53 protein-coding genes and 1 riboswitch (2 of these 54 only partly in view) are annotated in these 57,671 nt (G+C 38.6%); of the genes, 17 read left to right on the top strand and 36 right to left on the bottom strand.

The annotated features are described in order from the left end of the window. Positions 1-15, bottom strand: partial view of an SDR family NAD(P)-dependent oxidoreductase gene (locus BN997_RS09815; RefSeq protein WP_042531821.1) — the start only. 771 nt of this gene lie to the left of the window's left edge; 15 of the gene's 786 nt are visible here — the first part of the coding sequence; its start codon is at positions 13-15; its stop codon lies beyond the left edge, outside the window. Between the two features lie 272 nt (positions 16-287). Between BN997_RS09815 and BN997_RS09810 the strand changes: the two genes are divergently transcribed. Then, entirely contained in the window at positions 288-1,061 is a 774-nt protein-coding gene (locus tag BN997_RS09810; RefSeq protein ID WP_042531819.1) for an acetoin reductase, read from the top strand. 73 nt (positions 1,062-1,134) lie between these two features. Here BN997_RS09810 and BN997_RS09805 read toward each other — a convergent pair whose 3' ends face one another. The 5 genes from BN997_RS09805 to BN997_RS09785 form a co-directional block, all read right to left on the bottom strand. Beyond that, positions 1,135-1,458, bottom strand: coding sequence for a hypothetical protein (locus BN997_RS09805; protein ID WP_042531817.1), 324 nt, complete (start codon positions 1,456-1,458; stop codon positions 1,135-1,137). A 62-nt stretch (positions 1,459-1,520) separates the two neighbouring features. Beyond that, positions 1,521-2,111: a histidine phosphatase family protein gene (locus BN997_RS09800; RefSeq protein ID WP_244882362.1), complete on the bottom strand. Its 591-nt coding sequence runs from the start codon at positions 2,109-2,111 to the stop codon at positions 1,521-1,523. 188 nt (positions 2,112-2,299) lie between these two features. Then, positions 2,300-3,406 (bottom strand): 5-methyltetrahydropteroyltriglutamate--homocysteine S-methyltransferase, encoded by a 1,107-nt coding sequence (locus tag BN997_RS09795; RefSeq protein ID WP_042531813.1) that lies wholly within the window; start codon positions 3,404-3,406, stop codon positions 2,300-2,302. A 35-nt stretch (positions 3,407-3,441) separates the two neighbouring features. Beyond that, positions 3,442-4,191: a cyclase family protein gene (locus BN997_RS09790; protein ID WP_042531811.1), complete on the bottom strand. Its 750-nt coding sequence runs from the start codon at positions 4,189-4,191 to the stop codon at positions 3,442-3,444. A gap of 26 nt (positions 4,192-4,217) precedes the next feature. After that, a complete protein-coding gene (locus tag BN997_RS09785) occupies positions 4,218-5,270 on the bottom strand; it encodes a homocysteine S-methyltransferase family protein (RefSeq protein ID WP_042531808.1) in 1,053 nt (350 codons plus the stop codon). 117 nt (positions 5,271-5,387) lie between these two features. Continuing rightward, a riboswitch (SAM riboswitch) is annotated at positions 5,388-5,488 on the bottom strand. Between the two features lie 394 nt (positions 5,489-5,882). Between BN997_RS09785 and BN997_RS09780 the strand changes: the two genes are divergently transcribed. Then, positions 5,883-6,185, top strand: a complete 303-nt coding sequence (locus BN997_RS09780) for a hypothetical protein (RefSeq protein ID WP_042531806.1) — start codon at positions 5,883-5,885, stop codon at positions 6,183-6,185. Positions 6,186-6,462: 277 nt separating this feature from the next. Here the strand turns inward: BN997_RS09780 and BN997_RS22540 are convergent. The 5 genes from BN997_RS22540 to BN997_RS09750 all read right to left on the bottom strand — a co-directional run bounded on the left by BN997_RS22540 (position 6,463) and on the right by BN997_RS09750 (position 10,891). Beyond that, a protein-coding gene (locus tag BN997_RS22540) for an IS3 family transposase (protein ID WP_374705763.1) occupies positions 6,463-8,030 on the bottom strand; the annotation gives its coding sequence in 2 pieces (ribosomal slippage) (positions 6,463-7,385 and positions 7,385-8,030; 1,569 coding nt in all). Between the two features lie 116 nt (positions 8,031-8,146). Further along, complete coding sequence (locus BN997_RS09765; RefSeq protein WP_042531800.1) at positions 8,147-9,010, bottom strand: YitT family protein; 864 nt, start codon at positions 9,008-9,010, stop codon at positions 8,147-8,149. A gap of 181 nt (positions 9,011-9,191) precedes the next feature. Further along, complete coding sequence (locus tag BN997_RS09760) at positions 9,192-9,617, bottom strand: GNAT family N-acetyltransferase (protein ID WP_042531798.1); 426 nt, start codon at positions 9,615-9,617, stop codon at positions 9,192-9,194. A gap of 34 nt (positions 9,618-9,651) precedes the next feature. Next, on the bottom strand, positions 9,652-10,299 hold the full coding sequence (locus BN997_RS09755) for a uridine kinase family protein (protein ID WP_042531796.1): 648 nt from the start codon (positions 10,297-10,299) through the stop codon (positions 9,652-9,654). A 67-nt stretch (positions 10,300-10,366) separates the two neighbouring features. Further along, positions 10,367-10,891, bottom strand: a complete 525-nt coding sequence (locus BN997_RS09750; RefSeq protein ID WP_042531794.1) for a GNAT family N-acetyltransferase — start codon at positions 10,889-10,891, stop codon at positions 10,367-10,369. A gap of 203 nt (positions 10,892-11,094) precedes the next feature. On the opposite strand from BN997_RS09750, the gene BN997_RS09745 reads away from it, so the two are divergent. Beyond that, a complete protein-coding gene (locus BN997_RS09745) occupies positions 11,095-11,283 on the top strand; it encodes a zinc ribbon domain-containing protein (RefSeq protein ID WP_379542154.1) in 189 nt (62 codons plus the stop codon). A 234-nt stretch (positions 11,284-11,517) separates the two neighbouring features. After that, positions 11,518-12,750, top strand: coding sequence for a CynX/NimT family MFS transporter (locus tag BN997_RS09740; RefSeq protein ID WP_042531789.1), 1,233 nt, complete (start codon positions 11,518-11,520; stop codon positions 12,748-12,750). Between the two features lie 197 nt (positions 12,751-12,947). Here the strand turns inward: BN997_RS09740 and BN997_RS09735 are convergent, their stop codons facing one another. Together BN997_RS09735 and BN997_RS09730 are read right to left on the bottom strand one after the other, a co-directional pair. Beyond that, positions 12,948-14,879, bottom strand: a complete 1,932-nt coding sequence (locus BN997_RS09735; RefSeq protein ID WP_042531788.1) for a fructose-bisphosphatase class III — start codon at positions 14,877-14,879, stop codon at positions 12,948-12,950. 101 nt (positions 14,880-14,980) lie between these two features. After that, complete coding sequence (locus tag BN997_RS09730) at positions 14,981-15,820, bottom strand: AraC family transcriptional regulator (protein ID WP_042531786.1); 840 nt, start codon at positions 15,818-15,820, stop codon at positions 14,981-14,983. Between the two features lie 221 nt (positions 15,821-16,041). On the opposite strand from BN997_RS09730, the gene BN997_RS09725 reads away from it, so the two are divergent. The 3 genes from BN997_RS09725 to BN997_RS09715 all read left to right on the top strand — a co-directional run bounded on the left by BN997_RS09725 (position 16,042) and on the right by BN997_RS09715 (position 19,751). Then, the gene (locus BN997_RS09725; RefSeq protein ID WP_042531784.1) at positions 16,042-17,181 is read left to right on the top strand and encodes a Gfo/Idh/MocA family protein; all 1,140 of its coding nucleotides are present in this window, start codon (positions 16,042-16,044) and stop codon (positions 17,179-17,181) included. Between the two features lie 150 nt (positions 17,182-17,331). Further along, positions 17,332-18,219 (top strand): sugar phosphate isomerase/epimerase family protein, encoded by an 888-nt coding sequence (locus BN997_RS09720; protein ID WP_042531781.1) that lies wholly within the window; start codon positions 17,332-17,334, stop codon positions 18,217-18,219. A gap of 107 nt (positions 18,220-18,326) precedes the next feature. Further along, positions 18,327-19,751, top strand: a complete 1,425-nt coding sequence (locus BN997_RS09715; protein WP_042531779.1) for a sugar porter family MFS transporter — start codon at positions 18,327-18,329, stop codon at positions 19,749-19,751. Positions 19,752-19,815: 64 nt separating this feature from the next. Here the strand turns inward: BN997_RS09715 and BN997_RS09710 are convergent, their stop codons facing one another. The 9 genes from BN997_RS09710 to BN997_RS09670 all read right to left on the bottom strand — a co-directional run bounded on the left by BN997_RS09710 (position 19,816) and on the right by BN997_RS09670 (position 28,905). Next, positions 19,816-21,408 (bottom strand): solute:sodium symporter family transporter, encoded by a 1,593-nt coding sequence (locus tag BN997_RS09710; protein WP_042531777.1) that lies wholly within the window; start codon positions 21,406-21,408, stop codon positions 19,816-19,818. Positions 21,409-21,442: 34 nt separating this feature from the next. Beyond that, positions 21,443-22,462 (bottom strand): Gfo/Idh/MocA family oxidoreductase, encoded by a 1,020-nt coding sequence (locus tag BN997_RS09705; protein WP_042531775.1) that lies wholly within the window; start codon positions 22,460-22,462, stop codon positions 21,443-21,445. Positions 22,463-22,689: 227 nt separating this feature from the next. Beyond that, on the bottom strand, positions 22,690-23,001 hold the full coding sequence (locus tag BN997_RS09700) for a PTS sugar transporter subunit IIA (RefSeq protein WP_042531773.1): 312 nt from the start codon (positions 22,999-23,001) through the stop codon (positions 22,690-22,692). 2 nt (positions 23,002-23,003) lie between these two features. Beyond that, positions 23,004-23,300: a PTS sugar transporter subunit IIB gene (locus BN997_RS09695; RefSeq protein ID WP_052484970.1), complete on the bottom strand. Its 297-nt coding sequence runs from the start codon at positions 23,298-23,300 to the stop codon at positions 23,004-23,006. 183 nt (positions 23,301-23,483) lie between these two features. Further along, positions 23,484-24,239, bottom strand: a complete 756-nt coding sequence (locus BN997_RS09690) for a DeoR/GlpR family DNA-binding transcription regulator (RefSeq protein ID WP_042531772.1) — start codon at positions 24,237-24,239, stop codon at positions 23,484-23,486. A 25-nt stretch (positions 24,240-24,264) separates the two neighbouring features. Further along, positions 24,265-25,275, bottom strand: a complete 1,011-nt coding sequence (locus BN997_RS09685; protein ID WP_244882361.1) for a LacI family DNA-binding transcriptional regulator — start codon at positions 25,273-25,275, stop codon at positions 24,265-24,267. A gap of 272 nt (positions 25,276-25,547) precedes the next feature. Next, on the bottom strand, positions 25,548-26,960 hold the full coding sequence (gene xylE, locus BN997_RS09680) for a D-xylose transporter XylE (protein ID WP_042531766.1): 1,413 nt from the start codon (positions 26,958-26,960) through the stop codon (positions 25,548-25,550). Between the two features lie 89 nt (positions 26,961-27,049). Continuing rightward, a complete protein-coding gene (locus BN997_RS09675) occupies positions 27,050-27,862 on the bottom strand; it encodes a sugar phosphate isomerase/epimerase family protein (RefSeq protein WP_042531764.1) in 813 nt (270 codons plus the stop codon). After that, positions 27,862-28,905 (bottom strand): Gfo/Idh/MocA family oxidoreductase, encoded by a 1,044-nt coding sequence (locus BN997_RS09670; protein WP_042531762.1) that lies wholly within the window; start codon positions 28,903-28,905, stop codon positions 27,862-27,864. Before BN997_RS09670 ends, BN997_RS09675 begins: the two co-directional genes overlap by 1 nt. Positions 28,906-29,351: 446 nt before the next feature. Here BN997_RS09670 and BN997_RS09665 point away from each other — a divergent pair, with 446 nt between their 5' ends. From BN997_RS09665 to iolG (BN997_RS09625), 9 genes are all read left to right on the top strand, one after another. After that, on the top strand, positions 29,352-30,164 hold the full coding sequence (locus tag BN997_RS09665; RefSeq protein WP_244882360.1) for a DeoR/GlpR family DNA-binding transcription regulator: 813 nt from the start codon (positions 29,352-29,354) through the stop codon (positions 30,162-30,164). A gap of 2 nt (positions 30,165-30,166) precedes the next feature. Continuing rightward, positions 30,167-30,556, top strand: a complete 390-nt coding sequence (locus BN997_RS09660) for a tautomerase family protein (RefSeq protein ID WP_042531760.1) — start codon at positions 30,167-30,169, stop codon at positions 30,554-30,556. An 85-nt stretch (positions 30,557-30,641) separates the two neighbouring features. Beyond that, positions 30,642-32,099, top strand: a complete 1,458-nt coding sequence (locus BN997_RS09655; protein ID WP_042531759.1) for a CoA-acylating methylmalonate-semialdehyde dehydrogenase — start codon at positions 30,642-30,644, stop codon at positions 32,097-32,099. Between the two features lie 328 nt (positions 32,100-32,427). Further along, on the top strand, positions 32,428-33,246 hold the full coding sequence (gene iolB / locus BN997_RS09650; protein WP_042531757.1) for a 5-deoxy-glucuronate isomerase: 819 nt from the start codon (positions 32,428-32,430) through the stop codon (positions 33,244-33,246). 97 nt (positions 33,247-33,343) lie between these two features. Then, a complete protein-coding gene (iolC, locus tag BN997_RS09645) occupies positions 33,344-34,324 on the top strand; it encodes a 5-dehydro-2-deoxygluconokinase (RefSeq protein ID WP_042531755.1) in 981 nt (326 codons plus the stop codon). Between the two features lie 29 nt (positions 34,325-34,353). Beyond that, the gene (gene iolD / locus BN997_RS09640) at positions 34,354-36,270 is read left to right on the top strand and encodes a 3D-(3,5/4)-trihydroxycyclohexane-1,2-dione acylhydrolase (decyclizing) (RefSeq protein WP_042531753.1); all 1,917 of its coding nucleotides are present in this window, start codon (positions 34,354-34,356) and stop codon (positions 36,268-36,270) included. 22 nt (positions 36,271-36,292) lie between these two features. Then, complete coding sequence (gene iolE, locus BN997_RS09635) at positions 36,293-37,195, top strand: myo-inosose-2 dehydratase (protein ID WP_042531751.1); 903 nt, start codon at positions 36,293-36,295, stop codon at positions 37,193-37,195. A 93-nt stretch (positions 37,196-37,288) separates the two neighbouring features. Continuing rightward, complete coding sequence (gene fba / locus BN997_RS09630) at positions 37,289-38,146, top strand: class II fructose-1,6-bisphosphate aldolase (RefSeq protein ID WP_042531749.1); 858 nt, start codon at positions 37,289-37,291, stop codon at positions 38,144-38,146. 61 nt (positions 38,147-38,207) lie between these two features. Further along, positions 38,208-39,218: an inositol 2-dehydrogenase gene (gene iolG / locus BN997_RS09625; RefSeq protein ID WP_042531747.1), complete on the top strand. Its 1,011-nt coding sequence runs from the start codon at positions 38,208-38,210 to the stop codon at positions 39,216-39,218. A 125-nt stretch (positions 39,219-39,343) separates the two neighbouring features. On the opposite strand, the gene BN997_RS09620 is transcribed toward iolG (BN997_RS09625), so the two are convergent. The 10 genes from BN997_RS09620 to BN997_RS09575 all read right to left on the bottom strand — a co-directional run bounded on the left by BN997_RS09620 (position 39,344) and on the right by BN997_RS09575 (position 52,296). After that, positions 39,344-40,564 (bottom strand): MFS transporter, encoded by a 1,221-nt coding sequence (locus BN997_RS09620; RefSeq protein ID WP_042531745.1) that lies wholly within the window; start codon positions 40,562-40,564, stop codon positions 39,344-39,346. A 174-nt stretch (positions 40,565-40,738) separates the two neighbouring features. Then, entirely contained in the window at positions 40,739-41,764 is a 1,026-nt protein-coding gene (locus tag BN997_RS09615; protein ID WP_042531743.1) for a bifunctional inositol 2-dehydrogenase/D-chiro-inositol 1-dehydrogenase, read from the bottom strand. A gap of 198 nt (positions 41,765-41,962) precedes the next feature. After that, entirely contained in the window at positions 41,963-42,931 is a 969-nt protein-coding gene (locus BN997_RS09610; protein ID WP_052484969.1) for a sugar ABC transporter substrate-binding protein, read from the bottom strand. Between the two features lie 126 nt (positions 42,932-43,057). Then, positions 43,058-44,026 (bottom strand): sugar ABC transporter substrate-binding protein, encoded by a 969-nt coding sequence (locus BN997_RS09605; protein ID WP_042531741.1) that lies wholly within the window; start codon positions 44,024-44,026, stop codon positions 43,058-43,060. A 395-nt stretch (positions 44,027-44,421) separates the two neighbouring features. After that, the gene (locus BN997_RS09600) at positions 44,422-45,399 is read right to left on the bottom strand and encodes a sugar ABC transporter substrate-binding protein (protein WP_042531739.1); all 978 of its coding nucleotides are present in this window, start codon (positions 45,397-45,399) and stop codon (positions 44,422-44,424) included. Between the two features lie 31 nt (positions 45,400-45,430). Continuing rightward, entirely contained in the window at positions 45,431-46,585 is a 1,155-nt protein-coding gene (locus tag BN997_RS09595; RefSeq protein ID WP_042535974.1) for a Gfo/Idh/MocA family protein, read from the bottom strand. A 99-nt stretch (positions 46,586-46,684) separates the two neighbouring features. Next, a complete protein-coding gene (locus tag BN997_RS09590) occupies positions 46,685-47,698 on the bottom strand; it encodes a zinc-binding dehydrogenase (RefSeq protein WP_042531737.1) in 1,014 nt (337 codons plus the stop codon). A 141-nt stretch (positions 47,699-47,839) separates the two neighbouring features. Beyond that, complete coding sequence (locus tag BN997_RS09585) at positions 47,840-48,874, bottom strand: ABC transporter permease (RefSeq protein WP_084612908.1); 1,035 nt, start codon at positions 48,872-48,874, stop codon at positions 47,840-47,842. 6 nt (positions 48,875-48,880) lie between these two features. Continuing rightward, the gene (locus BN997_RS09580) at positions 48,881-50,365 is read right to left on the bottom strand and encodes a sugar ABC transporter ATP-binding protein (RefSeq protein WP_244882359.1); all 1,485 of its coding nucleotides are present in this window, start codon (positions 50,363-50,365) and stop codon (positions 48,881-48,883) included. A gap of 338 nt (positions 50,366-50,703) precedes the next feature. Next, positions 50,704-52,296, bottom strand: a complete 1,593-nt coding sequence (locus tag BN997_RS09575; protein ID WP_042531736.1) for a solute:sodium symporter family transporter — start codon at positions 52,294-52,296, stop codon at positions 50,704-50,706. A 168-nt stretch (positions 52,297-52,464) separates the two neighbouring features. Here BN997_RS09575 and BN997_RS09570 point away from each other — a divergent pair, with 168 nt between their 5' ends. Further along, on the top strand, positions 52,465-53,838 hold the full coding sequence (locus BN997_RS09570; protein ID WP_042531734.1) for an IS1182 family transposase: 1,374 nt from the start codon (positions 52,465-52,467) through the stop codon (positions 53,836-53,838). A 116-nt stretch (positions 53,839-53,954) separates the two neighbouring features. On the opposite strand, the gene BN997_RS09565 is transcribed toward BN997_RS09570, so the two are convergent. The 4 genes from BN997_RS09565 to BN997_RS09550 form a co-directional block, all read right to left on the bottom strand. Further along, positions 53,955-54,944, bottom strand: coding sequence for a Gfo/Idh/MocA family protein (locus BN997_RS09565; protein ID WP_042531731.1), 990 nt, complete (start codon positions 54,942-54,944; stop codon positions 53,955-53,957). Positions 54,945-54,976: 32 nt separating this feature from the next. Beyond that, positions 54,977-56,005: an inositol 2-dehydrogenase gene (iolG, locus tag BN997_RS09560; RefSeq protein ID WP_042531730.1), complete on the bottom strand. Its 1,029-nt coding sequence runs from the start codon at positions 56,003-56,005 to the stop codon at positions 54,977-54,979. Between the two features lie 104 nt (positions 56,006-56,109). Continuing rightward, positions 56,110-57,537, bottom strand: coding sequence for an aldehyde dehydrogenase family protein (locus BN997_RS09555; RefSeq protein ID WP_042531728.1), 1,428 nt, complete (start codon positions 57,535-57,537; stop codon positions 56,110-56,112). A 119-nt stretch (positions 57,538-57,656) separates the two neighbouring features. Further along, a protein-coding gene (locus BN997_RS09550; RefSeq protein WP_042531725.1) for a transketolase family protein crosses the window boundary here: on the bottom strand, positions 57,657-57,671 show its end. 942 nt of this gene lie beyond the right edge of the window; the window shows 15 of its 957 coding nt (coding positions 943-957); the start codon falls outside the window, past its right edge; its stop codon occupies positions 57,657-57,659.

The raw sequence follows: 57,671 nt of genomic DNA, 5'->3' as shown, positions 1-57,671 counted from the left end.
TGCTAATGTTGTCATACTTACTTCCTCCTTTTCTTTCTACCTTAAGCATACGCTTTTGTTTTATTATTTCAAAGTTTGCAGCTTTTAAACTTCAATTTATCGTTACATTTTAGGTGTATAAATAATCACTGAAAAATTACCTCTTAAAAGGAAACATCTTTCTAAAGATTTCCCAAAAACTTTTTCTAATTATGCATGTTTTAAACTCCTTAAAAGGGGAATAGTATAACTAGATGCAAAAAACTACATCTAATTATTTAAAGTAAATTTATTTGGAGGTCTTTTCTATGTCAAAAGTGGCAATTATTACAGGTTCTGCAGGCGGTTTAGGAAAAGGTATCGCAAAACGTCTTGGTGAAGATGGTTTCAAAATCGTTCTGCATGATATTAATAAAGAGATGCTGGACAGTACATTAAAAGAATTTAAAGATGCCGGTGTAGATTCCATTGCCGTTGTCGGAGATGTGTCTAAACGAGAGGACCAATTTAATCTTGTCAAAGAAGCTGTAGATGCTTTTGGACAGCTGGATGTTTTTGTGAACAATGCTGGAGTTGATGTTGTTTCTCCATTCCTTGAAATTGACGAAAATCAGCTGAATAAAACATTTTCAGTAAACGTAAATGGTACAGTATTTGGTACACAGGCTGCTGCGGATCAATTTATTAAACAGGATACAAAAGGGAAAGTCATTAATGCATGCAGTATCGCCGGGCATGAATCCTATGAAATGCTGGGTACTTACTCTGCAACTAAACACGCGGTCCGTTCTTTCACGCATTCCGCTTCAAAAGAGCTGGCACCATATAACATTCGTGTCAATGCATACTGCCCAGGTGTTGCAGGTACAGCAATGTGGGATCGTATCGATGAAGAAATGGTGAAATACTATGACAATATGGAACGTGGAGACGCTTATAAGCAATTTGTTGACGGCATCTCCTTAGGTCGTTCTCAAGAGCCGGAGGATGTCGCTAACCTTGTATCCTTCTTAGCTTCAGATGATTCCGACTATATTACCGGACAAGCTATTATCACAGATGGCGGAATTGTGTATAGATAATAGAGGTCAGCATTGAAAGCATTAAATGTATATAAAAAGCAGCCGTATCTGATCTAGATATGGCTGCTTTTAACTACTCAAGGATAGGAATAAAATACATAACAGGATAATCACTCGGGTGGATATCATGGATGATTTTCTTTACCTTTTCAATCTGGTGAATCATACAACGAAACTCCGCCTTATAGAGAGTTTGAAAAAATTCGCTTTCTATCGGCAAAGCCATTTCCAAAGAAGCTAACTCCAAAGGACGGGAATAGTGATTGTATTTTGTATAAGAAAGTACGTTATCCTGATTGCCGTAGTGCAGAAACCCATGTTCATGAAGCTGCTCCCGCAAACTGCTGATATATTCCTCTGCAATCAGCACCTCTACCTTCACAAAATTCATTTTCATCCATATCCCCCCTTTTTTGAACATCTCTCTATTTTAAATTGATACGTTTTTTATCGCAATGATTACTCATTTACAGGCGTAAGATGGTCTGTATTATTATAATCAACCACACGCCATTCCCCTTTTTCACAAGTAAATTTTGTAATCGATGTATTTTGGAGAAAGGTAACCCCCGTACCCAGCTCTCCTTTTGAAATCACAGACAACAGACTATTGATTAATGCGCCATGGGAAACGATAAGAACACGTTCGTCCGGATATCTCACGCACACTTCCTCTAATCCTTTTATCCCTCTCTGCTTTAAACCTTCAAACGTCTCCACATTCGGGATAGCCTCACGATCAGGGAAATAACGATTTCTATCCTCTATCGTCATCCCCTCCGCATCTCCATAAGACCGCTCTACAAAAGCCCTCATTTCATGAAGCGGCAGCTGCAGTTTCTGATTAATAATTTCTGCTGTTACCTTTGCACGAGCTAAGGGACTGGTAATTAATACAGTCGGTTCAAATTGCATTGCAGCCGCGCAGCAAACTCCCGCTTGCGATTTTCCCGTTTCATTTAAAGGGATATCTGTCTTGCCTTGAATTCTTTTTTCTTTATTCCAATTTGTTTCTCCGTGGCGTATCATACAAATCTCTGTCAAAGTCATTTCCCCACTTTCGAACTATTTTTCCAGTTACCCCTATTCTAGCACTATTTCTATCTTTATATCTATTAAGTTGTGCTTGGTTGGCATGAAAAAACAGGCTCAAGGGTTCCAATCTCCCTCAGCCTGTTTGGTTGTTTATTTATTTTCCATACAATGTGATAACGCATTTTTCTTTATAAACGTGTTTTTTATTCTCCCCATATTTCTTTAGCCGTATCCACGATATATTTCAGCTTGTTCCATTGCTCTTCCTCTGTTAACAGATTCCCATGATGGGTCGATGCAAAGCCGCATTGCGGGCTGATGCATAGCTGATCTTTTGGAACATACTGCGACGCTTCTTCAATTCTTGCTTTAATATTTGCTTTATCTTCTAATTCCCCATGCTTTGAAGTAAATACACCCAATACTACACGCGGTCCGCCATTTGGAATGTAATCCAGCGGTTCAAAACCGCCAGAGCGGTCATCATCATATTCCAAGAAGAAACCATCTACTTTTTCTTTGGCAAATAAAGTAGGGGCTATTTTTGCATAGCTTCCTTCAAATGCCCATTTCGAACGATAATTTCCACGACAAAGATGCGTGGTAATCATCAAATCTTCTGGTTTGTCTTCCAACACGCTGTTTAGTACATACAGTGCCAAGTCAATAAAATACTGACGGTCCTTTCCATCTTCCGTTGTCGGGAAATTCTCTACATTTAACCCCGCAATATACACATCATCCAGCTGAAGGTAGCGGCATCCCGCATCATAAAAAGCTTTGATTGCATCACGATAGGTTTGGATGACATCCTCTGCATATTCTGCAATACTTGGATAAACCTCGGGATTTACAATTCCTTTCCCAAATAATTGATTCGGACTTGGAATCGTTTGTTTGGCAATCGCACGGTCTCCGACGATTTCTTTGAATTCCACAAACTCCTTAACATGCGGGTGATCCGGATTAAAGGAAACCTTTCCTGTGACACGCACATTATAGCGTTCTGTTTCTTCTCCAACAAATTGAAATCCTGTATCCGGCACATATCCTTCCACACCGTTTAGATGCTCTTGAAAATCCGTATGCCAAAAGCGGCGTCTGAATTCCCCGTCCGTAACAGCGCTTAAGCCGACTTCAATCTGCTTATCTACGATACGTTTGATTTCTTCTGTTTCAATCTGATGAAGATCCGCTTTGGAAATAGCTCCTTCTTGAAAGTTCTTTCTAGCTTGATGAATCCGTTCCGGCCGCAATAAACTTCCGACATGGTCTGCACGAAATGGTGCTTTCACTGCTGTTTTTGTCATGTTATTCCTTCTCCCTTTTTGGTAGATAGTATTTATTATGGCAAAATGGCAAACGATCGAACTGGAAAACCGCTTGCTTTTTCAGGCTTGGGACTAATATTGAAAATCACAGCTCCTTTTGCCGGCAATTGATCCAGATTCGTCAGCAGCTCTACTTGAAAAGTATCCTGCTCTAATACATAATACTCGCCGATCAATGAACCATTTTTTCTGGCATCCACAGCCGCATCCGTGTCAAACGTTTCATGACCCACTGCTTTAATCTGTCTTTCTTCAAATAAGAACTTCAGAGCATCGAGCCCCCATCCGGGTAAATGACTGTCTCCATTCTCATCCTTATTCTCAAATGCACCTTTATCCGGCCAGCGCTTGCTCCAATCTGTCCGTAACGCGACAAATGTACCCGCTTCAACCTTTCCATGCACCTCTTCAAAAGCTAAAATGTCCTCCACCGTTAAAATATAATCATGGTTTTCTCCGGCTGCTTCTGATTTATCAATCACAACGATTGGGAGGACAACTTCTTTTAAATCCAGCTCCTCTAAATAGCGCTGATCACGAACAAAATGAATAGGTGCATCAATATGTGTGCCATATTGTCCGGAAACACTGAACTGCTGTGCGAAAAACCCGTCATCATGCGTATATAATGTTTCAAACTCGGCATCTTTAAATGCGGCAAAATGCGGCGAATTAGGACCGAATGTATGTGTTAAATCTACCCATGTTTTTGATTTTAGTGTTTCTAACGCGTGTAAGATTTCATTTTCTTTGGTAACTGTCATGATAAGCCGCCTCCCAATATATTGTTTTACGCTTTTGTTTTGTAATCTGTGATATGATCCTGCAATGTTTCATCTTCACCAAATAAAAAGTGTTTATGCATATCTGGAGAATAAATTGAATTAATTGTTTCGATGCCGACAGCTTCCGCAACCGCACGCAGCATTGCCGGTGAAGCTCCACAGCATAAACCGATATAATTCACGCCGATGCTATGTGCTTGTTTCGCCCATTCTGCCAGCTCATAGCGGTTATGATATAGCGGATCCAGAGAAGTCGGGAAGGTTGTTTCCGTTGGTAAATGACAGCTGCACCCTCCATCCGGCAAGTTAAAGAAGGTTGGATTCTCTTCTGTTGTCCGGTATGGAATCGGCAGTGCTCCAACATACCCGTCTACTTTGTCACGAATCTTTTCTAAATACGGCTGCATCGTGTCCGGCCCCCGGAAACAGTTCATCCCAACAACCAAGGCGCCGTTATCCTCTAAAATCTTACATGACTCTTCCACTGTGTAACCATCACGTAAAATGTTTTCACCCATTAATCCCAAGGTAATAACTGCCGGTAAATCATATTTTTTAATTTCCTCTAAAGCAATCAATGCTTCTTCATGATAATAAAAAGTTTCTCCGTTAATATAGTCAACATCCTCATCCTTACACCATGAAACCATTTCATTAAACATCGCTCTGACTTTATCCTTGGATTCCTGATCTTCCGGATTAAAAATATTGGTGTTCGATATATTTCCTGCAACCAGAGCTTCCTCTGTCGGATGTTCCTTTGCTACTTCCTTCGCTAATTTAATAGCATTTCTATTTAGAGGCTCTAATAAGTCCTCTTTACCGATAATGCGCATTTTTTCTCGGTGTGCGTTGTATGTAAAGGCAAGCACTACATCGGAACCTGCTTTCATGTAATCACGATAAACTGCCTTTAGCGTTTCCGGGTTATCCAGCGCTACTTCGGGTACAAAGGAGCCCGCCTGCAAATACCCTCTGCGCTCCAATTCAAATAAATATCCTTCCCCTGCAATAACTGTTCCTTGCTTTAATCGCTCTTCCAAACTTCTTTTCGCCATCGTTCCATTCCTCCTGTAAGCTTTTAATTATTTGGTTCGCTGCGGATAAGTCGATATAGACACGAAAAAACCTCTTCTTTCAGAAAGAAGAGGTTTTGAGTACGATATCAATGTCTCTTCTTATCTGCTAGCTAACGCTACTGGAATTGGCACAGTTCTTTTATAAGTCTGTTGCCGAGGCTTCGAAGGGCCAGTCCCTCCACCTCTCTGGATAAGAAAATGTATTGCTATTTATTTGTTGTAGATAACTATATATCTATTTGAATTCCATGTCAATAAGAAATTTTAAAAATATTTCAGCGGTTTTTGAATCGGTTTGAATGAATCTTGTAAATATCTCATATCATAGAGAGAAGTTCCAAACACGCACGGCTTTATATCTCTAAGCAGATGTTTAAATTCCGTAAAAAAAAGGAATGTTAATTTCATGGAGAAAAATTCATAAAATGTTCAAAAAGTATAGACACACCCGAAAAATAAGCATATAATACAAATTAATTCTAAAACATGTAGACATTATATTGAATTTATTCTTCATTATTGGTATAATTAATTCTTTCGCTTTAAGAAATCGAATCAAAAAATATATTTATCATACGGAAGGGGGCGTAGATGTTGAATAGATATTTGATGATTGCTTTAATGATTATCCTTTTGCCAATGACACAATTATTCCCAGGTGTACATCACAGCTACGTTCTCACCGATCATGAAATACTGATTGATTCCCAATCGTCACCTGATTTAGGCGTTGGCGGAAATGACCAGCAAGATAAATCATTTATAGCAAGTCCAGGTTTAGTCATTACCTTATTCTTATTAGGCAGTCTCTGTTTATTCACTACGATTGTGCGGGTCAACCGTACGAAACAGCTGCTGACACCTGTTTTCTATCAATCCAATTTCGTGGTTTAAGCCTCTTTTAATAAAAAAATTAAAAATTAAAAGAGGAGGCAAAAACTATGATGATTTTCAGATTAATTGTTATTGGGTTCTTTTCACTGACTGCATTGTCCGTTTTCACTTATCAAGGTGTTGAGGTATTTCATGCAGTTGCGGATATATTCAGAGCAAAATCATAAGCTATCGTGTACCCCTTCGTACAATAAGCTTTTTCACCCTATACTAATCAAAAGGCAGCCAATGAAATTGAACTGTGCCCCGTCAAGTAGACAGTAAAAAAACAAAAACTCTATGCAACAGCCTGGTCCCGATATTCCAACGGTGTCAGGCTGTTTAATTTCTCCTGGTAACGTTCTTTATTATAAAATTGGATATATCGATCAATATCCTCTACTAATTCTTCAAAGCTCTTATATCGTTTTAAATCATAAGATTCACTTTTAAAATGGCCAAAAAAGCTTTCTACAGGCGCATTATCAATACATTTCCCAACACGGGACATGCTGCGTGTAATCTCGGCTTTTGTTGTCACCAAACGATATTCCCTCGATGTATATTGCGAACCCCGATCACTATGCAGTAAAGGCGTGGCACCTGGATTTGCTTCCAGTGCTGCTTTAATGGTTTCCATAACCAGCTCATTATTGTTATAATAACCAACCTTATAGGCAACAATCGAACCATCATAAAGGTCTTTAATGACGCTTAAATAAGCTTTATGACTCAAGCTGTATTTTAAATGTGTGATATCCGTTACCCATTTCTGATTTGGCTTGTCTGCCGTAAATTCCCGGTTCAAAATATTCTCCTCAATGTTGACGTAGCTTGTTTTGGTAGAATATCCATTCGAACGACGGATAAATGATTTTAAGCCTAATAAAATCATCAAACGACGAATGCGCTTCAGATTATATCGTTTTCCGTATTTGCGATCAATCACCATTCTGATTCGCCGATAGCCATAGATTCCTCCGTACTGTTTAAAAATCATTTGGATTTTCTTGATTAGCCATGCATTTTCGTCTTCTTGTTCGCCTGGTATGTGATGCAGCCACTTATAATATCCAGAGCGGGACACCTTTAAAATATCGCATAGTAATTGAATCGGCGTGCCTGTTTCTTCATGATAGGCATGAATGGCTTCAAATGCCGGGACTTGTTTCCTTAATCGTTCGATCCTCTCCTTTCGATTTCCTCTAACTTTTTTAAGAGACCAGCTTCTGCCTCCAAATATTGATTACGGTGTTCTAATTCCTTAATCCGAAGCTTTAATTTTTCTTCTTCCGTTAGATTTGGCTTAGTTTCTAATGTCTTCCCGCGGCGGTCCTGAAGAGCCTGCTCTCCGTCTTTCTCATATTTACGAACCCAGCTATAAACCTGTTGATAGGAAACTTTATACTTCTCCGCTGCTTGATGATAATTGGAATCATTGGCAATCGCATATTGGACAATCTCTATCCGTTCTTTGAATGTGGTTTTACGTCCTTCGCTCATTTTAACGCTTCCTTTACTAGTGGATTTTATTGCTTTACCACTAGTATAAAGCTTTATCCAACGACGTAAAACGGAAGTGGACGAAATATTAAATTGTTCACATGTTACCTTGAGGCTATTTTCTTGTTCAAGATAGAACGCTACAGCCTGTCTTTTTAATTCCTCTGGGTACTGTTTCCAATTCCTTGACTCCTTCAATCCATCTATCCCATTACTTTTATATTTACGAACCCATTCTTTCACCGTATTTTCATACATTTCATATTTTCTTGCGATAGCACTAATCGGTTTCTTTTCTTCCGTCACCTTTTGTACAATCTCCATACGTTCTTCTAGCGTATGTTTGGTTATTCTTTTAGACATTAAAAATACTCCCTTCCTAGTAGGAGAGAATTTTTATTATTTCTCTGTCTACTATAAAGGGAGCATATCAAATGGATTCATTGGCTGCCTTTTTTGATTTAAGAGAAGTCGATGCTTTATTTAAAATTACCGCCGCGTACTTCTGACACATCATAGACAGTTACAAATGAAGTGGCATCGATATCTTGAATCGTTTCTTTCATTTTACTTTCTTCCAGTCGTGTAATCACACATTTAATTTGTTTAAATTCCTTTTTGGAGTAGCCGCCTTCTACATGCTGTAATGTACAGGCACGTCCCAGCCGGTCGCCAATTTCTTTCATCATCTCATCTGCATGCTCGGTAATGATATAAACTGCTTTTGTACTGCTTAATCCTTCTTCAATAATATGAATGACCTTGGAAGCTATGTAATAAGCAATACCGGACATCAGGGCCCCTCTTAATCCAAACACCGTGGACACTACGATAAATACAAATAAATTCAGAAATAATATTAAGTCACTCGTTCCAAAAGGCAGCTTTCGGGATAATAATACAGCAAGCATATCAATCCCATCCAACGCTCCTCCATTACGTAGTGCCAGTCCCATGCCAAATCCAATAATGATCCCGCCGACAACAGTGACAAGCAGGGTATCTCCTTCGATTTCAATAATAGTTGGAATATGATGCATCAGGCTGGTGCTTATAGCCAAAGAAGCAATACCGAGGATAGAGAAGATTGCAAAACTCTTGCCGATTTGTTTATATCCTAAGTAAATAAAGGGAATGTTTAAAATAGCAATCAGGATTCCTAATGGCAATCCGGTCCACTGCGAACCGACAATACTTAACCCGGTTACACCGCCATCAGAAACATTATTAGGTATCAATACAGCTTCTAGTCCATACGCAGTAATGAACCCGCCGATGATAATAATCAATCCTCTTGAAAAAAGCATTGCCTTTCTTGTTTTTTTCGATTGTGCTTTCTTCATCCAATGTTCCTTTCTTCGTCATACATTTTGTTACCCTAAATTCCAATGTGTTTAGGTTCCCACATTTCACATGGAATAACCTGTACTTTTTTTAATATTATTTATTATACGCTTCTCGATTTCAAACTCAACTATTTTTGCAGGTGAAAAATGTATAACGTGATAAGGACATGCTCTATCATTAAAGCTCTTTTTTAAAAACATAACTCACCTTCGAATACCCCATTCTTTTTTGATAAAACCGATGTGCATCCTGACGCTGCAAGCCTGACGATAAAGCAACAGATGAAAAATTATGTTGCTCTGCCCATTGATGGACAAATTTCAAGAGCTGTTCTCCATACCCCTTCGAACGACTATGTTCATCTGTTACTAAATCACATACCCATACAAATCTGCCATAATACAGTGTGGTCATTGGTTTAAACCCGACAACAGCAACCATTTTCATTCCTTCGTACAAAGCGGCTAAATGGTAACGATCTACCTCCACTGCTTCTTTTACAAGTTCCAGATAGCCGGATTCATCAAGATGCACTCGCAATTGACGCATTACCTTATACGCCTCCCGCCATGCTTGTTCTGTTGTTAATTCCTTTATTTCCATAAATAAAGCCCCTTCCCAATAAAATAAGCTTTGATTATTCGATTGATAATTGCTGTTTCTCTATATGCATCCCTTGTTTATCCGTAAAAAGAATAATATCTGCCTTCTCTTTCAATGGATGCATAAAATGGCTGTATTGTATTCTTCTTTCCTGATGTGATTTTTGTATATTCTCCAGATTTCGATTTCGTTCCGTAGTATCCCGACTGGAACGACGGGTTAATTCGGTCTGTCCATCCGTATAAAGGTAAATTTGCAAATCTAAATAATCAGGGTTTATAAATGCCACACTCATCCCTTCAAAAATAGTAAGTTTTTTATTTGGATCGATTAATTTACTCGGTAGATAATCTCTATCGATTGTGCTCCATTCCATACCTGCAAGCGTCATTTGTATATCACGTTCCAACGCTTCTGTATAATGAGCCAAAGGATGGCAGGCCGTCATCTTAGCCGTACGGACTTCATTTTGAAAAGTATACGTAATTTGAGTGTCTCTTCGAAGCGCTGAATGGACGATATACGGATCTGTACATATCAAATTTGCATCCTGGCAGAAAACTTGCTTCAATTGGTCTGCAAATGTCGTCTTCCCGGCTCCTCCGTGCCCTGTAATACCGATAATGATATGTTTTTCCTGCCTGTTTATCCATTCCGTCAAATCTTGTATGATATTATTCATCGTTTTCCCTCTCCATCCCTACCTTTATTTTTAGTCATTTCATACATCTCACAGCCAAACACAACGGCTAATTCATTTTCACAATACTACTGATATCCTTCCATTCATATACAAGTAAATCAAGCACGTCATCAGCAATTTGAATATTCTTTTTTTCAATCATTTCTGCACCGAACTGTTCATAGAACAAACGGCTGTCATTTTCCGACAGAACTTCAACTCGGACAGTATAGATAGACTGCTCTACAAAACATGTAAAGCCAGTTAATAATAGCATTTTCCCTATTCCTTGCCCTTGCCAGTTTTCCAGCAAGTAAACGGCTGTAATTTCACCGATACGGGCTGAATCAGCTGATTCCTTTACCGCTATATTCAAGAATCCGCCAATCTGTTCCTCCGTATCTACAGCTACAAATGTAGTGCTTTCATCAGCTTGAATGGTATCTTTCCAATTTTCTACCCTATCTTCCACTGATAATCGTTTTAAAACCCTATCTGCCATAATTCCCCGATAAGTTGTCTGCCAGCTTTCTACACTTACTTTACCAATTGCGCCTGCATCCGTAACATCTGCTTTTCTAATCAAAACCATCCTGCCCCTCCCTTAATCGCTTTACTCATTACTTTTCGCTTGCCGTACAATAGTTAGAAACATTCTAAGTCAGACTCTAATTATAGCAAATATTTTTATTTTTCCGGTAATAAAGTACGTTTAAAGGAGGTGAAACCAAGGAATAGCTTTATACGTATAAATTTATTGAAGAGGTGATGAAATTGAGAACAGGTGAAGGCTGTATGAAATGCGGAAGCCGAAATGCAGATAAAAAGGATGTATCCATGACCGGTTCAGGTTTATCCAAGGTGTTTGATGTGCAGCATAATCGATTTACGGTTGTCTATTGTCAGGATTGCGGTTACTCCGAATTTTACAATACAGAAAGTTCTACAGCGAGCAATGTATTTGATTTATTTTTTGGAGGATAATTTACTCGGAAAACAAGATAAGATAATTAAATTTGATTTCTTTCTAAGTTTTTTGCAGCAGAAAAGAAGCATGGTTCCTTGAGCCATGTTTCTTTTTACGCATAAACGCTTTATCTGCTGTTCTATATAAATATACTGTACAGACGAAAAGCATCTCTTTACATTTACTAATCTCTTTTGATAGAATGATTCTCTGTATGTTTTTAAATACATTATAAAGGAAGCCTATTTATTATGCATTTATCAAAAAAATCTTTTGCAAAAAGATACTATATCGTTTTATTACTCTTGGCAATTTTATTGATTGCAGCCACATTGCGTTCACCAATCACGTCTGTTGGTCCGCTTATTCCACTTTTCCGCGGAGAACTGGAAGCTTCCAATGCCATGATTGGACTGGTAAACACGCTGCCATTACTTGCTTTTGGCTTGTTCTCTCCCTTTGTCCCAAGAATATCTGGCAAACTTGGAATGGAAATAACACTATTGATTGCGATGGTTTTCCTGTCCATCGGTGTATTTATTCGGGCAAATGGCGGAATGGAGTTGTTGCTTTTTGGCACAATTTTAACTGGAATGGCAATCGCAGTTGGAAACATCCTGATGCCAGGGTTGATTAAGTCTACTTTTCCTTATCGCATGGGGCTGATGACTGGGATTTATTCTGTTTCAATGAATGCATTCGGAGCACTTGCCTCTGGTATTTCCGTACCGATTGCTTCCATATCCGGATTCGATTGGCGACATGCGATGCAAATATGGAGCCTCCTATCCGCAGCCGCTGTCGTCGTCTTATTACTGCGGCTGCCTGCCAGACGCTCATCTGGCAAAAAAGTGTTTGTCGACGTCAAAAGCCAGCCATCGAAAGCTATCTTCAAATCAAAGATTGCCTGGGCCGTCACCTTTTTTATGGGACTGCAATCACTGATACCATACAGTTTATTTACGTGGCTTCCGGATATCTTTATTTCGAAAGGGTTTGGGGAAAGTGAAGCCGGATGGTTAATTGCCATTTATCAAATCGGACTGATCCCAACAACATTTATTGCACCAATTATTGCCGGAAGGATGCAGAATCAGCGGCTGCTTGGCTGCAGCGCCGGATTATTATTTTTCTTTGGTTTGTTGGGAACGCTTTTCACTTCATCCCATTTAATTATTGTCTTTCTTGTATTAACAGGTGTTGGTGCCGGGACGGCGTTCAGCTTAGCCATGATGTTCTTTGTCCTGCGTACTAATTCTGCTATGGAATCTGCGCAATTGTCCGGCATGGCCCAATCTGTAGGATATATTGTCGCTTCTACAGGACCGCTTTTCCTTGGAACCATTGCTGACAAAACGGGAGGCTGGACGGTGCCGTTTATTATTTTAATGACTGCAGCTCTGATTATCGCTTTTCTCGGAACCATTGCAGGGAAGAACGAAAAGATTTCCTTTGAATCGAATAAAGAACCCGCAACAAAATAATTTATTGAGTTATTTAAATAGACGCTGCCTCTATCTATGGAGGCAGCGTCTATTTTTCTTACCACCATAAATTTTTTATCAGTATTTCCATTAAAGAAATTTGCCGGGAAGAAAGTCAATACTCTGACAACCTTGCATCCTTATAAAAAACGGGTTATCTAAATAATGACATTCAGATAACCCGTTTATCTCATTCCTCAATTAATATAACGATAATCCATCAGCTGATTCAGCATGTCAATTTCATCCTGCAGCTTAGCTCCGATGTTCGTTTCCCGAACCTTCTTCCGCTCCAGCTCTTTGTCTACGACCCGTCGGACAGATAAAACATCCGCTCCATTTAAAACAACATCCTCTTTTGAATTAAAATGCTGGTGGGCGACGAGCTGCATTCCAAATGAATTATACAATAAAGTATAGCCGGCAATCCCCGTGGTAGATTGATAGGCTTTGGAAAATCCGCCGTCGATGACAATCATTTTCCCGTCTGCTTTGATTGGGTTCTCCCCATCAATTTCCTTTACCGGTGTATGTCCATTAATAATATGCCCTTGTTCCGGATCCAAATCAAATTCTTCCAGTACTTTCTGGCACATTTCTACATTTTCACGCAAATAATAATAAGGATTTTTTTCTTCTTTATGGGATGCCTTATCGGAAATAAAATAACGCTCAAACGTCGTCATTGCCCGTTTTCCAAAGAGAGAGGAATATTCTCCTGTCCATAAATACCAAACCATATCTGTCGCTAAATCATCCGTTGTTTCTTTATCTGCAAAAGAATGACGCAAATAGGTTTCAAATTTATCCAGCAGCTCTCTCCCTTTATATGCTTTTCCTTCAATCACCATCGGTTCCATATCCCCATTTTCATCGACAGGCATACAGCCATGAATCAACAGATTGCCATTATATTTAAGATATAGGTTTCCTTTTTTCATTAAGAAATTCATATGTCTTTTCAGCTTCTCTGATTGTTGTACAGAGAGCAGCAGTTTGTCAATGATTTCTTCCTCTTCCGGCAATAGCTTGGCAGGATCAGCAGGATCCACGGTAGCAAAACATGTATTTTCCAGCGAATACGTTTTTCCATAAACGGTGATTTCCTGCTTCTCGTAATCGGTTTTCTCCAATACAAGTCTTTCTTCCATATTGAAAAAAGGCCGGCGTTTAATAATCGGACTTTCCAATTTAAATTGAATCATAGCAATCGCCTGATGAATCTTGGTAATCTGCAGTCTTTCCTGATCCGAGTTGTTCTGATCTGGATTTTTTTTCGGACGAAATGCCGGATTATCATCGTAATATCTTTCTGCTAACGTAAGTAACGGCCGCAGGTTAATGCCATAAGCATCTTCTATGATATCGAGATTATCGTAGCGGGCACAAATCCGGATAATATTCGCCAAACATACTTTGGAGCCAGCATACGCACCGATCCACAGAACATCATGATTGCCCCATTGTATATCTACCGAATGATGGTCAATCAGTGTATCCATAATTTTATCCGGCTCCGGCCCACGATCATAGATGTCTCCAACCACATGCAGGTGATCAACAACCAGACGCTGCGTTGTATACGATAAGCCGATAATCAGCTTTTCGGCCTGGCCAAGCGAGATGATTTTTTCAATAATTTTTTCATAATAAGGTCTCTTATTTGTATATTCATCTGTTTTATATAATAGCTCTTCCACAATAAAAACAAACTGTTCCGGCAGCGCCTTACGCAGCTTGGAACGCGTATATTTAGAGGACGCATAGGCAATCAGGTGAATCATATGCTGGATTTTTTCTGCATACCATTCTTCCAATGCCTGCTTTGAATTGAATTGATGCCTAATGAGCTTCAGCTTATCTTCTGGATAATAGACAAGCGCTGCAAAATCATTAATGTCTTCCTCTGATAAGGTATCTTTGAAAATATCATTTATCTTCTCTCTTACCTTTCCGGAGCCATTCCGTAAAACATGCTGGAAGGCTTGGTACTCCCCGTGTAAATCACTTACAAAATGCTCTGTTCCCTTCGGCAGATCCATAATCGATTCTAAATTGATAAGCTCGGTAACTACCTTTTCTTCCCTATCAAATTTCTCCGCTAATAAATCAAGGTATTTTGTATCCACCCTCAGAATCTCCCTTCAAATTGTGCCACATTATTTTTAAATAGTATAACACTTTTATGTAAGTATTGCAGTAGTCATACGTTACTGCAATACATTTTCCCTTAAAAAAAGATAGCTCTAAATTGCTTTGGAGACATATCCACATTTTTCTTAAATGTTGTTATAAAATGAGAAGCACTATTAAAACCACATTCCGCTGCAATTTCTTCGATGGATAAATCGGTATGATGCAGCAGCTTTTTCGCATGATTCACCCGATAGTTAATCAAATATTGAATCGGCGAGCTGTCCATCGATTTTTTAAATACTCTTGAAAAATAATATGGACTTAAGTATACATAGCTCGCAATGTCCTCCAGCTTGATATCCTTTTGAAAAGCATCCTCCATATAAGCAATCGCCTGTTTTATTTTATGTTCCATCTGCTGATCGGATGGATTAGAATACTGATTCAGCTCATATAAAATCTGTTGAATATAAATCGAAGCGAGATGCTCCTCCACATTATCTTCTTCCGTCATTTTTATAATTCTCTCCATCAAATTCAGCAAAATATGCTGCTCATAAAGCTTATACACACAGCCATTTTTCGCATAAAGCAGCTCAAAGTATGCTTTGCTAGCATTCCCAGAAAAATGGAACCAGTCAAATACCGTTCTATTTTCAATGGCTCTGTACATATGCGGTTGATGACAATCTAAAAACACAAAGGAATTGCTCTGAACAACAAAAGAGCGCCCGTCATATTGAATTGCCAGCTTCCCCTCTTTGACATAAATAAACAGGAAGCTGTCCAGTGTTTCTCTTCTAATTTGATAATTTGTATTGCAATAAAACCTGCCGGAATTGATCACATAATAAAGTGCTTTTTTTGCAAATTCATTGGTCATTGCAAAATACATTTTCGATGGCTCTACGGTTCCTTTATCTTCAATTTGCATATGCATAGCTCCTTAGATTCAGCATACTTACTACAGCCCACGGCTGTTTGGAAAACTATTTTATAAAGTATATCAAATAAAACACCAAAATACCAAAGAGCAAGATTCTTAAATTTTAAAGCAATATTAACTAATGACTTGTCTAAAAATCTATAATAGTATTCTAGTTAGAAACAGAGTTAATAAAAACTTAACAAAAAGTTACCTAGGAGGTATTTAATATGGATGTAAGAATTGGATTAGTCGGTGCAGGATGGATGGGAAAAGCTCACAGCAACTCATTTGTAAACGCTTTAATGGCTTTCGGGCCTGAATATGGAAAACCTGTATTTGAAGTGGTATCGGACGTAAACGTGGAAGCGGCACAGGCAGCCTGCAATCAGCTTGGGTTCTCAAGATATACCACCGACTGGCAGGATATTGTCACAGATGAAAATGTTGATATAGTTGACATTGCAACGCCAAACGCTTTTCACTACGACATTGCTAAAGCTGCTTTAGAGAATGGAAAACATACTTATTGTGAAAAACCATTAACACTGACAGCAGAACAATCGGTTGAACTAGCAGAGCTTGCCAAAGAAAAAGGTGTCGTTAACTATGTTGGCTATAATAATGTAATGAATCCTGCGAACGCTTATGTTAAAGAACTCGTGGAAGCCGGAAAACTAGGCAAGATTGTTAAATTCACTGGAACATATGACCAGGATGGTTTATTAGATGAATCGCTTCCAATCACCTGGAGACATATCAATAAATTCTCCGGTTCCGGTGCTTTAGGAGATCTTGGCTCTCACTTACTAAGTATATCTCAATATATTTTAGGAGATATGGAAAGTGTCAATGCAATCTCCCAAACCGTTATCAAAGAACGCCCGGCTCAAGCCGGTTCGGAGGAATTACAAGAGGTAGAAAATGAAGATGTTATCTCTTTCTTAACCAATTATGAAAACGGTGCAATTGGAACGATTTCTTCCAGCAGAATTGCTTCCGGCCGTAAAAATCATTTAGCTTATGAAATTCAGGGTACAAAAGGGTCTGTTCACTATACGCTGGAAAGAATGAATGAAGTGAATGTTTACTTCACTTCCGATAATGAGGCAGACCGCGGCTTCCGCACCGTCTTATTAAACCCGGAGCACAAAGGGTACAGCGCATTCCATCCAGCTGCTGGAATCTCCATCAATTACAATGACATGAAAATATTGGAGGCGCATGAATTATTATCTGCTGTAACGAAAAACACACCGTACACATGTGATTTTGAATTCGGGGCGAAAATCGATCAAACCGTAAGTGCTATTTTAAAATCAGCAGAACAGAAAAATTGGGTTCAAGTAAAAAATACAGTTCAAGTATAAAACGAAACTACACTCAGTGGGGGTTTTTCGGACGGTTCTCCGTGATAAAATGAAGCTTCATTCACCAGAAGTCCTATCCCCCACTGAATAACAGTTAAACCAATCGGATCGTTACATTGCGATAACAATATATGCCAGGAGGAGTTACGTATGAACATTAAATTAGGTTCCGCGCCAGATTCATGGGGAGTTTGGTTTTCGGAAAATGATAAACAAACACCGTGGGAGCGCTGCTTAGACGAAATGGCCGACGCCGGCTACAGCGGTCTGGAGCTTGGTCCATGGGGCTATCTGCCGAATGAATACAGCAAATTAAAAGCAGAATTGGACAAGCGTCAATTAGATTTAGTAGCAACCACGCTGGTAGGTGATTTAACATCTGAAACAAGTACGGATGAACTGATCCAGCAGCTGGATAAAATGAGCGAGCTGCAATTGAAATTTCCAACAGCAGAATATGTTGTGCTAATCGATGATTGCTATACGGATTTATTTACCGGAGAGCTTGTCCGCTCACCAGAATTAAATGGTGCAGAATGGAAGCAGTTCGTCAACCATGTAGATAAAATCAAAAATCATGCAAAAAGCAAATATGACTTAGAGGTTGTTTTCCACCCGCATGCGCAAAGCCATATCGAAACAGAAGAACAAATTGAAAGATTGCTGCAGGACAGTGATGTGAAGCTTTGTCTGGACACAGGACATCATGCGTATACAGACGGGGATGCAGTTGCATTTATGCGCAAGCACCACAAACGTATCCCCTACCTGCATATTAAAAGCTGTGATTTGAAAGTAAGAGAAAAAATGCAAAAGGAAAACTGGTCCTTTGCCAAAGCAGTCAGTGAGGATATTATGTGCGAGCCGGAAAAAGGGGTCGTTGATTTTGAAGCCTTTATCGATGTCTTGAAGGATATTGATTTTGATGGATGGGCAGTTGTTGAGCAGGATATGTACCCTGCCCCATTTGATAAGCCTTATCCGATTGCGAAAAGAACGTATGATTATGTAGACGGACTGATTAAGAAAAGGCAGTGACCAAATAGAGAGAAAACAATCTCAGGAAAAAGAGATATCATGAAGAATTACTTCATGGTATCTCTCATTTAATAGCTATTATGGTATTAAAAATGGGAGGAAATAAAATGAGTAAACCAAAAAATAATAACCGCTATATTCTCACCGTCGTGCCGATTATCGCATTAGCAGGATTCTTATTTGGATATGATACAGCAGTTATTTCCGGGGCAGAGCAATCCGTACAAAAATACTTGATTGAGCCGCTGGGTCTAGGTTCCTTCACACATGGTTTTACGGTATCCAGTGCCTTGATCGGTTGCGTGATTGGCGGATTCATTTCTGGATTTCTAGCAAATAAGATCGGCAGAAAAAAGACCTTGATCTTAGCAGCATTACTATTTTCTGTATCCGCTTTCACCAGTGCGTATCCAGAAATTCTGTTTTTCACAAAGGATGATCCGACACTCGGCCTATTATTCATGTTTAACATCTATCGTGTTATCGGGGGAGTTGGCGTTGGAATCGGATCAGCCATTGCGCCAGTTTACATCAGTGAATTAACACCAAAGCAGAGCCGCGGTAAATATGTAGCATTGTATACCCTATCCATCGGAATCGGTGCCCTGATTGTTTATATCGTTAACTTAAATATTGCTTCTGGTCAATCACTTGCTTGGATTGATGACTTTGGCTGGAGATATATGTTTGCTTCGGAGTTAGTACCTGCTCTGCTCTTTTTCATATTACTATTATCCGTACCAGAAACCCCAAGATATCTGGCATTGAAGCAGGAATACGATAAAGCAGCCATTGTACTAGAGAAAGTAAATGGATCAAAGGAAAAAGCACAGGCTATATTAGCAGATATCAAAGAATCCGTCCGCTTTGAATCAGCTAAAAAAATCAGCATCTTTACGTACGGCAAACTTGTCTTGTTTGTCGGGATTATGGTCGCTATCTTTCAGCAGCTGATTGGAATCAATGTTATTCTCTATTATGCACCGCGTATTTTTGCAGAGCTGGGAGCAGAACAATCCGCCTCGATGCTGCAAACGGTAATTGTAGGTATTGTGAACGTAGTCTTTATGGCAACAGCGATTCTTCTAGTAGACAGCATAGGAAGAAAACCGATGCTCATCGGCGGTTCCATACTTTGTGCCTTTAACTTATTTATGGTTGCTATCCTGGCATACTTTGAAGTCTTTGGCATTTCAACATTGATCTTCATGCTGTTATATGTAGCGAGCTTCCAGTTAACCTGGGGTACGGTCACATGGATTGTTGTATCCGAGATATTCCCGAACCGCATTCGCGGACAAGCTGTATCTATCGCAACTGCATTACACTGGATTGCCAACTTAACGATTTCTTCCACGTTCCCGCCAATCCATGATGTATTAGGCGGAATGACATTCTCGATTTACGGTGCATTGAGTGTGCTTGCTGTTATCTTTATTTGGAAGTATGTTCCGGAGACGAAAGGAAAAACATTGGAAGAGTTAGAGCATATTTGGGAAGATAATAGCACTGATAAAAAGGCAGTATTGTAAAAATAGTTAATCAACACAAAAGAAAGCAAACATCTTTAACATGGATGTTTGCTTTCTAAATATATTAATTAGCTAATACAAGTGGAGAAAAGACAATATAGGATGCGACAACAACAACCAGAATCAGAATACCAACCCATCTAACATGCTTCCAAGGAGTGATATCGACTTTGTTTGTATATTTGTCGAATTGGAAATCTTCCTGAGATGGTTTCTTTTGGCTATAGAAATATAGAATAGCTAAATCTACTAAAAACAGGACACTCCAAACATATAGATAATGAATATCCGGAATAACAACTTTAGACAATGCATATACAACAATGTGGAAAATCAATGTAATCTTTGCACCGGTTGCAGATGTTTTTTTAGAATAAAAGCCGACTAGAATAATTGCTAAAAGCGGCATACTATACAACCCGTTAAACTCTTGGATAACTGCATATAATCCTTGCGGGAATAAAGAGATTAATGGTGCAACAAGAACAACAATAACACCAATGACAATCGTTAAAACTCTTCCTGCTTTTGCGATTTGACGGTTTGTTGCTTGTTTATTAATTACCGGTTTATAAAAGTCTAAGCTGAACAAAGTAACCGTTGCACTTAACGATCCAACGAAAGAACTCATAATTGCTCCAAACACTACTGCCCCAAACAGACCGGCAGCCCAGTTTGGTAACACTTCTGCTACTAATGCAGGGTAAGCAAGATCCATCTGCATGCCATCACCAAACATATTGTAGGCGATAACACCAGGAATAACTAAGAAAAACATGCCGGAAATTTTAAAGAACCCGACAATCATAGCGCCTTTTTGCGCTTCTTTTAAGCTTTTCGCTGCTAGTGCTTTTTGAACAATCATTTGGTTTGTACACCAGAAATACAAGTTATTGAACAACATTCCTAAAAATAATGTTGGCCACGGTACAATTGGCGAGTCCAGTGCACCCCAAGCATTTAATTTTTCTGGATGGCTTGTTAAAAAGTTATCCAGACCAGCGAAGAAGCTATTTTCACCAAGTGCGATGATGCCTAACACCGTAATGGTCAGACCGCCAAGAAGTAAGCCGATGCCATATAGTGAATCACTATGAGCAATCAGGGAGAGTCCGCCGACAAATAAATAGGTTACCCCAACTAAACCAATAACTGTTGAGATAATAATCACAGCTGTTATTCTGCTGACTCCCAAGTGCTGCTCAATTCCAAATAAATCATTAAAAATCAAAGCTCCAGAGTATAAAACCACGGGCATAAAGCTGACAATGTAAGTAAATATAAACAAAATAGATACAATTCTTTTGGTAAATGTATCATACCGAATTTCAATAAAGTCAGAAATTGTATTGACACCATATTTGAAATATTTTGGTAAAAATACCCACGCTAACATAACGATAGCAACGGAGGCAGTTACTTCCCAAGCCATCACTTCCATACCAGCTACATAGGCTTGACCATTTTGTCCTACCAGCTGTTCTGTCGATAGGTTAGTCATAATGATGGTCATCCCAACCGTTGTTCCGACAAGGGAACGCCCGCCTAAAAAGTAACCCTCTGAATCTTTTTTATCGATACTTCTTGTACGATAAAAAGCATAGAGATAAATCAATACCAACACAGCAACAAAACTGATAATACTAAATAAATTCATTTTATTCTCCCCCTAAAATGATATGCATGGTCCTTTAATAGTGAATATCCACCAATTTATTCCCGTCAAATGATTCTTGGCATGCTAACGCTACCTCTGTTCCGCGTAACCCATCAAGAGCAGTTACTTCAGGCTGCTGATTTTCACGAATGCAGCGGACAAAGTCCTTTAATTCATTTACATACGCTTCTGCAAATCGTTCAGGAAAATGCTGCGAGGATGGGCGGATTGCACCATGCTCATTAAATACAGCTACTTTATTTTTTTCAGGAGATGCAGCAATCCGCAGCATGCCTTTGGTTCCAATAATTTCTGTTTCTACATGGTAACCATGGGAAGCTGTACGGCCAGCCACCAGCAAAGCGGTTACATCATTGTCCAATTTCATAGTAACTGTTCCTAATTCCAATTCATTCAGCTCATTCAATTCCGGCGCAGCTTTATTCGTTCCTGTTGCCCAAACAGTCGAAATTTCTGATTTGGTCAGCCATCTGATCACATCAATATCATGGACGCTCATATCCAGGAACAGCCCGCCGCTTGGACTCTTCTTAGCAAAGTTGACAAAGCTGTCTAACCCTTGGATTGGATCAATACTATAGGAACGAATTAACGAAATATCTCCAATTTGTCCGCTATCTATCATTTCTTTCGCATATAGATAATCTTCATCAAATCTTCTCATAAATCCTAAGTGAAAAATGCGGTCACTTTTCTCAATTTCATCTATCGTTTGCTTGATATCTTCTACTTCTAAACCAATTGGCTTTTCACAAAAAATATGCAAATTCTTCTTCAATGCTAAACGAATATGCTCTGTATGGAATCCAGAAGGTGTAACAATGCAAACAGCATCTAACTCCGTTTGTTCCAGCATTTCCTCATAATTTGTGTAAACATTTGGGACTTTATATTTTTCCTTTACCTGTTTATTTACTTCCTCATCTAAATTAGAAACCGCTGTCAATTCGACTCCTTTTAGATTATAGATATTTTCTGCATGAATCAGTCCTAGTCTTCCTAATCCTGCAACACCAATTTTAAGCGTTTTCATTTGAAATTCTCCTTTGTTAAACTTATAGATATGTTCACTAATGTTGTTTCTGTGTTATATACTATTATAAAAATTAATATTTAGTCAAGTATTTATTAATTTTTGGTTAATTTATTATTATGTTTTGTGGTTAATTTGATTGGCATCTGCATGGTTAGATTTGCTTCAGGTCTTTTTCCATAAAAAAATCCTGTAATGGCATATACCAATTACAGGATAAGTTTTTACTATAATTTATTTTTCAAATGAAGCTCAGCTAATTCCTGCGCCATATCACAAATCATTTGGGCATTTGTCACATGATCCATTGCATGAATAAGATAAATATTGATATCTGTCTGCTGCTCACGGCTGTTCAATTGCAAAAGCTCCGTTTGTTTTTTATGAGCAGCTATCAAATGCTTTTTAGCATCAGCGATGCCCGCTTCATATCCGTGCACATCTTGTTTTTTTGCAAGTCCTAATGCCTGATAGGCTAATGTTTTCGCCTGAGAAGCTTCTGTAATCAAAGGCATAAAAACTTCTGCATCGATTGCCATTGCTACGCCTCACTTATTTGTTCAAAAATGCTGTAAACATTCATGGTATTATAGTCTGTCACGGAAATTTTAGCCACTTTTGCATCCGTTGACGTTTCGTATTTCTTCGTGCTGTGATGAATTTGTGGTCCTAAGAGCACTACATTTACATCATGTTCTTTCACATAGTCCAATCCTTCTTCCAGACTTTTTGATTGGATATCGATATTTTGTCCTTTTTCTTGGGCAAGGTCGTTTAATTTTTTTACTAATAAACTTGTCGTTATTCCTGCTTCACATACTACAATCACTTTTTCCATCCGTTACACCTCTTCTTTAGTTATATTCGTCACACTGCTTCGTGCACCTGGAATATGAAAAGAAAAGCTTCTTGATGATTGTGCATTTTTTCGCAGTGTGAGGTTTTATTTTATATTAAAGAGTTTACCCCAAAAATGCAATTCTTCTGCATGAAACTGTTTTCTGCCTGAACTATTACAAAATTACCTTGGAAAAATCACTTCATATTGATTCTGTTGACTGTGTTTGATATATGCTTGCGGAGGTTCCTGGTCCGTTATCAAATAATCAATGTCATCAAAATCACAGTAGGTCGTCAATGCATATTTATCGAATTTTGTATGGTCTACCAGAATAAATACCTGCTCGCTTTTTTTGATTACTTTTGCCTTTACTTGTGTTTCTAATGGGGAGGAGTTGGTTATTCCTTTATCTAGTGAAAGCCCTGTTGAAGCCATAAAAGCTTTATTGAAATTATATTTTTGAATCACTTCTGCACTTTCTGTTCCAACATAGGATCTGGTAGAACGTTCGAAAACACCGCCGGTCGAATAAATATTTAAATTCGGATAAGCGCTGGCGTCCAAAGTGAAATCGAGATTATTGGTGACGATCGTAACATTTTTATACTTGATAAAATCCAGCAGCTCCACCGTAGTGGTCCCGGAATCGATAAAAATAATATCTCCATCCTCAATAAATTCCGCTGCTAATTTTGCAAGCTTCTGTTTTTCGTGGAATTGCTTGACTTTACGGTCTTGATATGGAACGGTCAGCGGTTTTGAAATAGACACCCCGCCGTAAACCTTCACCAATTGTTCTTCATCTACAAGCTCCTGAATGTCCCGTCGGATTGTATTTTTAGAAACCCCAAATCGATCTACAAGTTCATCAAGTGATACAGATTCTTTTTCTTTCACATATTCAAGTATTGCAGTTACCCGCTGCGCTTTCATCATATAGCATTCTCCTTCTAAGAATTTATTACTGCCGACCTTCCCCCACTGTCCCCCGAATCACTAATCTCGGAGCTAATACGATTCGCTGCTTCACTTTTTCCGTTCCATTTATTTCCTCTACTAAGAGCTGAACAATTTTTTCAGCCATCTCCTCCGTCGGTTGTGCAACAGTTGTTAACTGAGGGTAGCACATTTGAGCCAGAATAGAATTATCAAAACCAACAATAGATACATCATCAGGAATCATCAGACCTGCTTCCCGAACTCCTTGCATGGCACCAATTGCCAAAGGTTCTGTAGATGCAAAAATTGCCGTTGGCGGCTCTTGCATGTTAACCAGCTTCCCAGCTGACTGCGAAGCATCCATAAAGCTGGAATTATCTATTGAAATAAGTGATTTGCTCGCTTCCATTTGCTCATCCTCCAACGCCTGCTTATACCCGTCTACCCTTGCCTTTACAGATGAAAAATACATATCCTCTGTTATCACCGCAATCCGCTGATGACCTTTTTTTATTAAATAAGAGGTTGCTTCATAAGCTCCTAAATAATCATTTACTAAAACTGTATTCAAAGGCAGCGAAGGAACTTCCCGGGATAAAAGCGCAATAGGAATATTACTGTTTTTCAACTCCTGTAACGCCTTCGCATTTTTCAAACCGGTCGCAATAATAATACCATCTACATATTTTTTACGAAGAATAGCAATATACTCTTTTTCTTTAACAAGATTATTATCTGTACTGCAAACAATTAAGCTGAACCCATATTTGCGTCCATTATCTTCAATTTTCCTGGCAATTTCTGCAGAAAAAGGATCAGCGATAGATGGAATTAATAATCCAATTGTTTGCAGCCTTTTCTGCAATGCAGGTGCAGCAATTGGCTGATAACTTAGCTTCTGCATACTTGCCTCTACTTTTTTCTTCGTTTTATCTGCAATACTGCCCGTGCCGTTCATTACTTTAGAAACGGTGGAAATAGAAACTCCAGCCTCTTTAGCTACATCATAAATTGTCGGTCGCTTCTCTTTCAAGAACATTTCCCTACTTTCTTATCATGTATCGTTTTCTTATCATTAAGTAACTTTAATTCTACAGTAAACAACCTGAGTACGCCATAGATGTAAAACGGTTCTTATTTCACTATTCTTTAAAATCATTAGAAAACTTGGTTGTCACCAGGCCTTTAGGTGACAACCTTAGTTACAGTTATGCAGTAAGAAAGTTTATACTTTCTTACCTGCTAAAAAAGCCTGATATAGTCGCAAACTACACCAAGCTTTTTTTTCCATTCTATCTTGTTTCCCTACACAGCTTTGTTCTGCTGCGAGTTCGCCTGTTTATCTTCCCAATACTTTTCAATTTCTTCTAATGTTTTCCCTTTTGTCTCAGGGACAAGCTTTAGAACAAACAATAGCGCGAGTACACACATAATGCCATAGAAAGTATAAGCAAATCCTGCCCCAAATTCTAATAAAGACGGGAACGTAGAAGATATCAACAGATTCGAACCCCAGTTTGCCACAACAGTGATTGCCATAATCTGGCCTCTTACCTTATTAGGGAACAGTTCTGAGGCTAATACCCACATCAATGGACCAAATGATAGATTATAGAATGCCACAAAAATCAAGATAAAGATAAGTGCGCCAATCCCCATTTGATCAAGATATGCTAGTGCAGCAACACCAAACATTCCTACAGCCATACCAACGGAACCTACAATCATTAATAATCTTCTTCCAACTCTGTCAACTAACAGCATTGCAATTAATACAAAGATAAAGTTAACAATTCCGATGATTACCGTTTGAAACATCGATCCATCTGAACTCGCACCCATTTCCGCAAAAATTCTTGGAGCATAATATAAGATAACATTGATGCCTACAAATTGTTGAAATGCAGCTAATAAAATACCAACAATGACAACTAATTTCCCATAAGAAAACACTCGAACATTTTTTACATCAACGGTTTGTTTGATTTCTTGATAAATTGCGTTTGCCTTTTCCTTCGAGTTATTTACTTTTTCAAGGATTGTCAGTGCTTCTTGATCTTTATTTTTAGAGATTAAATACCTTGGTGTTTCCGGAACAAGGAATAACAATCCAAAGAATAACAGGGCTGGTATTGCTTCTGAAGCAAACATATACCTCCAGCCTACATCATGAATCCAGCTTAATTCCTGCCCAGCTGCGATTCTCCAGTTAACGAAATACACAAAAGACATCCCGAATATAATCGCTAAATTATTTAATGTTACCAACTTCCCTCTAATATTCGCGGGAGATGTTTCACTAATGTATAAAGGTCCAAGTCCCGACGCTAAACCTACGCCGATTCCACCGATAATACGATAAAAATTAAACATAATGAAAAGTCCCATTGTCTGGTTATCTTTCGTAAAGAATAGAAATTCAGGATAAGCCGATAACAGAGCAGAAACGAAGAATAATACAGCAGCTACTAACAGGGAGTTTTTGCGTCCAATTCTGTTAGAAAGAAATCCGCTGATCAACCCTCCGACAATACAACCAATTAACGCACTGGAAACAGTTAATCCATGTGCGAATGTCCCTAGGCCGAGACTCTCCATAAAATACACTTGCAAGGATTGCTCAGCTCCAGAAATAACAGCTGTGTCATAACCAAACAATAATCCTCCTAAAGCGGCAATCAATGTTAATGTAACAATATATCTTGTATTTTTCTTCATGTATTTACCCCTCTTCCCCTTTTTAAATACCTTCCCGGAAAGCGTTGTCATTCATATGAAGGAAACAGCGCCTTAAAAGCGCTGAAACCTTAGTATTTCTCCCATTCTTTTAACTGTTTTAATGACGCACGATAATATGCTGTAATAACACCTAAGTAGTCTCCTTCTTTCACAGGAGTAAAAGGATTAGGTCCGGCAGCTGTCATTTCCATAATCACAGGACCTGTATAACCGATTTCTCCTAAAACAGCTACCTGTTCTTTTAAATTTGCATGTCCATTACCAATAGCTTGTCTATTGGAGTCAGCAATATGATAAACGCCCAAATTTTCTCCGGCATCCTTCAACGCTTGAACAGATGAGCTTTCTTCAATATTCATATGATAAGCATCTAATAAAATAGTAAGATATTTACTTTGAACCTCATCTATCAATTTTTTTGCTTCTTTTGACGTGATTATTTGATGATTTTCATAACGATTAAGCACCTCATAAACAATAGGCATTTCGAGTTCTTCTGCTTTTTCTACTATTTGCTTTGTACTTTTCACAAGCAATTCCCAGTCTTTATCCGAGTTACCTGAACCTGTTATTTTCCCAACTTCACCATGAAGACAAATTCTACCTGCTCCCAGCTCTTTAGCCCAGATTAATAATTCCAGAAAGTAATTAACAGCATCCACTCTGACTTTTTCATCAATACTTGAAATATCAACATTATCCGGTGTCACAGATAAAGCCTTTAAGTTATATTCTTTCAGTAATTCTTTTATTTCCGCAGGGTCATCCTCTAAGTTTCCTTGCACTTCAACACCATCTACACCAATCTCTTCCGCAAGCTTTATCTTTCTCTGTGTATCTACATCTCCAAATGTCCATAAGCATAGCCCATATTCTCTCATTACATTGCTTCCTCCTTTAACTGTAATGAAATAACATCTTCTACTTTTACAGGAAGTCCTGTTTTCACAGACTCAATACTTGCCAGCGCCAAATACAATGCCCATTCTGCATTTTCAATAGATACTTTTGGCGTTACTTCTTCATTTTGTACCGCTTTCACAAAATGCTTTAATTCATCAACATATGCATCAAATAAAAGATCCTGATCATATCTGGTAGTTTGGTAGCTTGCTCCAGCTGTATTAAATTTTTGCATGCTGGATGTTTTGATATCTCCTAACGTAATCATTCCTTCCGAACCAAATACTTCCGCACGTACATCGTATCCATATTTAGCCTGAAAGCTGGCATCCGCTACCGCAATACATCCATTATCAAACGTTATCGTCACCACAGAAGTATCCAATAATCCGTTTTCCTTCAAATCCGGCCGGATAAGCGCATCTGCTTTCGCATATACCTCTACCGGTTTCGCTCCTGGATTTAAGTACATCAACGTATCAAAATCATGAATCAATGTTTCTAAAAATATCGTCCATTCCGGTTTCTTTTCTGGACCAGAAAGCTCTGGATCTCTCGTATTTGAACGAAGCAGCTGTACGTCCCCTAGCTGTCCATCAACAATTTCTTGATGCGCTTGTTCAAAACCCTTTTCAAAACGACGATTAAAACCAACTTGGACCGGTACAGGATTTTTCTTTGCAGCTTTTTTGATCGCTTTCATCTCTTCTATCGAAACTGCCATTGGCTTTTCACAGAAAACGGGCTTTCCATGTTCAATCGCTTGAATAACATTTTCCGAATGTGTTCTTGCTGGAGAAACTATCACAATGGCATCTACTTCAGAATCTTGAATTAAATCTAACGGATTTGTATAAATTTTAGCTTCTTCTCCAATATGTTGTAATACGTTTTCAGCAGATTGTGGAAATGGGTCTGCAATCGCATACAATTTCGCCCCAGGAATACGCTGCGCAATTGTTTGGCCATGAAACGCCCCCATTCTTCCAGCACCTATCAATCCTATATTTAATGTTTTCATAAAAATTCACCCCTTCTTTAGGAAAGTGTTTTCCTTATGACGATGATTATAAACAGGCTTTTAATTCATGTCAATATTAATTTATACAAAATAAATTAGAAATAAAACAAACTATACAGGAAAACACTTTCCCTTTTTTCACCTTTATTATTAGCAAAAAACTCGTATTAGCTCTTCTAATGCCCAAAAAGAAGACAAACCAAAGTCTATCTTTCTATTTCAGTATGTCATTTTTGTTCTAACAAATTTCATAAACACAATCTACTGCTCATCTGCAGAGCAAATATCTCAATAAACATTAACTTACCCATCCTTCTAAAAGAAAACGCATCCAAGAACACCGTCACATCAACAAAACAATAAAATGCTCAAATAAATTATAAACTTTTGGTCATTTCTTGTTAACTTTTTGGATTCTTTGTGTTATACTCAATGTAAGAAAAGAGGTGATCAACATCAAATCGAAGCGTATCGCTGCATTACAAGAATATATTACGCTCAAGCAAAGAGCTTCTTATGATGAACTCGTTGATAAATTTGCAGTTTCTAAAAATACTATCCGTAATGATGTGCAGGAGTTATGTAAGACCGGTGACATTGTTAAGGTTCATGGCGGAGCAGCTGTTAATCAGCCTACTGAAAAAAAACAGCAAAACAAAGATATCACCAAGCCTTTAACCTCCTTCACTTACCGGCAGACAAAGAATCTGCCAAATAAACAAAGGATTGCGGAACAGGCTGCCAACTATATTCAAGATGGGGACATTATTTTTATAGATACGGGAACAACCGTATTAGAGCTCATTAAATATATTCAGGACAAACAAATCACGATTGTAACGAATAATATTGATTTCATCCTGAGAACGATGCCTTATGAAAACCTTACTGTTTATAGTTTGGGAGGCGCGCTTAACCGCAGAACGCAGTCGTTTACAACGATTCAGGCACAGGAAATTCTAAAGAATTATAATATTAACAAAGCATTTTTAGCTGCTACTGCGATTTCTATCAAAAATGGCGTAACGAGCTCTATTCCTGTGGAAAGCGAATTGAAATTTTATATAGCGGAACAAATCGAGCAGAAGCTGTTGTTAGTTGATCATCAAAAATTCGATAAAGTCGCTTTAACTACTTATTGCAATCTGAACCAGCTGGATTATCTGATTACAGATCAACGCCCTGGTCAAGCGTATATCGACTATTGTAAGAATTATAATGTCGAGCTTGTTATTGCAAATCAAAATGAAGGAGTGTAGAGATGCCCCTAATTAAAGTTGATTTAATCAAAGGTCGAGAACCGGAGGAAATCAAACAAATTTTGGATGCAGCGCATCAAGTTGTTTTGGAAGCGTTTCATGTCCCTGAGGGTGATCGTTACCAAGTTGTAACACAGCATGAACCCTACGAAATGATTATGAAGGATACCGGGCTCGGCTTTGAGAGAAGTGATAACGTCATCCTTTTTACCGTCATCAGTACACAGCGGACGGACAAGATGAAGAAAGACTTTTATCAGCTTCTGACAGAAAGGTTAGAGCAGCAATGTCAGGTAGATCCAAAGGATGTCATGATTACCTTTGTCACGAATGGCGCCGGAGAATGGAGCTTTGGATTTGGCAAGGCACAATTTTTAACCGGTGACCTCTAGCATTTTTCAACTAAGTTATCTATTTTCTCTAAATTTTTCAGAGAATAAAATATAAATCTACTATATTAAAGGAGGACATATTCTAATGTCTAAAAAACTAAAGAACTTTATCAATGGTGAATGGGTCGAAAGTAAAACAGATAAGTATGAAGATGTTTATAATCCAGCAACAAAAGAAGTATTAGCACAAGTGCCAATCTCTACTCCAGAGGATTTTGAAGATGCTGTGCAGGCAGCTCAGGCTGCTCAAGAAAAATGGAAAAAAGTATCTGTAGCCAAACGTGCCCGCATTCTATTTAAATATCAAAATCTATTAGAAGAGCATAAAGAAGAATTAGCAAAATTAATTACCCAGGAAAACGGAAAAAGTGTTAGCGAAGCACTAGGTGAAGTTGGACGCGGTATTGAAAACGTAGAATTCGCTGCTGGTGCACCGACATTAATGATGGGAGATTCTCTTGCAACAATTGCAACCGATGTAGAAGCTACCAACTATCGTTACCCTGTAGGAGTTGTCGGTGGAATTGCGCCATTTAACTTCCCAATGATGGTCCCTTGCTGGATGTTCCCAATGGCAATTGCTTTAGGTAACTCCTTTATCTTAAAGCCATCAGAAAAAACACCTATTCTTGCAGCCAGACTTGCAGAATTACTGGATGAAGCCGGTCTTCCTAAGGGTGTATTCAGTATTGTAAATGGTGCACATGATGTGGTGAATGGCATTTTAGACCACCCTACTGTAAAAGCAGTATCCTTCGTAGGCTCTAAGCCAGTTGGAGAATATGTATACAAGCGCGGAAGTGAGAATTTAAAACGTGTTCAAGCATTAACTGGCGCGAAAAACCACTCTACGGTATTAGCAGATGCTGACTTAGACCTAGCTACAAAAGAAGTAATCAGCGCTGCATTCGGTTCTGCCGGAGAACGCTGTATGGCTTGTGCGGTGGTAACTGTAGAAGATTCCGTTGCAGATGAATTTATCGCAAAATTAAAAGAAGCATCTGACAACATCAAAATGGGTAATGGCCTGGATGAAGGTGTCTTCTTAGGACCGGTTATCCGCGACGAAGCAAAACAACGTACACTGGGTTATATCGAAAAAGGAATCGAAGAAGGCGCTACGTTAGTTCGCGACGGACGTAACGAACAAAATGAGGATGGCTACTTTGTCGGACCAACGATTTTTGATGGCGTATCTCAAGATATGACAATATGGAAGGATGAGATTTTTGCTCCAGTGTTATCTGTCGTACGTGTGAAAAACCTAAAAGAAGCAGTGGAATTCGCTAACCAATCTGAATTCGCTAACGGTGCTTGCCTATTCACTACAAGCGCATTATCTGTACGCTATTTCCGTGAAAACATCGATGCAGGTATGTTAGGAATCAACTTAGGTGTACCAGCACCGATGGCATTCTTCCCATTCTCCGGATGGAAGTCTTCTTTCTACGGTACATTGCATGCAAATGGAAAAGACAGTGTCGATTTCTATACACGTAAAAAAGTAGTAACCGCCCGTTACCCTGAACCAGATTTTTCATAATGCATTAAAGCAGATTACTAGATTTTAAATAAAACATGAGGCTGGGCATTTTATCTCCAGCCAATGTTGTCAGGTTAATAAATTTATAAAAAATATATTTGATACAAGTAGGATAGTGATAATACTAACTAGCGGAGGAAAAATACGGAGACTCCTGCGGGAAAGCGCAGTGGGAAGACCCCGCAGGGAAAAAGTGCTCTTCTTTTTACCGAGGAGGCTGAGCTCAAGCCCGCGGAAAGCGTAGTGTTTTTCCGCAGCGGCATATTAACCTGACCACATTGCTTTTCACTCTAGTCCCAGCCTCATCCCATGTCGAAAGGAGTTCTTTATGAGTCATTTATTAAGAAAACCTGAAAATAACAAATTAGCAGACGGCGTAACACTTGTTCATGAAGTGACAGAAGAAAATTCCGACCTTCATTATGTCGGTTTTAAAGTAGTAGATTTAGAACCAAATACCAGCTATGACGAAAAGCTGACGAACTTAGAGCTTTGTGTTGTCGCATTAACAGGAAAAATCACTGTCACAGATGGCTATCAAAGCTTCTCTGATATTGGTACCCGCGAAAGCGTATTTGAACGTAAACCGACAGACAGTGTTTATGTTTCCCATAATAAAACAGTTACCATTACAGCTAACACGAAAGCTCGTGTAGCATTATGCTTTGCTCCATCTGATAAAGAGCTGCCGACCAAACTGATTAAAGCAGAGGATAACGGCGTAGAGCATCGCGGAAAATATAATAATAAACGGCAAGTACACAATATTTTACCGGACTCTGATCCTTCCGCAAACAGCTTGCTTGTTGTAGAAGTGTTTACAGAAACAGCTAACTGGTCCAGCTACCCTCCGCATAAGCATGACCAGGACAATCTTCCAAACGAGTCCTTCTTAGAAGAAAGCTATTATCACGAAATGGACCCGCCGCAAGGGTTTGTTTTCCAGCGTGTATATACAGAGGACCGTTCTTTAGATGAGACCATGGCTGTAGAAAATGCCAATGTTGTTCTTGTTCCTAAAGGCTACCATCCAGTAGGCGTGCCAGACGGTTATGCTGCTTACTATTTAAATGTCATGGCCGGACCGGAACGCATATGGAAATTCCATAACGAAAAGGATCATGAATGGATCATTGATCGAGACTAATCATTTTTGAATCGTCCCCCTCTCCTCTATTCCTATAGAAAGAGGCGAGGGCGATTCTCCTATGAAAATAAACCGTAATGAAAAAGGAGCGAAACGCATGGCACTTACATTTAATCAAGATAGAGAATACGATATTATTGCGATTGGCCGCGCTGCGATTGACTTGAATGCAAACGAATACAACCGTCCGATGGAAGAAACAATGACTTTCACAAAATACGTTGGCGGTTCTCCGGCAAATATTGCTATTGGCAGTTCAAAATTAGGGCTGAAAGCTGGATTTATCGGCAAAATCTCAAAAGACCAGCACGGAAACTTTATCAAACAATACATGGAGGAAAAAGGGATTGACACCTCTCATATCGTTTACGATACAGAAGGACATAAATCCGGACTTACTTTCACAGAAATTCTAAGCCCGGAAGAATGCAGCATTTTAATGTATCGTGATCAAGTAGCAGATCTTTATTTAGATTCCACCGAAGTAAGCGAAGATTATATCAAAAAAGCGAAAATCCTTCTTGTTTCCGGTACCGCACTGGCACAGAGCCCTTCTCGTGAAGCGGTATTGCAAGCAGTTCAATATGCAAAAAAGAATGATGTCAAAGTTATCTTTGAATTAGATCACCGTCCATATACATGGAAATCTGCTGAGGAAACAGCAGTATATTACTCTCTCGTTGCAGAGCTTTCCGATGTCGTTATCGGTACGCGTGACGAATACGATGTGATGGAAAACCTGGATTCAGAAGGCGACAATGAAAAAACAGTCCAGCACTTATTCCAGCATAATACCGAGCTTGTTGTCATCAAGCATGGTGTCGACGGTTCCTATGCCTATGAGCCAGATGGTACCGTTCACCGCGGACAGGCATACAAAACAAAAGTGTTAAAAACATTTGGCGCAGGCGATTCCTATGCATCTGCATTTCTTTATGCACTTGTTACAGGAAAAGACTATGAAACTGCATTGAAATTCGGCAGTGCATCTGCTTCCATCGTTGTCAGCAAGCACAGTTCTTCCGAAGCGATGCCGACTGTAGAAGAAATTGAACAGCTTATTCGCGAGCGTTCTTAAATTTAGATACGAAAGGTAGGTTGAATAAAATGGGTGAAAAAATCCGTTTAACTACTGCACAAGCATTGGTAAAGTTTTTGAATCAGCAATATATTTCTGTAGACGGCGTAGAAACGCCTTTTGTAGAAGGTGTTTTCCATATTTATGGCCATGGAAATGTTTTAGGCTTAGGAGAAGCACTTGAAAATAATCCCGGTCGTCTAAAAAGCTATCAGGGAAAGAATGAACAAGGGATGGCACATGCAGCAACGGCTTTTGCCAGACAAAATCTCCGTCAAAAGATTTTTGCTGTGTCCGCATCTGCAGGACCGGGTTCAGCAAATCTGGTAACAGCAGCTGGTACTGCTTTTGCAAATAATATCCCGGTGCTATTCTTACCAGCAGATACATTTGCCACCAGACAGCCCGACCCTGTACTGCAGCAATTAGAGCATGAACACAGTACAGATTTAACAACCAACGAAGCATTCAAAGCTGTTTCAAGATATTGGGACCGTATTGATCGTCCGGAACAGTTGATGAGTGCGTTAATCCGAGCATTTGAAGTATTAACGAATCCGGCAACAACTGGACCAGCAACGATTTGCTTACCTCAGGATGTAGAAGCGATGGCATATGATTATCCAGTCAGCTTTTTCAATAAACGCGTTCACTATGTAGACCGTAAATTACCGACGCAGCGTGAATTAGATGGAGCCGTTGCGGCCATTACACAAAGTAAACGTCCGGTTCTATTAGTCGGCGGTGGTGCTAAATATTCAGAGGCAAGAGAGGAATTAGTAGCACTGTCTGAAAAAGCAAATATTCCCATCGTAGAAACACATGCCGGGAAATCAACCGTGGAGTTTACTCATCCGAATAATCTTGGCGGAAATGGTATTTTAGGTACCTCCGCTGCGAACAAAGCAGTGATGAACGCCGACTTGATTATCGGAATCGGTACAAGGTATACAGATTTCACAACATCATCCAGAACGTTGTTTGACTTTGATAATACAACCTTTTTAAATATCAATGTAAACCGCGGACAAGCTTATAAATTTGACGGGTTCCAAGTGGTGGCTGACGCTAAAGCAGCATTGCAATCAATCAATAAAAATATTGGCGATTACCAATCAAGCTATGGAGAAGAAACAGCTTCCCTGAAACAAGAGTGGGAGAATGAGCGTAATCGCTTAGCTGCAACAGAATTCAATCGCAATGATTTCAAACCTGAAATCGCAGATCATTTTAATCAAGAAATTTTAAATGATTATGCAGATGCGCTAAAAACAGAATTAACACAAACGGAAGCATTAATTAAAGTCAACGATGTGGTCGACAGCGATGCCATCGTAATTTCTTCCGCTGGATCACTGCCAGGAGATATGCAGCGTATCTGGAATGCCAATGTGGCAAATACGTTCCATTTAGAATATGGCTATTCTTGTATGGGGTACGAAATCGCGGGAGCTCTGGGAGCTAAATTAGCGAAGCCTGAACAGGAATCGTATGCAGTTGTAGGAGACGGAAGCTTCTTAATGCTTCACTCTGAAATTGTAACAGCTCTTCAATATGATAAAAAAATCAACCTGCTTCTATTCGATAATTCCGGGTTTGGATGCATCAATAACTTACAAATGGATCACGGAAATGGAAGCACAGGAACAGAATTCCGTAATGCGAATAACGAAATCATGAACATTGATTACGCTAAAATCGGAGAAGGATATGGCTTAAAAACCTATTCTGTCAATAACCTAAAAGATTTAACAGCAGCTGTGGAAGATGCTAAAAAACAAACGGTATCCACGCTGATTGAAATAAAAGTGCTGCCAAAAACAATGACAGACGGCTACGATGGTAGCTGGTGGAATGTTGGAGTAGCAGAAGTTTCCGAAAAGGAAAGTGTACAAAAAGCTGCCGCAGAAAGACAACAAATTCTCGATAATGCAAGACAATATTAATGGAAGCTGGATGTGATGAATGATGGGAAAACAGGATATCCATTGGGGAATAGCACCAATCGGCTGGCGAAATGACGATATGCCGGAAATCGGAAAAGACAATACCCTATCGCATCTATTGAGCGATATCGTTGTTGCCGGATTTGAAGGCACAGAAGTCGGCGGTTTCTTCCCTGATGCGAAAACATTAAAAAAAGAAATAAAGCTCCGCAACTTAAAGATTGCCGGACAATGGTTCTCCAGTTTTATTATTCAAGATGGCGTGGAGAAAGCATCGGAAGCATTCCGTGAGCACTGCGCTTATTTAAAAGAAGTGGATGCTGCGGTTGCTGTTGTATCCGAACAAACCTACAGTATTCAAGGCTTACCTAAAAATGTTTTTGCTGATAAGCCCACTTTTTCAGATGAAGAATGGAATCAGCTTACAGAAGGCTTGAACGTACTCGGCGAAGTCGCTGACAGTTACGGCTTAAAGCTTGTATATCATCACCATCTCGGAACCGGCGTACAGACGTTGGCAGAAGTCGACCGCTTGATGAAAAATACCGACCCGGGACTGGTTCACTTGCTTTACGATACAGGTCACATTTACGCCTCTGATAAAGCATACATGCCGTTATTAGAGAAGCATATGCACCGAATCAAGCATGTGCATTTTAAAGATATTCGGGACAATATCATGAAAACGAGCGAAGAAGACAGTCTATCCTTCCGCTCTGCCTTTCTTGCCGGGATGTTTACAGTACCTGGTGATGGCGGTATCGACTTTAAAAAAGTATATGACAAGCTGCTGGAAAATAACTACCAGGGCTGGATTGTGATTGAAGCAGAGCAGGATCCGGAAATTGCGCATCCGCTTGAATATGCTTTAAAGGCCCGCAAATATATTAACGAAAACGTATTGAACGAAAAAATCACAAACTAAATGAGGATGTTCACTTTAAAAGCAGTATGTTAGAGTGAACATCTTCATGAAACGTACGTCATATTTAACTATAAAAAGAATGGAGGTGAAAGAATGACATTTGTATCATTAAAAGAGCTGATGCCTGAAGCAAAGAAAAACCACTATGCCGTCGGCCAATTTAATATCAATACCTTTCAATGGGCAGAAGCCACATTACGCGCAGCAGAAAAAGAAAAATCTCCCGTTATTTTAGCTTCCACGGATCGTATCGTAGACTACCTTGGCGGATTTAAATTGATTGCTGCCACTACCAAAAAAATGGTAGAAGAAATGGGAATTACCGTACCTGTCGTTCTGCACCTCGACCATGGTTTATCGGTAGAACGCTGTAAAGAAGCTGTTGATGCAGGCTACAGCTCTGTTATGTATGATGGCTCGAAGCTGCCTTTGGAAGAAAATATCGCCAACACCAAAGAGGTTGTCGACTATGCAAATAAACAGCATGTCTCTGTGGAAGCAGAAATCGGTTCTGTTGGCGGTACAGAGGATGGCATCACTTCAGGCATCAAATATGCGGACCCAAACGAGTGTTATCGGCTTGTAGAAGAAACCGGAGTAGATCTGCTTGCAGCCGCGCTTGGATCGGTTCATGGCGTTTATCAGGGTGAACCAAAGCTGGCATTTGATTTAATGCAGGAAATCTCTGACAACCTGAATGAGGTTCCTCTGGCTCTGCATGGCGGTTCTGGTATTCCTGCCCACCAAATTGTAAAAGCCATTGAATACGGGCATGCCAAAATCAATGTAAATACCGAATGCAATCAAGCATGGACAAAAGTAGTACGTGACTACCTGGAGCAGCATCCAGATTCCCATAAGATCCCGGAAATTATGACAACAGGGATGAATGCAATTGAAAGAGTAGTAATAGAAAAAATGCGTTTATTTGGTTCTTCCAATAAAGCATAAGTCCATATTATCAGAACAACTGTCGCTTCACATAGACAGTTACAGACTTGGAGGAATGACAATGACAAAAGTAGTTGTAGGCATCATTGGCGCTGGACGTATCGGACAGCTGCATGCTAAAAATATTCTGCTATCCGATAAATACCAGTTAAAAGCAATTTCTGATGTATACACCGATCACTTGAAGGATATCGATTATTTAAAGGCTGTTCCTGTTATCACACAGAATGCAGATGATATTCTTAATGACCCAGAAATCGATGCTGTTTTTATCTGCTCAAGCACGGATACCCATATTGATTTTATTACAAAAGCAGCAAAGAATAACAAGCATATTTTCTGCGAAAAGCCAATCAGCTTTGATATTGAAAAAACAAAAGAAACCTTGGAAGTGATTAAAGAAACAGGCGTCAAATTCCAAGTAGGTTTTAACCGCCGTTTCGATACACATTTCAGAAAAGCACATGATGTTGTCCGCAATGGTGATATTGGTACACCGCATGTTATTAAAATCACTTCCCGTGATCCGGAAGCTCCGCCAGAAGAATATGTAAAACGCTCCGGCGGCCTATTTATCGATATGGCGATCCATGATTTCGATATGATTCGTTACTTATCCGGTCAAGATGTGAAAAACATTACCGTAAAAGCGTCTTCTCTGGTAGATGATCGTTTTTCACGCAATGATGATGTAGATACAGCCATTATCACCCTCACCTTTGCAGATGATTCTCTGGGAGTAATTGATAACAGCCGCCAAGCAGTATACGGCTATGACCAGCGTATCGAAGTATTCGGCAATAACGGCATGGTCCAGGTAGAAAATCAGAAGCCGACCAATGTAAAAGTAAGCACAAATGCTGCGGTTACCGAGGACAAGCCAATGTATTTCTTCCTTGAGCGTTATAATGAAGGATACATCGCGGAAATCCATGATTTTGCCCAATCTATTTTAGAAGATAAACCCGTCGTGGCAAAATTCGAGGACGGGCTACAGGCTGAGCTGTTAGCAAAAGCTGCGAAACTTTCCTGGAAAGAGAATCGTACGGTTGAATTGAGTGAGCTTCGTTAATATGAGATAACTTTAACTTTTAAATTGATAAAAAGAAAAGACGAGCAACTTATTGCTTGCCTTTTCTTTTTATCTGTAAATAAGAGACGATGCTTTACCTCTCAAAGTATTTGTAATCCAAACCCTCATTTTTCTAACATACGGCTATGTCTTTGAAACAAGAACAACACCGCCATAACCGTTACTAACGCAAATATTCCAGTAAAATAAAATACTTCACTTAAACCAATATGTTCAGCAATACTGCCTGCAGCCAGCGGTCCCAAAAAGATTCCCAGTGCATAGAAAGATTGAAAAAAACCCATTGCTGACATCTTTAAGTGCGCGGGGCTGTAACAAACAACCTCATCTAACAAAATAGGAAACACAAAACCAAGTGCCAGACCAATTACAAAATGAACCATAGATAATGTAAGCAGTGTCCCCGTCAATGGAACCAGCAGCAGAAAGATGCCAGTTATTCCAAAACAACTCCAAAGTATTCGTTTATTATATCTGCTGTCTATTTTTATAAAGACTAAACTTAGAGAAGCTAATGCGTGTGGAATAAAAAATGCACTAACTAACCAAATGAATGCTGTTTCTGATACGCCATTTTCAGCAGCTATAATTGGACTGAAACCAAAGATAGTGATAAACAAGATAGCATGAGCAGCAAGTGATAAAAACGTAATCATTTTCAATCCTGGTAATGTTAATAAGACACGTAAATAAGATAACAAATTAAAACTTGTATTGGTCATCGATTCAGGCTGCTGTAAATCTTTGATCTGCCATGCTAATAGAATACCTAATACAGAAACAACAGCTCCAATCCAAAAAGGCGCGTTCCAGCCAAATTGCTCAACGATAAATCCACTAATCGCCATACTTGCAAACTGTGTAGCTACAGTAATAAATTGCAATGTTCCCATTGCTTTGGCAGATTGACCTGTTTCAAAATAATATGTATACAAAACCGTAGCCATTACCCACATAGACGCAGTAACTCCAGCCATCAATCGTGCAAGCATAATCATAAAAAATGAATCGAAATAAACTAAAATCAGGCAACTAAGAAGTGATACGGCAAATCCTCCTACAAATAACTGTTTTCTTAATTTACTTAAATAATCCGATAAAATTCCGAGCGGCAGTCTTAATAGGATTTGAGTGATGCCGTAGCTTCCGATAATAACACCCACTGCAGTATACGAAAACCCTTTTGATTGCAGGTACACACCGAAAACGGGTGAATAAATATAAGTAGCAAACCAAAAACAAAATATAGCTGCTAGAAAAATGACATGGTCTTTTTTTAGTATTACTCTTTCTTCCCTCTTTTGAACATATGCTATATTTGACATAAAATCCTCCCTACCTATACATGGATATACATTTTTTCATATCCATCCATAAGAAATCACAAATATTCCTATCCATATGCCATGGACAGGAATATTATTTGATTAATTGATTGACTGCTTATAGTCATTAATTCTTTGTTATCCTAACGCTTCTGTTAAAATTCCAAAAATATATCAGACTTCTACCTTTGCTTCTCTATAAAAACTCGGGCATTCAGGTAAATCAATAGGAATAATCTTTTCTGAATTTTTCGCTTCCAGGCAAGCATCCACTGTCACAGAAACAACATAACCATCCCAAGCTGATGGTCCATTCATTTCACCTTTTAGCGTTGCGTCTATCCATTCTTGTATTTCTACATCATACGCGTCAATAAAACGAGGCTTCCAATCCGTTAAAATATCGGAAGAAAGTTTAGCATCTTTACGAACTACGACACTGGCAGGCTCTGGCAGGTTAGCAATTCCAGTATCTCCAACTACTTGGCATTGAACATCATAACCATATTGACAATTAACAAATACTTCTGCGTCAATGCGAATACCTTCTTTCGTTTCCAATAATATCATGTAAGAATCCTGCATCCCATCATTTGCAAAACGAGTTCTCCTCGGCTGGATTACTTGAACAGATACATAATCATCCTGAAGCAGCCATCTTAAAATATCAATTTCATGCACAAAAGAATCTGTAATTGGCATATCTCCATGAAATGCAGGTGCATTTTGATTCCGATGAGCACAATGAAGCATCAATGGAGTACCAATCTGATTCTCTTTAATAGTTTTTTTCAAAGCACGATAACCCTGATCATATCTTCGCATAAACCCTACTGTTACTAATTGCTTTCCACTTTCAACTTCAGCATCTACAATACGTTTACAACCTTCAGCTGTAGTAGCAAGCGGTTTTTCGCAAAACACAGGTTTTCCAGCTGCAATAGAAGCTAACACAAATTCCTCATGCGTCGGCCCCCAGGACGTTACAACTACTGCATCCACATTGGGAGATTGTATTAATGCATGACCATCTTTAAAGATTTCTGCATTTAGATTTTCTGTTTCTACAACAGCTTCTGCCTGCTCTGGATTTACATCCGTTACAGCAATAATTTCCCCGCCGTTCAGCGTATTTGTAATCCGATGGATATGATCCTTTCCGATTGCTCCTGTACCAATAACTCCTATTTTTAATACCATTCTAATTCCTCCCTATATAATTAAAATATCTTTAAAATGTTCTTGCTTTTTTAGACTTTTATAAACATCTATTTGGGATAGAACGGCAGTTTCACAGTCAGTGTATTCCGTCGTATCCACACCCGCCTGCCCCAATAAAGAAATCAAATATTCCCATCCTTCTTTCATGGACAGGAATATTATTTGGATAATTGATTACTAATTACCTAAATAACCATTGATTTTTTCTACTTCTTCTTCTGCCGTTTCACTTGTAACTACGTTGACTTCTGCAAAAATTTCATCATCTACCTCTTCACCTTCAAGCGCTTTGTAGGCAGATTCAATGGATGTATACCCCATTTGATAAGGATCGTAAGCTACATCTGCATTTAATTTTCCGTCAACTATCGCTTGAAGTGCATCTGGTGTTCCATCAAACCCAATAACCGGGATATCCGTTCTTGCGTTATTATCCAACCCTTGGTGTGCTCCAAGCGCCATTTCATCGTTTGTTGCAAAAATAGCTTTAATATCTAAATCATTTGTTAGAAAATCTTCTGTAATATTTACTGCTCTCACACGATCACTTTGTCCATCCTGTACAACGATTTCAATATCTTTCTCTTCCAATGCATCTTGAAATCCGTTTGTACGATCATCATGTACTTTTGCTCCAAGCTGCCCACGAATAATTGCTACGGTATCTCCATCTTCCAATTGTTCACTGATATACTCTCCAGCAAGCTTGCCAGCCTCATAATTTTCTACACCTACAAATGTTACTTTATCAGTAAACTCTTCTATATCTGCATCTGCTAAAACGACAGGAACATCCTGGTTAGAAGCCTGTTGTAAAGCTGGCAGCATCGCTTCTGGCAGACTCGGCGCAACTACTAAAGCATCTGCTCCCGCAGAAAGCTGATCTTCAACGATTTTTACTTGCTCTTCAAACATCGTTTCCTCAGCAGGCCCTAGCACATCTAATGAAATTCCTAAATCATCTGCTGCGGCTTCGGCACCAGCTTTATGCAATTGCCAATAATCAGAGCTTAATGTCATATAAACAGATGCCATTTTATAGGACTCATTTCCACTCCCGTTCGAAACTTCCCCAGAACTTTCATTCGTACATGCAGCTAAAAACAAAAGCAGTGAAGCAATAATAAAAAAAACTATTCTTTTCATTATAAAACCTCCACAATTTTATATTTAAAAAAAGTATAAAATCTAATTTGGCCTTCTTTAACATCGGAAAATTCTAATAATATACTTCCTAATGTTAAAATTATTTTATTTAGAATAATTTTAATGCTATTCTAAATAGCTGTTACTTAACTCGATTTCCTCTTCAACGTTTTCACTTGTAATAACTTTTGCTCCAGAATCTATCCTATCTTCTACATCTTCTCCTTGCAGTGCTTGATAAGCAGATTCAACAGCTGAATATCCCATTTGATAAGGGTCCTGAGCAATTTCTGCCGTTATTTTTCCATCCATAACTGCCTGCAAACCATCTGGAGTGCCATCAAAACCAATTAAAGGAATGTCTGTTTTCCCTTGATTTTCTAACCCTTGATATGTTCCTAATGCCATTTCATCCGACGTTGCAAATACCGCTTTTATATCATCATCACTAGTCAAAATATTTTCCATAATATTTACTGCCTTCACCCGATCACTTTGAGCGTCTTGAACTATAAATTCCAGATTCTTACCGTCTAAAGCATCTTGGAATCCATTTGTACGCTCATCATGTACTTTTGCTCCCAGTTGTCCACGGATAATCGCTACCTTGTCTCCTTCTTCTAATTTGTCACTAATATACTCACCTGCTAATTTACCAGCATCATAGTTCTCTGTCCCTATGAAGGTAACTTTATCTTCAAAATCTTCAACATCTGCATCTGCCAATACGACAGGAATGTCCATCCCTTCAGCTTGATTTAAGATTGGCAGCATCGCTTCTGGCAGACTTGGGGCAACAATAATAGCATCCGCTCCTGAAGAAATTTGATCTTCAACAATTTTGACCTGCTCCTCAAACATCGTTTCTTCTGCTGGTCCTAACACTTCTAAAGAAATCCCAAGGTCTGCCGCAGCATCCTCAGCACCAGCTTTATGCATCTGCCAATAATCAGAATTTAATGCCATGAGTACAGTAGCAAATTTATAAGATTCACTGCCATCTTCACTCGCATTAGAGTCTTCAGACGAACATGCAGCTAAAGCTGACAAAAGTAATACCATGGTGAAAATAACTAAATAGTTAAATCTTTTCATATCGATTCTCCTTTGGTTATCATTATTAAAATAAAATTCTGATATATGCAGCAGCTGGCTTATGAACATTATTGAAATCTACAAAGTTCATCATCTCTTCTTGGATCAAACCCGCTAATTTTTTAGATTGTTCAGGAATAATTGCAAGGATTTTTTACAATATACATACTTCTTTAGACACTCCATAATGAAAAGCATTTGTTGAGGCAATAGCTGCTAAATCAACGTTCGTATCTATCATTACTTTTCCTAGTAAGATGTCAAACATTGATAATTTAATTGTTTGTGAGCCTTCCCCATCCAGCCAACATCAATAAAACCAATTTTCACCTTTTTAACTCATACACTCCTCTCTGTTGTCTAGTTTTTCTAAAGAATTTATAGACAATGAAAATTTATTTCTCTAAAATACCATTAATTTCATCAAGCGTTTCTCCAGCATTTTCTTCTGTTAGTATTTCCACATCAATATCAATTTCCTTATCAATCATTTCCCCCTCAATAGCCTTTAATGCGTTTTCTACCCCCTGATACCCCATTTGATATGGGCTTTGAGCAACTGTTGCAGTCAGTCCGCCATTACTAATCGAGTCTAATGCATCACTCGTTCCATCAACCCCAATAATTGGTATATCTAAATTTTGCGCACTTACTGCTTCAAAGGCTCCCATCGCCATTTCATCATTCGCTGCAAACACTCCTTGAATATCTGGATGGGCTGTTAAAATATTCTCCATTGTATTTACTGCCTTTGCACGGTCAAAATCAGCAGCTTGAGAGGCAACAATATTTATCCCTTGCTCTTCCATTACATCGTTCACTCCGCTAACTCTTTCCTCACTTACCGCCGCACCTGAAACTCCTTCTAAAATCGCAACTTCATCTCCTTCTGATAAATCAGAGGATAAAAGTTTCGCAGCTTCTTGCCCAGCTGTATAATTGTTTGTTCCAATGTAAGTCGTTTTTTCTTCCCAATCTAAATCTGTATCAATCAGCAAGACTGGTATATCCTTTTCTCGATACCGCTGAAGGACTGGCGTTTGTTCTTCTGTACTAGGCATTGCAACAAGTGCATCTGGCTCTTCAACTAATAAATCTTCTAAAATATTAATAATCTCTGTTGTATTTGTCTGTGTAGAGGCAGCCTGAAAAGTACCATTTACATCAAAATCTTCAAATGCCTGTTTTGCTCCTGCCTCAGCCAATTTAAAATATTCCTGATCCGACCCTTTTAAAACTACTGCAATAATAGGTTTCCCCTCTCCGCCCGCACTTGATGATGAATCACTTGCATCACCGTCTTCTGCACAAGCTGCAAGCGTTAATATAGCTACTAAAAATACAGTTAATAGATAATATTTGATTTTTGTCATTATACTCATTACCTCTTTTACTAATTTATAGTTATTCTTTAATAGAGATACTGTTGCTTTTTTCTGAAACATTAATCCATACTTTTTTAGCAGCTGACTCTTCAATGGATTCTAGCAAAATCTGATTGCGTAAGCCGTCTTCAAAATTTGGTCTAGGACTACTCCCTTGCTCAATGCCATTAAAAAAATCAGATAAGAGGTTAATAAAGGTATGTTCATAGCCAATAATATGTCCCACTGGCCAATACGCCTCAGCATATGGGTGATATTTTTCCGTACAGTTAATCGTTCTGTACCCTCGGATACCAGGTTCATCATCTGTAAAATATACTTCCAGATTATTTAAATTCTCTAAATCCCAGCGAATCGAACCTTTTTCCCCATTAATTTCAAAGCGATTCCCATTCAAATTTCCTCCAGCAAGTTTCGTTGCTTCGAATGTTCCAATTGCACCATTTTCAAAACGGGCAATCAGTGCTGCTGCATCTTCAACAGTTACATCTTCCATCTGCTTCTTATCTGCTTCATTCTGATTTTCAGATTCAGCTGCTGGCCTCTGATTTACAAAGGTTTCTGTCAAAGCTGCAACCTCTTGAAATTCTCCTACTAAAAATCTTGCTAAATCCAAATTGTGTGAGCCAATATCTCCCAGAACGCCTAACCCTGTTATTTCTTTCCTTGTCCTCCAAGTAATGGGGGATTCTGTATCTAAATATACATCCTGCAAGTAAGTCCCTCGGACATGGTTGATTTTCCCTAAACGATTCTGCTCAATAAGTCGTTTAGCAAACTGCACTGCCGGAGCAAAACGATAATTGTGGCAAATCATATGAATGCTCCCACTTTTACATGCAGCATCATACATCTCTTTCGCTTGCCTCGTATTCATCGCAAGTGGTTTCTCACAAATAATATGTTTTCCTGCCTTCGCTGCTGCTATTGCCATCTCGTAGTGCATATTGTTTGGAGTAGCTATATCGATCATATCGATATCATCACGTTCAATCAGTTTCCTCCAGTCCGTCTCATAAGATTCCCAGCCAAATGCTTGAGCCGCTTCTTTTACCTTTGCTTCGTTTCGTCCAGAAATTGCCTTCATAACTGGAACAACATTCAAATTAAAGAAAAATGGCAAGTTGCGATATGCATTACTGTGAGCTTTACCCATAAACTTGTAGCCAATCATTCCGACTCTTATTTCCTTCTTTTCCTCACTCAATAGATTCGACTCCTCCCATTTTTATATTTCTGATATTAACTAGTATGAAATACACTTTAATCCTGCTCATTCCGGATATACTACAATTTTTATTGCCTCACCTTTCCTCATATTTTCAATACCTTCATGAATTTGATTTAATGTGATCTTATGAGTAATAAGCTCTTCTAAATTGAGCAAATTAGCTTCTAAAATCTTGATTACTTTTGGAAAATCAAAGTTTTGTATATAAGTTCCTTTGATCGTAATTTCATTTCTTGTAATATCATATTGTTTGATAGCTGGTGCAACATGTTCATTCATCCCTAAAACTAATACTTGCCCTCCTTTCCGAACCAGTTCAACTGCCTGGTTCATTAAAGCACCCACGCAATCAACCACCACATCCGCTCCAATAGTTGTTTCAGCTTTAACTACTTCGTAAATATCCTCCTGTTTCGGGTTGACCGTCCGTGTTGCTCCAGATTTTTCTGAAAATCTCAGACGATAATCAGAGAAGTCAGAGCAAATTATTTTTCCTGCTCCTGCAGCTTTTGCTACTTGCGTAAACAGTTGTCCCATTGGACCAGTTCCCAAAATGACAACACTATCTCCTGGCTGAATATTTATTTTTTCACTGCCGTTAATAACGCAAGATAAGGGTTCTGCCAGTACCGCTACTTCTGGCGGTACTTCTTTTGACACTTTAAATACATTTTTTGCTGGCAGGACACTGTATGAAGCCCATCCTCCATCTTTAAAAATTCCTATACTTGAACTGTTATCACACATATTTACTAATCCCATACCACAGTATTCACATTCGCCGCATGTAGTAGTCGGGTCTACTATGACACGGTCTCCCACCTTTACATTTCCTACTTCCTTTCCTATTTCCACAATTTCTCCAACATATTCATGCCCTAAAACGGATCCTGGAGTTGCTGGATGCCCTGGCGGATCAGCTAATATATGGACATCTGTCCCGCAAATACTGGCTGCTTCCACTTTAATTTTCACTTCATTTTCTGTTACTCGATCAGGTTCATTTCTATCTTGTAATTCTAATTTTCCAATTTCTTTAAATACTCCTGCTTGCATGAATTAATGCCTCCTGCTAACCAAATTTCAAAAAATATAAAATTTTATTATCACAATATTCCGTCTTTAAAACTCTTGCTTTTAATAGAGTTAATAATAGATAATCAAAATTCTTTCGTATCCACAAAATAAAAGACTATTTTATTTCTTTGTTCCTTTTCTGCGTAATACATCAACATATACCGCTAAAATAATAACAATACCAATTACAACGGTCTGTAAATCAGAAGACGTACCAATTAAATTCAAACCGTTACGAAGAACCGCGATAATTAATGCTCCAATCAATGTGCCAACTACCGTGCCTACTCCGCCGAAGAAACTCGCTCCGCCGATAATAACAGCGGCAATTGCATCCAACTCATATGTTAACCCCGCTATTGGAGATGCTGAATTGGTTCTTCCAATTAGAACCAGCCCTCCAAGAGCCGCCATAAAACCACTTACTGTATATACAATAATGAGAACTCGGTCCACTGGAATTCCTGATAGGCGTGCAGCTTCTTTATTTCCACCAATGGCATAAATATATCTTCCAGTTGCTGTTCTATTTAAAAAAATATGCATCAAAACTGCTACAATGATAACCAATATAAAGCTTACTGGAACGATATTGATACTTTCTTGTCCAACATAGTTTATTAGTAATGGAAAACCAAAAATAGGTGATGCACCAGTTACAATAAGCGCTAGCCCACGATATACATTCATTGTTCCTAAGGTTGAGATGAATGGGTGTGGTAAACGCAGCTTTGTTAATAATAAACCGTTAATTAATCCGGCCACCGCACCTGCTAATAATAAAACAATTAAACCAACTACTGGCGACATGCCCCAAGATACCGTAACGATTCCTCCTAGAACAATGGATAGAGCCAAAATAGAACCTACGGATAAATCGATTCCTGCAGTGATAATCGGTAAAAGCATTCCCAGAGACAATAGAGCGTTAATGGATGCTTGTCTGGCAACATTCATTAAGTTATCTATTGTAATAAAACTCGGAGCAAGAATAGTAAGAATAACCGATAAACCTATTAAGCCAAATAATGCACCAAATTTATCTAAAACTGCCCTTGCATCCCATTTTTTCTTAGGATCTTTAGAAGGTTTCGGCGGTTTTCCATCTTTTTGCTCTTCAATTTTTTCATCAATATCTTTCACTCTTTCTTCCATTTCAAATCACCCTCCTGTCGCAGCTCTCATAATAATTTCTTGATTTGCTTCTTTCACTTTAAAGTCACCTGTAATTTCCCCTTCGTGCATAACAAGAATACGATCACACATTCCTAAAATCTCTGGCAGCTCCGAAGAAACAATAATCACACATGCTCCTAACTTCACTAATTCATTGATTAAGTTATACACCTCTACTTTTGCACCTACATCAATACCACGTGTCGGTTCATCAAATATAAATACTTTCGCCTGGGTAAACAGCCACTTGGCAATAACTACTTTCTGCTGGTTCCCGCCACTTAAATTCTGAGCAAGTAAATTAATATTATTCGGTTTGATTTTCAGACTTTCGACATAAGTGTTAGAAACATTTTTTTGCTTTCTTATACTGAGCAGTCCATTTCTTTTAATTTCTTTTAATTTAGCTATGGTTTTATTAAAATGTAACGGCTGATCAAGAAAAAGCCCTTCTCCCTTTCTATCTTCTGTAATAAATGCAATTCCTTCTCGAATAGCCTGCTTTGGATTTGCAATTTTCTTTTTCTTGCCGAAAATATAGATATCACCGGATTCAATACTGTCTGCTGCAAAAATTCCTCTCATCAATTCTGTGCGTCCTGCACCGACCAATCCAGAAAAACCAAGTATTTCTCCCGTATATGCAGTGAAATTAATTTCTTTTGAATCACTATTTAATTTGAAATTCTCTACTCTTAATCCTTCTTCGCCTCTAGAAGACTCCATTTTGGGGAATTTGTTGTCTAACGTTCTTCCGACCATTAGCGCTATCATTTCGTCAACAGATGTATTTTCAACTTTAACGGTATCTACCTTTGCTCCGTCGCGCAGAATGGTAATGCTATCTCCAATCCGTTTGATTTCCTCAAGGCGATGTGATATATAAATAAACGTAATCCCTTGTTCTCGCAAACGCTCCACTGTCAGCAATAGCTGTTCTGTTTCACTCCCGCTTAGACTAGAAGTGGGCTCGTCCATGATAATCAACCTCGCATTAAGAGAAAGCGCCTTAGCAATTTCCACTAGTTGTTGCCGTCCTACCCCAAGATTCTGCACAAGTTCATCCGGATCCGTATTCTGTCCGAGTCTGCTCATTAACTTTTTGGCTTTCTCTCTCATTGTTGCACGATCAAGCAGTGAAAACTTGCTTCCTTTCTTTTGCTCATGACCTAAAAATATATTTTCCATAACAGATAATTCAGGAATAAGGTTCAATTCTTGATAAATTGTCGCAATTCCTGCATCAATGGCATCCTTGGGTTCATTCACTTCTAAAACTTGTTTATCCCAATATACATCGCCAGTATCCTTTGTATAAGCTCCTGTTAATATTTTTATAATCGTTGATTTCCCTGCACCATTCTCCCCTAGCAATACATGAACCTCTCCTTCTTTCACGCCCAAATTGATATCATGGAGAACTTGGACGCCCGAGAAGGACTTACTGACATTTTTCATTTCTAAAAGCAAAAGAATCGCCCCTTTCTTTTTGTTTGTTCTTTGCTTTTTTACTCATGCCAAAGCGTCTAAATCTAAATGTAGTGTACTAAACCTACTAAACGAATAGAATAAGCGCTTAATCAAATTAGTTATAGAAATCGCTTACAATTTATGTTTATAAAAAGTAATAATTATTCATTAACATTAGGGTATCAGTAGAATAATAAACAACTTCCAAAATCATATTATTAATTAAGCGCTTAATCATAAAACTATTTTAGCTAAGTATGCATATAAAGTCAAGACTATTTTAAATCTTCTTGTTTTTTAATCTATATAATTACTCTTATTGAATTACTTTGCTAACATTATTTAGCCAAGACAAGTGGAGAAAAGACTACATAAGAAGCTACTACAATCACCAAAATGACAATGCCAGTCCATCTGACATGCTTCCACGGAGTAATATCCACCTTGCTTTGATATTTTTCAAATTGGAAATCGTCTTTTTCCGGCCTCTTTTGGCTATAGAAATATATAATAGCTAAATCTGCCAAAAATAGTACACTCCAAACATATAGATAATGGATATCTGGGATTACCACTTTAGACAAAGCATATACCACTATGTGGAATATAAATGCTATTTTTGCGCCAAGAGCAGATGTCTTTTTAGAATAGAAGCCGACTACGATAATAGCTAAGAGCGGCATACTATATAGACCATTAAACTCTTGAAGTACAGCAAACAATCCTTGCGGAAAGAGAGAGATAAATGGCGCGATAACAATTACTATGATACCAATAATGATGGTTAACACTCTCCCTACGAGAGCAATCTGTCTATTTGTAGCCTGCTTATTTATGACAGGCTTATAAAAATCAAGACTAAATAAAGTCACTGTAGCACTTAAAGCCCCGACAAAAGAACTCATAATTGCTCCAAATACAACCGCCCCAAATAGTCCAGCAGCCCAATTGGGTAATACTTCAGCTACTAATGCAGGATAGGCAAGATCCATTTGAATTCCATCGCCAAATATATTATAGGCGATAACACCAGGCAGAACTAAGAAGAACAAGCCTGAAATTTTAAAGAATCCAACAAATATGGCACCTTTTTGTGCTTCTTTTAAGTTTTTCGCTGCTAATGCTTTTTGAACAATCATTTGGTTTGTACACCAGAAGTATAAGTTATTAAAAAACATTCCTAAAAATAATGTTGGCCAAGGCACCATTGCTGAATCTACCGCTCCCCAGGCGTTTAATTTTTCAGGCGTGTTCGCTAAAAGCTTATCTAACCCAGTGAAAAAGCTATTCTCTCCAAGTGCAATCAGACCTAACACCGTAATGGTCATTCCCCCGAGAAGCAGACCAACAGCATAGATTGAATCACTATGCGCAATAAGGGAAAGCCCGCCGACAAATAAATAGATAACTCCAACCAAACCAATAATCGTAGAAATAATAACAACAGCTGTTGTTCTACTAATACCCAAGTATTGGTCAAGTCCGAATAAATCATTAAATATCAGCGCCCCTGAATATAAAACAACAGGCATAAAGCTGACTATATAAGTAAATATAAAGAGAATCGAAACAATTCTTTTAGTAAACGTATCGTATCGTATTTCAATAAAATCAGATATCGTATTTACACCATATTTAAAATATTTCGGCAAAAAGACCCATGCCAGCAAAACAATAGCAACAGAAGAGGTCACTTCCCATGCCATTACTTCCATGCCTGCCACATAACTTTGACCATTTTGTCCCACTAGCTGCTCTGTCGAGAGGTTAGTCATAATAATCGTCATACCAACCGTTGCACCGACAAGCGATCTTCCTCCCAAAAAGTAACCTTCAGAACTTTTTTTATCTATACTTCTGGTTCGAAAAAATGCATAGATGTATATGAATACTAATACTAATATAAAGCTGATAATGCTAAACAAATTCAAAAAAACCTCTCCTTCATGCACTTAAATTATTATCTAGGTGAGTGAATTTCATAATTCAAAGCCCTTGTGTCCCAAGCTTTTTGAAACATAAAAAAAGAAGTACCTCCCCAAATCTTGTGTAATGGTAGTTACCCAGAAAACCATAAAAAGACTGGAGGAGTACTTCTTATGACCATTATACGACAACCGAGTCTATTTGGCATCCAAGAATTATATGACATGGAACCTACCCAAAAATATGAAGCGATTATTTCAGCGATTGATCTGGATCGTATTTATCATGCGATTAATAAGCAATCCCGGCTTGGAGCGCCTGTTGAGCTAAATTATGCAGGGATGATTATTTCCTTTTTTATTCGCTACATCGAGCGTATCCCAACCATCAAAGACTTAATCAAGCGTCTAAATGATGACTTTATCTTTAAAATGAACTGCGGATTTCTTGTTTCCGATTCTACACCATCAGAAGCTGCTTATTCCCGCTTGGTAACGAAATTGAGTGAATCAGATATTTTAGAAAAATCCTTCGAAAGCGTAACGCTGGCAGCCGTCACCGAAGGGTTTATTGTCGATGAAGTCATTGCCATTGATGCAACCCATTTTGAAGCACGAGATAAGGCACCTGCCAAAAAAGAAGAAAAATCAGAAACTACGCCAAAAAAGCGCGGACGCAAATCCAAAGAAGAACGCGAACAGTACCTTAAAGACCAAGCGGAAAAGGAAGCAAACCTGCCATTGTATGAAAAGAAAATCGAAGCACAGTTAGACGTTCCGTTAGACATCTTGCGTGCAGAAGTGCCAATAGCCCCCAAATGGGGTGTGAAAAAGAATGCAGATGGTAAAAATGAATACTGGTTTGGCTATAAAGCCCACCTCGCAGTTGGTGCATCCAGCCAATATATTCTGCAATCCTTGTTTTCTTCTGGCAGCTTAAATGATGGGAAAGCCGCTATTGCCCTATTGAAGGGAATGGATCAACGACTTCCGCTTACGTCTGCTTCTTACCAGACATTGGATGCGGGTTATGATTTTGAACCGATTTATGAACAGATTCATCGCATGTGTCAACAGTCTGTCATTGCCTATAATAAGCGCAATGAAGGCGAAATGATCGGGTTTGATAAGGATTTTGCCCCAACCTGTTTGCGAGAACATTCCTATAAATATGACAGCTTTGATCCAAAATACGAAACATTGAAATATACCAGACCAAAGGAATGCAGCGACTGTCCCCTTGCGAATGAAGGTATCTGTCAAAAAGTGTATAAAATCAAGATAACTACCGATTTAAGAAGGTATACCGCACCAGCACGAGGATCAAAAGCTTGGAAAAATATTTTCAAACAACGGACAGCAGTAGAACGTGTTAATGCTTATCTGAAAGAGTTCTATCAGCTAAACAATGTTCGTTATCGCACTGGAAAGCGTGCAAAAGTTCATTTTGACATGGTCGCTTTGATTTATAATGCTTCCAAATTAGCTGCTGATCGCATCCAAGCAGAGCTTATTCAGCAACAACAAGCGCATAATTTTTGTTTTTAAAAATACACCTTCGAAAATTCGGTTCGTCTTTGTATTTTTAAAAAGAGCAATTATGAAATTCATTCAAGTGTTAAAACAAGAAAATATTTAGTGAAATCCACATCGCTACACTAACTTTAAATATTTTTTAATACTGAATCGTTATATAAAGATTGATAACTTCTTTCTATATAACGTGTAATCTCAATGGAATCCTCTGCATCATAGATCGGTTTCTTACCTTCTATAATACAATCCTGGAAGTGCTCTATCTGATTCAAATATTGATCCGATTGAAAGGTTTCCAATAAAATGATATTTCCATCGATATCTTTCACAATCACTTTACCTCTTTGATCAGCAGATACATCTGGACGAAATGCGGATTCAACCAATAGAGATCCTTTAGGACCGATAGCTTCATATCGATCTATAAATGGTAATTCCATTGAAGCAGATACTTCTGCCGTTCGATGCTGTTCATCAATAAAGACCGTTGTAGATGTTAAATCCACATGATAATCAGGATGAATATTTCCACTCATCGACACTTTTATTGGCTTCATTCCAAAAATTTGTGTAACAGCATGAACACCATAGCAACCGACATCCCACATGGCACCGCCTCCAAGTTCTCGGTTAAGCCTAATATCATTTTCATGATGAAGCATCCAGGAAAAATGTGCTTTTAAATGACGGAATTCACCTATTATTTTTGAATCTAGTAGTTCTTTCACTCTTTGGTGCTGTTGATGATATTGATACATAAATGCTTCTATAAAAATAACATTATTTTCGTCGGCAGCTGCTTTTATCTCTACCATTTCCTCAGCTGTAAGCGCTGCCGGTTTTTCTAACAAAACATGTTTCTCCGCGTTTAAAGCTTTCACAGCCCACTCCTTATGCAACGCATTTGGCAATGGAATGTAAACAGCATCAATGGAATCATCATTTAACATTTCTTCATACGTATCATAGATTTCAGGTGTATTGAATCGTTCTGCTTTTTCTTTTGTTCTTGATGCTACTGCAGAAACAAAGGCTCTCTCTGATCTTCTGATAGCGGGAACGACCTGTTCATATGCTATATTCGCAGCACCTAGAATACCCCAGTTTATTTTTTTCATTACTTTCCCTCCAAAGGATTACCTAATAGATTCTACAATTTTACTTTATCCAATTGTTTCACTTTTACCGGTTTTCCTAAATCTAAGGATTCTTTTGCTGCTTCAGCAATTCGTTGAGCCATAATACCATCTTTAAATGTACACGAAATTTTTTCATCATTTTTGATAGCAGCAAAAAACTCAGCGATTTCTTGAATATAAGCATCATTATACCTCTCAAGGAAAAAGTGCAGTGGGTTATCTTGATTTATACCGACCGCGGATTGAACTTCTACTCTCGTTTTTGTTTCATTATTTACATTTACAAACCCCTTTGTTCCAAATGCTTCAAGACGCTGATCATAACCATAGACAGCTTGACGGCTATTATCAATAACCCCCATCGCACCATTAGCAAACTTTAAAGAAGTAATTGCTGTATCAATATCGTCCAATTCTTTAATCTCCGGGTTCACTAAGGCTGTTCCTTGAGAAAAAACTTCAACGACTTCTGACCCTGAAATAAATCGAGCCATATCAAAATCATGGATAGTCATATCAGCAAATAAACCGCCAGATTTTGATACATAATCCAAGGTGGGCGGAGCTGGATCTCTTGATGTAATTTTTAGGATGTGTAAATCTCCAATTTCTTTAGCCTCTACTAATCTTTTGACCTTATCAAAGTTTTGGTCATACCTTCTATTAAAGCCAATTTGAAATTTCACATTAGCTTGTTTAACCGCTTCATAAGCTTCTAAAGATTCTGCATCTGAAAAACTAATTGGTTTTTCACAAAAAATATGCTTCCCTGCTTTGGCAGCGTCTTTAATAATAGCGGCATGGGTATCCGTTGGAGAACAAATTAGTATGGCATCTATTTCTGTATCATTTGATATGTCCTGATAGTTCTTAGTAAGGTATTCTGCTCCAGTTGTTTCAAACCAATCACCTAAATGTTCTGTGAAAACATCAGAGATTGTCTTCACGTGTATACCTGTAAAATGCTTTAAATTGTTTACGTGCAATTGACCAATTCTTCCCGCTCCAATAACACCGACCGTTATGTCATTACTGCTCACCCTATGATTCCCCCTTTTATTTTAGCCGGGAAAAATCTCTTTGATTTCATTACACTGCGTTTTCAGCCAATTAACCAAAGAGATCTTTTCTCTAAAGCTATTTATTACTCTTCCAAATTCACAACCACTGTTACCGTCTCAACCAATTCTTGAATAGCGTAAGCAGGACCTTCTTTTCCATTCCCGCTCTCTTTTACACCGCCATAAGGCATTTGGTCCGCACGAAAGCTTGATGTATCATTGATAATAACGCCGCCAACCTCCAATAAATAAGGGATTTGGTAAGACAATTTTAAATCGGATGTATAGATCCCTGCTTGCAAACCGTATTTCGAATCGTTCACTAACGCAACAGCTTCTTCTATCGTATCGTACGAAGAAACAGAAACGATTGGAGCAAAGGCTTCTTCATCAACGATTTTCATCCCTTTTTTAACATTTGTCAGAACAGCAGGCTGAACCACGCTTCCTTCTCTCTTTCCACCAGTCAGAACTACAGCTCCTGCAGATACTGCTTCATCTATCCATGACTCAATACGCCTTGCTTCTTTTTCGCTGATCATTGGACCGACATTGGTATCTTTATTTAAAGGGTCTCCTACTTTTAATTGAGCAACTTCTCTTACTAAAGTATCTAAAAAGGCTTCTTTGATGGAATCATGGATAAAAACCCGTTGAACAGAAATACAAACCTGACCCGCATTTACGTTTGCCATTCTTGCAATTTTTTTTGCTGCTTTTTCCACATCTGTATCATGATGGACAATGGTTGCTGAGTTTGAACCCAACTCTAAAGTAGCTTTACGCAATCCGATAGTTTGTTGAATATGTTTCCCAATAGCCGGAGAGCCGGTAAAGGTATAATGGACAATTCGTTCATCATTTAATAATTGCTCGCCAACCGTTCGTCCGCTGCCGACAACGCATTGCACATAACCTTTTGGAACGCCGGCCTCCTCTAGTAATTCACATAATTTCACGGTTGTCGTAGCAGTATCTGAAGCAGGTTTTATAATAATTGGATTGCCTGCAGCTAATGCAGGACCTACTTTATGAACGACAAGATTTAATGGGAAATTAAATGGAGTTATTGCAGCAACCACGCCAACTGGTTTTTTCACTGTATATAAAAACCTTCCCGGAGCATTGTAATTTGGAATAATTTCACCGGTTAATTTCTTCGCTTCTTCCGCTGCAACCTGCAATGTCGAAACGGATCTTGTAACTTCCACATTTGCATCTGAAATCGGCTTACCGCCTTCTATAGCAATTGTTTCTGCCAATGCAGTCTGATTTTGCTTTAATAAATCAGCTGCACGCATTAAAACCTCATAGCGCTGTTCTACCGGGAAATTTATTTCCTTATGCGCTGTAACAGCTGCATTAATCACCTGATCCACAATTTTTTCATCTGCCAATGCAATTTCTGAAAATAATTCACCCGTATATTTATTAAAAACCTGATGCGTTCCTTCTGTTTCGATCCATTCCCCATTAATAAACAATTTTTCTTTTAAAATGCTGCTTTGCATCTTATCAACTCCCATTTCCTTAAAGTGAACCTTCCTTCTTCATTTTATTGAAAACGAATTCAAATAAACTAACATGTAACAGAGCGCACGGAAACTCTCTGCTACATGTTTGTTTTATATTATTTTTTCTTTAA

Source organism: Oceanobacillus oncorhynchi (genome assembly GCF_000821065.1).
In the GTDB taxonomy this organism is placed as follows: domain Bacteria; phylum Bacillota; class Bacilli; order Bacillales; family Amphibacillaceae; genus Oceanobacillus; species Oceanobacillus oncorhynchi.
Note: the sequence above shows the minus strand (reverse complement) of the source record. Positions and strands in the feature narration are given on the sequence as shown.

Bases quoted from the DNA above. Each gene is read 5' to 3' on its own strand.
- BN997_RS09555 (WP_042531728.1), bottom strand. From the start codon at position 57,537: ATGCAAAGCAGCATTTTAAAAGAAAAATTGTTTATTAATGGGGAATGG.
- iolG (WP_042531747.1), top strand. From the start codon at position 38,208: ATGACAAAAGTAGTTGTAGGCATCATTGGCGCTGGACGTATCGGACAG.
- BN997_RS09785 (WP_042531808.1), bottom strand. From the start codon at position 5,270: ATGGCGAAAAGAAGTTTGGAAGAGCGATTAAAGCAAGGAACAGTTATT.
- BN997_RS09585 (WP_084612908.1), bottom strand. From the start codon at position 48,874: ATGGAAGAAAGAGTGAAAGATATTGATGAAAAAATTGAAGAGCAAAAA.
- BN997_RS09800 (WP_244882362.1), bottom strand. From the start codon at position 2,111: ATGACTTTGACAGAGATTTGTATGATACGCCACGGAGAAACAAATTGG.
- BN997_RS09700 (WP_042531773.1), bottom strand. From the start codon at position 23,001: ATGGCAATCGATGCAGAAGTTTTTATGCCTTTGATTACAGAAGCTTCT.
- BN997_RS09705 (WP_042531775.1), bottom strand. From the start codon at position 22,462: ATGAAAACGCTTAAAATTGGTGTTGCAGGATTAGGAAGACTAGGACTG.
- BN997_RS09790 (WP_042531811.1), bottom strand. From the start codon at position 4,191: ATGACAGTTACCAAAGAAAATGAAATCTTACACGCGTTAGAAACACTA.
- BN997_RS09655 (WP_042531759.1), top strand. From the start codon at position 30,642: ATGTCTAAAAAACTAAAGAACTTTATCAATGGTGAATGGGTCGAAAGT.
- BN997_RS09595 (WP_042535974.1), bottom strand. From the start codon at position 46,585: ATGATTGGCTACAAGTTTATGGGTAAAGCTCACAGTAATGCATATCGC.
- BN997_RS09780 (WP_042531806.1), top strand. From the start codon at position 5,883: ATGTTGAATAGATATTTGATGATTGCTTTAATGATTATCCTTTTGCCA.
- BN997_RS09690 (WP_042531772.1), bottom strand. From the start codon at position 24,239: ATGATGAAAGCGCAGCGGGTAACTGCAATACTTGAATATGTGAAAGAA.
- BN997_RS09570 (WP_042531734.1), top strand. From the start codon at position 52,465: ATGACCATTATACGACAACCGAGTCTATTTGGCATCCAAGAATTATAT.
- BN997_RS09610 (WP_052484969.1), bottom strand. From the start codon at position 42,931: ATGAAAAGAATAGTTTTTTTTATTATTGCTTCACTGCTTTTGTTTTTA.
- BN997_RS09730 (WP_042531786.1), bottom strand. From the start codon at position 15,820: ATGCAAATTGAAGATAAAGGAACCGTAGAGCCATCGAAAATGTATTTT.
- BN997_RS09565 (WP_042531731.1), bottom strand. From the start codon at position 54,944: ATGAAAAAAATAAACTGGGGTATTCTAGGTGCTGCGAATATAGCATAT.
- BN997_RS09805 (WP_042531817.1), bottom strand. From the start codon at position 1,458: ATGAAAATGAATTTTGTGAAGGTAGAGGTGCTGATTGCAGAGGAATAT.
- BN997_RS09660 (WP_042531760.1), top strand. From the start codon at position 30,167: ATGCCCCTAATTAAAGTTGATTTAATCAAAGGTCGAGAACCGGAGGAA.
- BN997_RS09710 (WP_042531777.1), bottom strand. From the start codon at position 21,408: ATGAATTTATTTAGTATTATCAGTTTTGTTGCTGTGTTGGTATTGATT.
- BN997_RS09620 (WP_042531745.1), bottom strand. From the start codon at position 40,564: ATGTCAAATATAGCATATGTTCAAAAGAGGGAAGAAAGAGTAATACTA.
- BN997_RS09600 (WP_042531739.1), bottom strand. From the start codon at position 45,399: ATGACAAAAATCAAATATTATCTATTAACTGTATTTTTAGTAGCTATA.
- BN997_RS09810 (WP_042531819.1), top strand. From the start codon at position 288: ATGTCAAAAGTGGCAATTATTACAGGTTCTGCAGGCGGTTTAGGAAAA.
- iolB (WP_042531757.1), top strand. From the start codon at position 32,428: ATGAGTCATTTATTAAGAAAACCTGAAAATAACAAATTAGCAGACGGC.
- iolD (WP_042531753.1), top strand. From the start codon at position 34,354: ATGGGTGAAAAAATCCGTTTAACTACTGCACAAGCATTGGTAAAGTTT.
- BN997_RS09675 (WP_042531764.1), bottom strand. From the start codon at position 27,862: ATGAGAGAATATGGGCTATGCTTATGGACATTTGGAGATGTAGATACA.
- BN997_RS09720 (WP_042531781.1), top strand. From the start codon at position 17,332: ATGAACATTAAATTAGGTTCCGCGCCAGATTCATGGGGAGTTTGGTTT.
- BN997_RS09590 (WP_042531737.1), bottom strand. From the start codon at position 47,698: ATGCAAGCAGGAGTATTTAAAGAAATTGGAAAATTAGAATTACAAGAT.
- BN997_RS09765 (WP_042531800.1), bottom strand. From the start codon at position 9,010: ATGAAGAAAGCACAATCGAAAAAAACAAGAAAGGCAATGCTTTTTTCA.
- xylE (WP_042531766.1), bottom strand. From the start codon at position 26,960: ATGAAGAAAAATACAAGATATATTGTTACATTAACATTGATTGCCGCT.
- iolC (WP_042531755.1), top strand. From the start codon at position 33,344: ATGGCACTTACATTTAATCAAGATAGAGAATACGATATTATTGCGATT.
- BN997_RS09745 (WP_379542154.1), top strand. From the start codon at position 11,095: ATGAAATGCGGAAGCCGAAATGCAGATAAAAAGGATGTATCCATGACC.
- BN997_RS09795 (WP_042531813.1), bottom strand. From the start codon at position 3,406: ATGACAAAAACAGCAGTGAAAGCACCATTTCGTGCAGACCATGTCGGA.
- BN997_RS09670 (WP_042531762.1), bottom strand. From the start codon at position 28,905: ATGAAAACATTAAATATAGGATTGATAGGTGCTGGAAGAATGGGGGCG.
- BN997_RS09760 (WP_042531798.1), bottom strand. From the start codon at position 9,617: ATGGAAATAAAGGAATTAACAACAGAACAAGCATGGCGGGAGGCGTAT.
- BN997_RS09615 (WP_042531743.1), bottom strand. From the start codon at position 41,764: ATGGTATTAAAAATAGGAGTTATTGGTACAGGAGCAATCGGAAAGGAT.
- BN997_RS09755 (WP_042531796.1), bottom strand. From the start codon at position 10,299: ATGAATAATATCATACAAGATTTGACGGAATGGATAAACAGGCAGGAA.
- BN997_RS09695 (WP_052484970.1), bottom strand. From the start codon at position 23,300: ATGGAAAAAGTGATTGTAGTATGTGAAGCAGGAATAACGACAAGTTTA.
- fba (WP_042531749.1), top strand. From the start codon at position 37,289: ATGACATTTGTATCATTAAAAGAGCTGATGCCTGAAGCAAAGAAAAAC.
- BN997_RS09715 (WP_042531779.1), top strand. From the start codon at position 18,327: ATGAGTAAACCAAAAAATAATAACCGCTATATTCTCACCGTCGTGCCG.
- BN997_RS09605 (WP_042531741.1), bottom strand. From the start codon at position 44,026: ATGAAAAGATTTAACTATTTAGTTATTTTCACCATGGTATTACTTTTG.
- BN997_RS09725 (WP_042531784.1), top strand. From the start codon at position 16,042: ATGGATGTAAGAATTGGATTAGTCGGTGCAGGATGGATGGGAAAAGCT.
- iolE (WP_042531751.1), top strand. From the start codon at position 36,293: ATGGGAAAACAGGATATCCATTGGGGAATAGCACCAATCGGCTGGCGA.
- BN997_RS09740 (WP_042531789.1), top strand. From the start codon at position 11,518: ATGCATTTATCAAAAAAATCTTTTGCAAAAAGATACTATATCGTTTTA.
- BN997_RS09750 (WP_042531794.1), bottom strand. From the start codon at position 10,891: ATGGTTTTGATTAGAAAAGCAGATGTTACGGATGCAGGCGCAATTGGT.